Raw genomic sequence first — 57,671 nt, forward strand, 5'->3', positions numbered from 1 at the left:
CGCCCGGCGAGCTCATCGCCGCTGAAGCGGTAAACCCACCGGCTATCACCCAAACATTCGGGGTCGTTCGCGATTCGTTCCCGACGATCGCTCTCTTTCGCTGTTCCCGACAGCTCAACCCCGTCTGAGTTGGGTCATAACCGGGGGCGCTGAGAGCCGGGAACAAGGGTGTGGCTTGTAGGACTTGCAGCAACGTTAACGTTCCGTGTGGCTGCGGGTATAAAGCGAGGCACGGTTTCGGCTTAAATCGCCTCCGTTTTCTCTCCGACTGGCCAGGGTCCGGGCGTCGGGAACGCATCTCAGCCGACCCAGGACTGTGAGATAAAACGGAGGTTTGCCGCTTCAGCGGTCGATTTATTTGGCCGGGAGTCCGGGGTCTCGGGGGTGCGACGGTGGCTCCCCCGAGCCGTTCACAAGTTCGGGAGTGGTATATAAAGCAGGACTGGAAGTGAACGGAACGATAGCCGATCCACCATAGAACGTATTTGTGGCTAAGTGCCTGCCTGGGAACGAAGGATTTACTGTTGACCCGACAGAAACTAAAAAACCCGCCATCTGGCGGGTTCTTGTATGGCTTACTGCTGAGGTGCCGGGGCGGCGTCCGGAGATGCATCATCCCCCGGTGCTTCGTCCTGCGGCTGCGGCACGGCATCGCTGTCGTTATCCTGCAGCGCCGGGCCACCCATGCCTGCCGGCAGGGCGAACATGCTGAACAGCTCGCCCAGCGACATCTGCTCGCCGTTCAGGGAGGCTTTGCCATTGCCGTATTGCAGGCTGGTGGTGATGTTATCGCCGTCAACTTTGGTGACGCGGAACATCTGGCCCATGGCAGCGAGGCCCTTGATCTGCTGGCTGGCAAGTTTGTCTGACTCTTCCGGACTATAGCCTTCCAGCTGCGCCACCTGGGACATCAGCCCCGTAGCCATTGGCATAGGGATAACCAACTTCGCGTCGAGAGATTTCACGTAGCGATCCAGCTGTTCTTCCGCCGAATTGGCTGGGCCGGTTGCGCCCTGCGGATCCTTCATAAACAAGGACAGGTTAAAGGTCGATTCGCCTTTCGCGTTCTTCCAGCTCAGTGGGGCGACGGTAATGATTGGGTTGCCCTTCAGCAGCAGCGGCAGGTTAGCGCTAATCAGCTCCACGGATTTTTGCTGATAGAGCTCAGGGTTTTGCTGCAGCGCTGGATCGGCCATCAGCTGCTGTACGCCCGCGTTATATTTCTGGGTAAACTCGCGCAGCGCGGCGGCATCAATATTGCCGAGCTTGAGCGTCAGCTTGCCGCTGCCCATGTTCTGGTTCTGGACTTTCAGCGCATCAAGGCTGTAGTCGAACTGGCCGGTGAAGTGTTTTTTGTCGTCCTGCACGTCAGATTTTGCGTTCAGGTTAAAGCCTTCCACGACGGCAATTTCTTTGCCATCCACAACCATAGACAGCTTATCGATGGTCGCTTTCTGAGAGCCTACGCGCTGGTCAAACAGGCTGCGTTTGCTATCGCCGTCGGTTTTGATCCCGTTGAAAGAGAGCTGCACGCGCTGGCCGTATTCGTTAACGGTGTTGACAAGGCCGCTGTCGGCCGAGCCGGACAGGGCGATTTCATTGCCCGCGCCATCAACGTCGGCGGTAAATTTGCCGCCGCTGAAGCTGAACTTGTCTTCACCCTCGGTGGCATCAATGGCCGCCAGGGCGATATCCGAAGACGTTGCCCCGCTGTAGCCCACGCGGGTTTCCACGCCGATAAGCGGCTTATCTTTGGTCAGCGTGAAGAGGTGTTTGGTGGTGTCGTTATTCACCAGTTCGGTGTGGATCGACGCCATGCTCGGGATCAGGTTGAATTTCTTCAGCTGTGCGAACGGGAAAGGACCATGGTCGATGGTTTCGTTGAATAACACGCTTTGGTCTGGCGTGAGCAGGGCGTTTTTCGTCCCGGCAGCCTGTTTAACCACCAGCTGTACCGAACTGTGGAAAAGCCCACGCTTGTAGTCCTGATAGCTGAGGACCAGCCCTGATTCCGGTGCTGAATTTTTGATTTCAGCATTGGCGTTATCAATCATTTCGGCCATACGGCCTTCGAGCTGTTTACCCGTAAACCAGGCCCCACCGGTCCATACCACGCCTAGCGCAACAATTACCCCAACCGCAACCAGAGATTTTTTCATCGTGTCATTATCCATGTCATGTATAGAAGCCGGCAGCCGTCCCCCACCGGGCGAAAGAAAAACGCCTGTTATCAGGCGTTTTCGTCAACATGCTTACTAGCTTAGCAATACGCGCTAAAAAGATCAGTAAGTTAAAGTTTATTAAACACTCGTGCTACCCGGCCAACGCCGCTGACGGCAATCGGGGATTCTGCGGCGCTAATAAAGGCTGACTCGCCCGGCTTCAGCACCAGGCGCTGGGCGTCTTTGGTTAGCACGGCTTCACCTTCAACGCAGAATACAATGGCAGCGCTTTGTTGTGCCAGCGCGGCTTCCTGCGTGCTCAGGTCGTGCAGGGAGAAGGCAAAGTCATCCACTGGAATAGGGAAGTCCAGCTCGCTGCCGTTTATCTGCGGCTCGGTCAGCAGTTGATTGGTCGGTTTTGGCTCAAATTTGACGTTAGCCACCAGTTCAGGGATGTCGATGTACTTCGGCGTCAGTCCGGCACGCAGCACGTTGTCAGAGTTAGCCATCACTTCCAGCGCGACGCCGTTCAGGTAGGCGTGTGGGGTTTCGGCGAACAGGAACATCGCTTCGCCCGGCTCAAGCTTAACCACGTTCAGCAACAGCGGGGAGAAGAGGCCGCTGTCGTCCGGATAGAACTCGGAAATCAGGCGAATGGTTTCCCACGGCTCGCCCTGCTGATTATTCAAGGCAGCTTTTAGTACGCCAAGGGCCAGGGCTTTTTCTTCGCCCTGCATATTTAGCAGGCCGGCAAACAGCTGTGCCAGGGTTTCGGCCCCAGGCTGCTGGAGGAAATGCGCAATCAGCGGATGTGCGCCAGAAACCGGCTGCAGCAGCGACACAATGTCGGAGAATTCGCGGAAAGCGTTCATCGCGAGGAACGGCGTCAGGGCAAAAACCAGTTCAGGTTTGTGGTTAGGATCTTTGTAGTTACGCTCTGCGGCATCAAGCGGAATACCCGCTGCATTTTCTTTCGCAAAGCCGATTTCAGAGGCTTTTTTGTTCGGATGAACCTGAATGGAGAGAGGCTGGGCGGCGCAAAGGACTTTGAACAGGAAAGGCAGCTCGCCAAAACGCTCGGCAACGGCTTTCCCCAACAGCGCTTGCTTATCAGCGTCAATCACATCGCGCAATGCGTGCGGTTGCCCGTTGGCATCGAGCACTTTTGAACTACTCTTTGGGTGAGCGCCCATCCACAGTTCGGCCATGGGCTTATGCTGCGGGTTGGCGATGCCGTACAGTTCCGTTAGCGCCGTTTCACTTCCCCAGGCATAATTTTGTACCGCATTGATCAATTTTTGCATCTCAGGTCCCTGTCATCATTGAATCGAAGTTTCAGTTATTAAACCAATTATCCGCGGGGAAGTAACCAGGGCAACAAAAAGTCGTATTAGTCTCAGTTTCTGTTAAAAAATTGTGTAGCATGTTATGACTTGTTTTTGGAACGCAGCGTAAGATCCTGCGCTGAAATATAAAAATTAACGTTACTGTTGTCGCAAGTGAGAGAAATATGTCGAATAAACCCTTCCATTACCAGGAGCCTTTTCCGCTCCAGAAAGACCCGACCGAATATTACCTCCTGAGCTCCGACTATGTTTCCGTCGCCGAGTTTGACGGCCAGCAAATCCTCAAGGTTGATCCTCAGGCCTTGACGCTGCTGGCTCAGCATGCCTTCCACGACGCTTCGTTTATGCTGCGCCCGGCGCATCAGCAGCAGGTGGCGGACATTCTGAGCGACCCGGAAGCCAGCGAGAACGATAAATACGTTGCGCTGCAGTTCCTGCGGAACTCAGACATTGCCGCCAAGGGCATTCTGCCGACCTGCCAGGACACAGGCACAGCTATCATCATGGGTAAAAAAGGCCAGCGCGTCTGGACCGGCGGTGGCGACGAAGAAGCGCTGTCTCGCGGCGTCTACAACACCTTTATTGAAGATAACCTGCGCTATTCCCAGAACGCCGCGCTGGATATGTACAAAGAGGTGAACACCGGCACCAACCTGCCAGCGCAGATCGATCTCTACAGCGTGGACGGCGACGAGTACAAATTCCTGTGCATCGCCAAAGGCGGCGGTTCGGCTAACAAAACCTATCTCTATCAGGAAACCAAAGCGCTGATCACCCCGGCGAAGCTGAAAGATTACCTGGTGGAGAAAATGCGTACCCTGGGCACCGCGGCCTGCCCGCCGTATCACGTGGCGTTTGTTATCGGCGGAACCTCTGCCGAAGCGACGCTGAAAACCGTGAAGCTGGCGTCAACCAAGTACTACGACGGCCTGCCAACCGAAGGCAACGAATACGGCCAGGCATTCCGCGACGTGCAGCTGGAAGAAGAGTTGCTGAAAGAAGCGCAGAATCTTGGCCTGGGCGCGCAGTTCGGCGGCAAATACTTTGCCCACGATATCCGCGTTGTCCGTCTGCCTCGCCACGGCGCATCCTGCCCGGTTGGCATGGGCGTGTCCTGCTCAGCCGACCGAAATATCAAAGCCAAAATTAACAAAGACGGCATCTGGCTTGAGAAGCTGGAGCACAATCCGGGCAAGTACATCCCGGAAGAGCTGCGTCAGGCGGGCGAGGGGGAAGCCGTTAAGGTCAACCTGAACCGTCCGATGAAAGAGATCCTCGCCCAGCTGTCCGACTTCCCGGTGTCCACCCGTCTGTCGTTAACCGGCACCATTATTGTGGCGCGTGACATCGCTCACGCTAAACTGAAAGAACGTCTCGATAACGGGGAAGATCTGCCGCAGTACGTGAAAGATCACCCGATTTATTACGCAGGCCCGGCCAAAACGCCGGACGGCTACGCATCCGGCTCCTTAGGGCCGACCACGGCGGGCCGCATGGACTCCTACGTGGATCAGCTGCAGGCCAACGGCGGCAGCATGATCATGCTGGCGAAAGGCAACCGCAGCCAGCAGGTGACCGACGCCTGTCACAAACACGGCGGGTTCTACCTGGGCAGTATCGGTGGCCCGGCGGCCGTGCTGGCGCAAAACAGCATCAAGAGCCTGGAGTGTGTGGAGTACCCGGAACTGGGTATGGAAGCCATCTGGAAAATCGAAGTGGAAGACTTCCCGGCGTTCATCCTGGTGGATGACAAAGGCAACGACTTCTTCCAGAAAATTCAGGCCTCACAGTGCTCTCGATGCGTTAAGTAATACTCAAGCCGCCGCCTATAGTGGCGGCTTTTTTTATCGCAAAGGAGAAAGGCATGACATCCAGTCGCAGTGAAAAAGACTCAATGGGCCCGATCGACGTCCCGGCAGATAAGCTGTGGGGAGCGCAGACCCAGCGTTCACTTGAGCACTTCCGCATTTCTACCGAGAAAATGCCGACCGAGCTGATTCGAGCGCTGGCGCTTACCAAGCGCGCGGCGGCGAAGGTCAACGTTGACCTCGGCCTGCTGCCTGCAGAGCGCGGTACGGCCATTATCGCCGCCGCAGATGAAGTGCTGGCAGGAAAGCACCCCGGTGAATTCCCGCTGGCTATCTGGCAGACCGGCTCCGGCACCCAAAGTAACATGAACATGAATGAAGTGCTGGCGAACCGCGCCAGTGAAATTCTGGGTGGCGTACGTGGGATGGAGCGACTGGTGCACCCGAACGACGACGTGAACAAAAGTCAGAGTTCGAACGACGTTTTCCCGACCGCCATGCACGTGGCGGCCATTATCGCGGTTCGCGAGCACCTGCTGCCGCAGCTAAACGTGCTCAGGCAAACGCTGGCCAAAAAAGCCGATGCGTTTAAGGATATCGTCAAAATCGGCCGTACCCACCTGCAGGACGCCACGCCGCTGACGTTGGGGCAGGAGATCTCCGGCTGGGTGGCGATGCTTGAGCATAACTTGAAGCACATCGACCATAGCCTGCCGCATCTGGCGGAGCTGGCGCTGGGCGGTACGGCGGTGGGCACCGGGCTGAATACCCACCCTGAATATGCGGTGCGCGTGGCAAAAGAGTTGGCTGACTTCACGAAGCAGCCTTTCGTCACGGCGCCAAACAAGTTTGAAGCATTGGCCACCTGCGATGCCCTGGTTCATGCGCATGGCGCGCTGAAAGGGCTGGCCTCGTCGATGATGAAAATTGCCAACGACGTTCGCTGGCTGGCTTCCGGCCCGCGCTGCGGCATTGGCGAGCTGTCGATTCCTGAGAACGAACCGGGCAGCTCCATCATGCCGGGCAAAGTGAACCCGACCCAGTGCGAGGCCGTCACCATGCTGTGTTGCCAGGTGCTGGGGAACGACGTGGCGGTGAATATCGGCGGTGCGTCCGGTAACTTCGAGCTGAACGTTTATCGCCCGATGGTCATCCATAACTTCCTGCAGTCCGTTCGCCTGCTGGCCGACGGCATGGAAAGCTTCAACGAGCACTGCGCGGTGGGCATTGAGCCTAATCGCGATCGCATCAGCCAGTTGCTGAACGAGTCGCTGATGCTGGTGACCGCGCTCAATACCCATATTGGCTATGACAAGGCGGCAGAAATTGCCAAAAAGGCCCATAAAGAAGGGCTGACCCTTAAAGCATCGGCACTGAAGCTCGGTTATCTGACCGAGGATGAGTTTGACGCCTGGGTTCGCCCTGAGGATATGGTCGGCAGCATGAAGTCGTAAGTTTTACGTTTCGCAGTACAGATGCAGCCGCGGGATAATCAGTCTCAGCGGCTGCGCTTGAGGCTTATAGCGGTGCTGAATGTTTTCGGCATCGTAATTCAGCAGTTCGCCTAAATCGGGCGAGGTTTCACCACTTTCCTGCTTACACAACACAATCAGCGGAGAAGGGCAGGCATACTGCACCTGTTTCTGCTGCGCCTGATACCACACGCGGGCCACGGGCTGAACCTTCACCGGGCGCTTGATTTTCAGCCGTGCGTTTTCCGGCAGCCTTTGCACTTCATCCATTTCCTGCCTCACGCGCTCGGCCCACTGTTCCTTCGTCCACGGCGGCACGGCTCGACCGGCATTCAGGCTCTTTTCCAGCATCTCCAGCACCTGCTGGCGGCTAAGGTTTTTGACAATCTGTTTATTCGCCCAGCCAAAACGCACGGTGTCCGGCGTTTCAAGCAGGGTAATGGCGCGGTAGGCGTTCAGGGTAAGCAGGCCGGGAATATGGCGGTGAACCCATTCAAAACGCTGGGCGGAGGGAAGCGCCGACTCGACGCTGATAATCTGCTCCAGAGCGTGTTTCAACTGATTGATGTTTTCCAGGAGCCCCGAAGTTTGCTGGTATTGCTCTTCGCTGACCGAATAACAGAGCGCGCCGGGTAGGCGCACGGCGGCCTTGGTGCTGATTTTTTCCGACTGCTGCTGGATAAACAGCCGCGTAAAGTGGGCGACGGCGGCGTGATGCGCCTCCAGCCCGACGCGCTGGGTGACTTCAATCTTAGAGAGCGGATCGTGCTCTTTGCTTTTTTCTATCTCCGGCAGCGTAAAGACCCGCCCGCTGAGCAGTCGAAGCTGACCGAGCTGTGCCCTGAGCACAGCCAGGTGCTGCTCCAGCTCCCGGCAGGTGGACGTTAAACGTTCAATAAGATCGTAGCGTGGCATAACGGCTCACATTAGTTACAACATACTTATGAACTGTAGCAACGAGAGACCGCATCAGCAACTGTGAACGTGGCGCTTAACAGGGAAAAATCGCCCGGTAGGGGTTACCGGGCTGGCGAATTCAGGATTCAGGAAAGGTACGTGGTATTGACCGGCCATGAAAAGCGGAAGCTGGCGCCGCCCAAAGAGCTGCTTTCAATGGTGACGTGTCCACCCATCGCCACGGCAATAGAATGGACTATCGCCAGGCCAAGCCCGCAGCCGCCGGTTGCCCTGTCCCGGCTGGGGTCGAGGCGAACAAAAGGCTCGAATACGCGGGCGCGCTCTTCCTCGGGAATGCCCGGGCCGTCATCTTCTACCTGCAAATGGGCGATATCATCTTCACGCCACAGGCTGACGCGCAGCTGCTGCTCACTGTAACGCAGGGCGTTATTGATCAGGTTGTCCGTGACGCGTTCCATGAGGCGCAGATCCAGCGCGCCATAGTCTATGGCGGTGAGGGTATCTGTCTCCAGGCTAATCCGGCGCTGACGGTGAATGAGCTGTACGTCGGCAATATGCGTTTCCATCCAACTGGCAAATTTGACGTGCGCCAGATGAAGCTCGGTCTGCGGGCGGTCGAGGCGCGCGTAGGTCAGCAGCTCGTCAATCAGCGCTTCTAGCTGGCCAATATCCCGATTGAGCGCCAGAGATTCCTCTTCGCTGAGGTTGTCGCTCATTTCAAGACGGTAACGCAGGCGAACGAGCGGGGTACGCAGCTCGTGGGCAATACCGTCAATCAGCTGCTTCTTGCTGGCAATCAGGGCGTTGATGTTATCGGCCATTTGGTTAAAGGCGATGCCCAACCGTTCAAAGCTTGAGGCGTTATCAAAATGGATGTGCTCATCCAGATGCCCTTTACCAAATCGCTGGGCGGCGCTTTCGAGTTTGAGCATGTCCTGCCAGTGCGGGCGCATCCAGATGAACACCGGGAAAGCGAGCGAAATGGCGATAAATGCGATCAGGCCAATATCCAGCAGCCGCATCTGATGTAGATAAAAGAGATACGGAATTGGGCCGACGGCCAGAACGTAGTGGCTGCGTGGAATGCGCTGGATGAATGTATATTCTTCGTCCAACGCCACAATCTCGCCTTCTCGCAGGTGGCGAGCGGCAACGTCATCGAGTTTGAACTTGCTCATCGGCTCAATATTGAGCTTGAAGGAGAGGTTCAGGTCGAGATCGTTGATCGTTTTATTCCAGTCCCGCGGCGGAATTTCACGTAGCTCGCTGCGCATCAGGTACAGCGAACTTTTCATTAAGTCATCGAGCGACTGGCGTCCCGCCCGCTCGGCGGTGAACTTATACACTAGCCCGACCAGCATGGTCATCACCAGGAAGCAGACAAACAACAAAAGATAAAACTGTACAAACAGCTTTTTCATTGAGCGTTACCGTCAAATCCGTATTTCATTAAGCTTCGCTTTCCCAGGCGTGAGGGGCAAATAAATAGCCTTTGTTGCGCACGGTTTTGATACGGAAGGGCTCAGTCGCATTATCCAGCAGCTTTTTACGCAGGCGGGAGATGGCCACGTCCACGCTGCGATCCATGCCGTCATAGGTCACACCGCGCAGATTTTTTAATAAGGCATCACGGTCCATTATCTGGCCTGCGTGGGTGGCTAGCTCCCACAACAGATCGAAATCCGCAGTCGACAGCACAACGTTTTCATCCCCAAGCGTGACCTGGCGGTTCAGCGGGTCAATACACAGCGTGCCAAAACGTATAGCTTTATGCGGCTTGAGGTTACTGGCCGTTGTGTCTGCCGTTTGTTGGGCTGAAACACGTTGACGGAGGTGTAACCGTAAACGCGCCAGCAGCACCGCAGGCGGCGTTGTTTTTAAAATGTAGTCATTTGCGCCCATTTCCAGCGACAGAATATGGTTCATGTCGCTGTCCAGAGATGTCAGCAGAACAATCGGGCCGTCCCACTGTGGGCGAAGGTCGCGGCATAGCGTCATCCCGTCTTTCCCTGGCAGCATAATATCCAGCAAAACCAAATCCGGCTGCTGCTGCTGGATAACCGCTTCGGCGCGGTCACCGCGGGTTTCAACGATAACGTCAATGTCATGTTTCCCGAGATAGGCGGCTATCAGGCCGCCAACTTCCGGGTCGTCTTCCACGTAAACTATTTTGCTCATAATCCGCCGCGTCGGCTTTTAAAATTTGAACATACAATGATGCAATAGATTACACCATTAATGGTTGGTAAACAGTGTTAGCGTAGGTGCCGGCCACCGTCTACGGCATGGCTTCTGCCGGTGACATAGCGGCTGGTCAACAGATACTCAACCAGACGCACAATTTCCTGTTCACCCGGCGCGATTTTCATCAGCGATTTGTTAAGCGAGCGCTGGCGGTAGTCGGCATCGTCGTCGGTGTTAAACATGATCAGGGCAGGCGCGATGGCGTTGACCTTGACTTCCGGAGCCAGTTTAAGCGCAAAAGAAAGCGTCATATTTTCCAGTGCCGCTTTACTGGCGGCGTAAGCGATATGTTTGTCGCTGCCGCGCTCCGCCACGTAATCGGTCAGATGGATGATATCGCTGCCCGCCTGACCGTGTCCGCGCAGCAAACTCTCCAGCTCATGGTTAAGTAAGTAGGGCGTGGCAACATGAACCTGCATCATTGCCTGTAGCGTATCGCACAGGGCCGTGTCGCGGGTTTCTGGCTTCCATTCGCTGGCATTATGAATGATGGCGCGCAGTGCGGGCGTGAGTGACTTCACCCGTTCAGCGAATTCAAGGATACCTTCGTTCGTTGAAAAGTCGGCGTACAGGCAAGTGACACCGGCCTGTTCAAGTTTATCGACAGCGGGATGGCGAGTGCGATAGCTGACAATTACCGGCTGAGATTTAGCCAGAAAATGCTGAGCCAGTGCCAGGCCAATACGCTGGCCCGCACCGGTGATAAGAATAGGTCGGTTAATAGCTTGGCTCCCCTCATCCAGAATAGTTGCCGGGGAAAGGATTCGTTACCCCACCAGCATCCACGTTGCCGGAAATGCTGCCAGCAGCATCAGGCAAATCATCGTTCTTTCTTTTAAATTTAGCGACTTTTCGTGCGTATGGGTACGACGCGCGTAAATAAAGACTAATAATCCAGGCGCATACAATACGACCGAAAGCAGCAGATGCATCGGGCCTGACGCATAAAGCAGCCACAAACCGTAAAGGCAGGCTCCAAAACCAATCGCCTTGTGTAGAGGGCGGGTCGCGATTTTTAGCAGGTATGCACCCACCAGGAAATAAGGCACCAGAATCATTTCTGAGGCGATGGTTAGCAGCGTGTTGTAGTCCGACCCGGTCAGCCAGATCAGCACGAGGCACACCTGCACGCTAATATTCGTCAGCCAAAGAGAAGCCGACGGTGCGTTGTTTTTGTTCTGACGGGCAAACATTTTGGGGAAAGCTTTATGGGTTGCCGCCAGCAATGGCACTTCTGCAGCCATAATTGTCCAGCTCAGGTACGCGCCGCACACGGAAACAATCAACCCGGCAGCAATAATCACTTCCCCCCATGGGCCCATCATTTCGACCATCAGGCCAGCCATCGACGGATTGCGCATTGCAGCAAGCTCAGGGCGAGCAACTACGCCGAGTGAAAGTAGCGTGACCAGCAGGTAGACGCTGAGTGCGGCAATGACAGCCAGAAGCGTTGCTCTGCCAACGTCTTTTTTATTTCTTGCTCGTGCGGATACCACCACGGCCCCTTCCACGCCGATAAAGACCCAAAGGGTAATCAGCATGGTGTTTTTCACCTGTTCCCAGACGGGAACGCCGAGTTTAATACCGGTAAAATCGAGAGAGAAGGTGGATAGCTTAAAAGCAACTGCCGCCAGTACCACAAACATCCCCAAAGGCAGCAGCTTCGCAAGCGTTGCGACCAGGTTGATGCTGGCCGCCGTTTGTACGCCTCGCAGCACCAGCCAGTGCACCATCCATAACAGAACGGATGCGCCAACAATGGATTGCCAGGTATTGCCGTCGCCGAACAGACGCAGCTCAGGCGTGTCGGTAAAGAAGCTAAGGGCGGAGAAAACAATGACCAGGTAAGAAACGTTGGCGATCACCGCGCACAGCCAGTAACCCCAGGCCGAGAAAAAGCCGATAAGCTCCCCAAAGCCCTCACGCGCGTAGGTGAATATTCCGCCGTCCAGGTCGGGGCGGAGTCGGGTAAGCACCAGCATCGCCAAAGCCAGCAGGAGAATACCTACGCCAGTGATCGCCCAGCCGATCAGCAACGCAGCCGGACTCGCAACGCTTGCCATATTTTGCGGCAAGCTAAACACGCCTGCGCCGAGCATGGAGCTTAATACCAGCGCGGTGAGCGCTGCGAGGCCAAGTTTCTTTTCCATACGCATCCTGTTGAGGTCAGAAGTGTTCCAGCATAATTATTATGCTTTTTCGCATATAAATGGAGGATCACGCTAAGGCGCGGGATTTTACGGAGTGTGCACACTGCTTGCAATGCGTGTGGTGCGATAAAATGATTTGAGTGCAAAAAAAAGGGCAGCGGAAGCTGCCCTTTGATTGATGGTGTATCTTATTTAAACAGGTCTGCGCTGACGGTTAAGTTGTTACCTTGTTCCTGCCACTGGCGAGTGATGTGGTAGAACTTAGCCCCTTTATCAGCTGCACGTTTCGCAACCTGGTAGGAAACTTCGGTCATGCTGCTGAAGTTACCGGTGAACTTAATGCTGTCAAATGGCACCATTTGAGCAGCCGTTATCTTGTTGACTTCCTGTACTTTGGTGCCGTTTGGTAGCGTTACGGTATAACGTGAACCCTGAGATGACTGGGTTTCAAAGAAACGGCCAACGTCGGAAGACGGCGTTTCTGAAGAAGCAACACCTGGAATTTCCACATTTTTGGCAGCAGCGCCGCCCGCGGCTAGCGCGGCTTTACCTGCTTCGGAGTTTGCTGGCAGCAGGTCCGGACTTTGCACAACGCGTTTTTTAGCGTCAGCTTTATAGATAAACGCCGTTACGCGCTGGTTGCCGCCCTGGTTGGTATCGACCTGGCGCACGATAAAGAAGGAGGCAGCCCCTTTTTCGCGTGCAGCTTTAGTAATGGCATCATTAACGTCCGGTTGGGTACGGAAGAAACCCTGAACGGTGACGGTATCAAAGGGTTCAAGTCGATAAGCCTGGTCTTTCGGCAGCTCCATCACGCCATTGATGACGCGGTTCTTAGGCGCATCGGCTTTAGGTGCATCATTCTTATAAACATCAGCCACGACGCGGGAGTTGCCGCTTTCACCCATTGCGCTGGTGTCCAGCACGTAGAAAGAAGCGGCCCCGATAGCATCTGCGCGGCGAGATACGGCGGCCACGGCATCGCCGATAGCATTAAAGCGGCCTGTGATAGTGATTCGATCGTACGGCTTAAGTGCGGCCGCCTGCTCTGGTGTCAGTTCGGTCGCCGCCTGAGCGGACAGCGAGGTGACGGAAATAAGAGCTGACGCCAGAAGGGTGTTCTTGAGATTCATAAAAATAATCCTTCGCCTTGCGCAAAATGAATACAGGTACTTCTCTGATTAGGACCGATGAGATGCCGATTATGGCTGGAAATAACGTCCTTGTCTGCGGCATTTTTCGCGCCTTGTGCCTTCCCGGCGATGAATAACCGCGACAAACGTTATTAAGTTAAAAAAAGAGGCATTCACCGCTAAAACTGATAAAGCTTATGACTTATTTGGTTAAAATGTTGTTAAAATTGGTTTTTGTTGCGGCGTAGAATCATGTCTTACCGTCTCGGTTAAGCGTATTATCAGGCCTCGGCGTGTAAATAAAGATTAAAACAACTGTCTGAGCGCCTGATGACTGAATTTTTGCGATAAAAATAGAAATACCAGGATGCGGATGTAGATCACAGTCGTTATTTTCAGTAGGTTATAAAAAGTTTGTTACAGATGTATTTTTTGTTGAAGTGGTAATGGAACAGATATCTGCCTGCGCGTGCGGGCGGATGCTTGCGTCTGGCCATGGCAAGGTCTGGCAAACCATCATCAAAAACAGATGGAAGGGAATACTATGCGTATTGGTGTACCAACAGAGCGGTTGGCCAATGAAACCCGTGTAGCCGCCACGCCGAAAACGGTAGAGCAGCTGATTAAACTGGGGTTCACTGTCGCCGTTGAAAGCGATGCGGGGAAACTGGCAAGTTTTGACGACGAAGCGTTTGAGCGCGCGGGGGCGATCGTTGCCAGCGGCGCGGATGTCTGGCAGTCGGACATTATCCTTAAAGTGAACGCCCCGCTGGATAACGAAATTGACCTTGCTCGTGAAGGTTCGACGCTGGTCAGCTTTATCTGGCCGGCGCAAAACCCGGAGCTGCTTGAAAAACTGGCGGCGCGGAACATCACCGTTATGGCGATGGACTCAGTGCCGCGTATTTCACGTGCGCAGTCGCTGGACGCGCTTAGCTCCATGGCTAACATCGCCGGTTACCGTGCGATTGTCGAAGCCGCACATGAGTTTGGCAGGTTCTTCACCGGGCAAATCACCGCCGCCGGTAAAGTCCCACCAGCTAAAGTGATGGTTATCGGCGCGGGTGTTGCGGGCCTGGCGGCGATTGGCGCGGCCAACAGCCTCGGGGCAATTGTTCGTGCGTTTGATACCCGGCCTGAAGTGAAAGAGCAGGTGCAAAGCATGGGCGCCGAATTCCTGGAGCTGGACTTCAAAGAAGAAGCCGGCAGCGGGGATGGCTATGCGAAGGTGATGTCCGAAGCCTTTATCAAAGCCGAAATGGCGCTGTTTGCGGCTCAGGCGAAAGAGGTGGATATCATCGTCACTACGGCGCTGATTCCGGGCAAACCTGCACCGAAGCTGATTACCCGTGAAATGGTGGATTTCATGCAGCCGGGCAGCGTGATTGTCGATCTGGCGGCACAAAACGGCGGCAACTGCGAATACACCGTTGCGAACCAGGTCACCGTGACGCCTAACGGGGTGAAGGTCATTGGTTATACCGATCTGCCGGGTCGTTTGCCGACCCAGTCCTCCCAGCTTTACGGCACTAACCTCGTCAACCTGCTCAAGCTGCTGTGTAAGGAAAAAGACGGCAATATCACCGTTGATTTTGATGATGTGGTTGTGCGCGGCGTGACCGTTATTCGCGAAGGTGAAGTCACCTGGCCTGCGCCGCCGATTCAGGTTTCCGCTCAGCCGCAGGCCGCTGCAAAACCAGCTGCTGAGCCGGTCGAAGAGAAAAAACCAACGTCTCCGTGGTTTAAATATGGCCTGATGGCGCTGGCAATTATTCTGTTTGGCTGGTTCGCAAGTGTGGCGCCAAAAGAGTTCCTTGGTCATTTCACCGTCTTTGCGCTGGCCTGCGTGGTGGGCTACTACGTGGTATGGAACGTCTCCCATGCTTTGCATACGCCGCTCATGTCGGTGACGAATGCTATTTCAGGGATAATCGTGGTAGGTGCGCTGCTGCAGATTGGCCACGGTGGCTGGGTCAGCTTCCTGAGCTTCATTGCGGTACTGATCGCCAGTATCAATATTTTTGGTGGTTTCACCGTCACTCAGCGCATGCTGAAAATGTTCCGGAAGAACTAAGGGGTAACACATGTCTGGTGGATTAGTTACAGCTGCATACATTGTTGCCGCGATCCTGTTTATTTTTAGCCTGGCTGGCCTGTCGAAACACGAAACCTCAAAGCAGGGTAACCTGTTTGGTATCGCGGGGATGGCGATTGCGCTGGTGGCGACCATTTTTGGCCCGGAAACTGGCAATGTCGTATGGATTATCATCGCGATGGTGATCGGCGGGGCGATTGGTATTCACCTGGCGAAGAAAGTCGAAATGACTGAAATGCCGGAGCTGGTTGCCGTGCTGCACAGCTTTGTGGGCCTGGCGGCGGTGCTGGTTGGTTTTAACAGCTACCTCGATCACGGTCCGGGCCTTGAGCCGATCATGGAGAATATCCACTTAACGGAAGTCTTCATCGGGATCTTCATCGGGGCAGTGACCTTTACCGGCTCTATTGTCGCCTTTGGCAAGCTGCGCGGTAAAATTTCGTCTAAACCTCTGATGCTGCCAAATCGTCATAAGCTCAATCTGGCGGCGCTGGTGGTTTCCTTCGCGCTGCTGCTGGTGTTTGTGCGTACCGAAAGCGTTGGTATGCAGGTTCTGGCCGTGCTGGTGATGACTATCATTGCGCTGGCGTTTGGCTGGCACCTGGTGGCGTCCATCGGCGGGGCAGACATGCCGGTTGTGGTGTCGATGCTTAACTCTTACTCCGGCTGGGCCGCAGCGGCTGCGGGCTTTATGCTCAGCAATGACCTGCTTATTGTCACTGGTGCGCTGGTGGGGTCTTCTGGTGCCATCCTCTCCTACATTATGTGTAAGGCGATGAACCGCTCGTTTATCAGCGTGATTGCCGGCGGTTTTGGAACAGACGGTTCTTCAACCGGTGAAACGGAAGAAGCGGGTGAACACCGTGAAATCAGCGCGGAAGAAACGGCTGAAATGCTGAAGAACTCCACGTCGGTGATCATCACCCCAGGCTACGGCATGGCGGTGGCCCAGGCGCAGTATCCGGTGGCGGAAATTACCGAAAAACTGCGTGCCCGCGGAGTCAAAGTACGTTTTGGTATTCACCCTGTCGCGGGGCGTCTGCCGGGCCACATGAACGTACTGCTGGCTGAAGCGCGAGTGCCCTACGACGTCGTGCTGGAAATGGACGAGATCAATGACGACTTCGCCGACACCGACACCGTGCTGGTTATCGGGGCGAACGACACCGTTAACCCAGCTGCTCAGGACGATCCGCGCAGCCCAATTGCCGGTATGCCGGTGCTGGAAGTGTGGAAAGCGCAGAACGTGATTGTGTTTAAGCGCTCAATGAATACCGGTTATGCAGGCGTGCAGAACCCGCTGTTCTTTAAAGAGAACACCCAGATGCTGTTTGGTGATGCCAAAGCCAGCGTCGAAGCGATTCTGAAAGCGCTGTAAGCGTTAGCCGTCTTGTGAATGCCGCCCAAATGGGCGGCTTTTTTTTGGGTACGGGACAGGAACGAAAACGCAGGTTCAGGCGCAATCAGAGCGAAGCCGCAGCGTGTGATATTTTACAAAACAAACAGATCTGGAGGACGAAGGTATTGAGAGGATCTCAAGAAGATATTTTTAGTTTTAGAAATAAACAATCACGCCATTTGTCATCATCCTGTAAAAATATTGATTTCAACGAATTGGGTTATCGTCGGGAAAAATCGTCTGTATATCCTGAAAACCACTAAGTTTATTCAGGCCTTTCTACGAGGCTGTTAAACATCCCGTAGCTGTAGATGTGAAAATACGCAAGAAATGATTTGAGCATTTCTGTTAACGCTATCTGATCCAGCATGGTCTATATTGGAGAGTGGTATACGATAAAGGTGATTCAACATTTCATTTTGAATATAAATTGTCTGTTTTTATTGAAAATAAAATCGCACAATTCCGGAGGTTACTATGGATATTCGCAGTGAAAGGATAATATCGCTAAAGGCGCTAATTGTTCATAATTCTGCCTGTCATGTTAGCGTAGTCAATGATTCTATTTCTAATCTTATTAATGCGTTAAACAGTAAGGATGTCGCCACTGTTTTTGCCGATTCTGCTGATGACGCCGCCGCGGTTTTAAATAATGATGAAACCATTGAGCTCGTACTCCTCGATTGGGTAATGAGTGACAGTGAGCAGAATAATGAATCGGCAAAGAGAGTAATACAATCTCTTCGACGTAAAAATCAGTCCATCCCTTTATTTCTGTTATTAGATAATCGACAGGCTGAGAATTTAAATCATGAAATAATGCGTGAAACTGATGAGTTAATTTGGGTTCAAGAAGACACGCCTTTTTTCCTGGCAGGTAGGATTCATTCGGCTATTTTAGCTTATCGGGATAAAATTGTTCCGCCGCTGACTCGTGCAATTTTTGAGTTTGCGGAAAAATATGAATATTCATGGCATACCCCAGGCCATGCCGGGGGGACGGCATTCATGAAATCGGCCGTTGGCCGGGCATTCCATGATTATTTTGGGGAAAATCTTTTGCGCTCCGATCTTTCTATTTCCGTCGGAGAATTAGGGTCTCTGCTGGATCATAGCGGTCCGATTGGTGATAGCGAAAAATTCTGTGCCCGGGTATTTGGCGCGGACAGGGCCTATACCGTTACCAATGGTTCTTCCATGTCCAACAGGGTCATTATGATGTCTTCCGTAGCCCGTGACGACTATGCCCTGTGCGACCGCAACGCCCATAAATCTACGGAACAGGCCCTGACGATGACGGGGGTCATCCCAACGTATTTAATGCCTTCGAGAAACTACCTCGGCATTATTGGGCCGGTATATGCCCGTCAACTGAGTGGTGATGCAGTGAAAGAAGCTATCGCCTCAAACCCTCTCGCCACAGATAAGAATAAAAAACCGCTGCACAGCATTATCACAAATTCGACCTATGATGGCCTGACCTACCATGTGCCTACGGTTATTAAGCAGCTCAATAGCAGCGTCGATCGTATTCATTTTGATGAGGCATGGTACGGCTATGCGCGATTTAACCCCCTCTACGCAGAACGTTTTGGCATGTATGGAGAACCCGATGATTATCCAAGGGATCTGCCGACAATTTTCACTACAACCTCAACGCACAAGCTGTTAGCTGCACTTTCGCAGGCATCGTTGATTGGGGTGCGGGATGGACGAAATTCGGTGCCTCATGAACGCTTCAACGAAGCTTATATGATGCATGCCTCGACGTCGCCGCTGTATCCGATAATTATGGCTAACGAAGTTTCGGCTGAAATGATGCGGGGGCAAAGTGGTCAGCACCTTACCACAGAATCAATTACTGAAGCGGTTCGTTTTCGCCAGGCCGTCAGGCGTATTCGAAGAGAACTTCAGGAAAATGATGACTGGTTTTTCTCCACCTGGAATGCAGACTTCGTTCCCGACCCGGAGTCCGGAAAGAAAATTTCTTTTGAAGATGCGCCCCTGTCTCTTTTAGTTACCGACCCTCGTTGCTGGGAATTGCGAGAGGGTGATATATGGCACGGTTTTAAGGGAATCGAAGACAGCTACTGTATGCTGGATCCGATAAAAGTGTCCGTCGTGATGCCTGGCGTGGCGACGGATGGCTCACTTGAGAACGCCGGCATTCCTGCTGCACTGGTGACGGCTTTTCTTAGCCAGAAAGGCATTCAAGTTGAAAAGACCACTGATTTTACCATTCTGTTTCTTTTCTCCCTTGGTATTACCAAAGGGAAATACGGAACATTGATCAATGCATTACTCAAATTTAAAGATGCATACGATAACAATATTCCGGTCAAACACCTCCTTTATGCACATGAAAACGAATGCCCTGAGGCGTTCAAAAATAAAGGATTGAAAGATCTTGCTAATGAAATGTTCCTCTTTTTCAAAGAAACAGATCTCATAAAGGTTCAGGAGAAAGCGTTCACCATATTACCGAGGCCGGTACTCACTCCAGCCGAGGCTTATATCAGACTCGTACACAACGATATTGAAACAGTTAGCATGGATGATCTTTACAACCGCACTCTTGCGACCGGTGTTGTTCCTTATCCGCCTGGAATTCCAATGATCATGCCAGGCGAGAACGCGGGAGATAAAGATAGCCCATACATCAAATATTTGCAGATTCTGCAATTATGGGATCGGCGATTCCCAGGTTTTGGCCATGATATCCATGGTGTAGAGAGTAAAAATGGGGTTTATTACGTTCAATGCCTAAAAGAAAGCATCTAACGGTAACCCAGTTAGCTGCAGGAGAGTGAATATGGCAATTAAGAAAATGAGTGTCACTCAGCTAACAATGTTGACTGCCATCAACATGTTAGGATCGGGAATAATATTACTACCCACTAAGCTGGCTCAAGTCGGGAATATTTCGATAGTATCCTGGGTGATTACTGCCGTGGGTTCAATGGCGCTGGCCTGGGCTTTTGCCTGCTGCGGTACGATGAGTAATAAGCTTGGTGGCATGGGTGGTTACGCTGAGTATGCCTTTGGTAAGGCGGGGAATTACATTGCAAACTACACCTATGGCGTTGCGATCGTCATTGGTAACGTCGCGATCTCCATCACTGCCGTCGGTTATATTATTGGGCTATTCAATATTAATCCTAATCCTCTGCAAATTGGATTAATGACGATAGGACTTTTATGGTTAACCACGTTTGCTAATTTTGGTGGAGCCAGCATAACCGGTAAAATTGGTGGCGTCACTGTTTGGGGGGTGATCGCGCCGGTCGTGGTGGTATCGACGGTGGGATGGTTCTGGTTTAAACCCGAAATATATGCCGCAGGCTGGAACCCTCATAACAGCACGCTACTTGATGCCGCAGGCTCTTCCGTAGCAATCACGCTGTGGGCCTTTCTTGGGCTCGAATCGGCCTGCGCGAACAGTGATGCGGTGGATAATCCTAAAAAGAATGTACCCATCGCCGTGCTCTTCGGGACATTGGGCTCTGCGGTTATCTATATCGTGTCGACCAACGTCATTGGCGGAATTATTCCAAACGCTGAACTTGCCAGTTCAAACGCGCCGTTTGGCCTGGTATTCGCCACGATGTTTACTCCCATGGTAGGGAATATCATCACGGGCCTGATGATTATCGCCTGCATCGGTTCCTTACTGGGCTGGCAGTTCACTACTGCACAAGTCTTCAAGAGTTCTGCGGAAGTGGGCTATTTTGTACGAATTTTCGCTAAATGTAATAAGAGTGGAACCCCCATCGCAGGAATGCTGATTCTGTTGGGGATTCAAACCATTCTGGGGTGGTTTTCAATTCCCGCCAGCCCTGACGGGACTCGCTACGGCTGGATTCATCATGTAGCCACCGGTAATCTGGGTGTCTCTGACCAATTTTCAACCGTAGTTGACCTGTCGGTCGTCACGAATCTTATTCCCTACATCCTGTCTATGGCAGCTCTGGTAACAATTCAGGAAATCAACCGGGTACCCAGCCATAAGGCTCTGTTGAATAACGCAATCGCAGGGGTTGGGGCTGCGTACAGCTACTTTGCGTTAGTGAATTCTGGTGATAAGGCTTTGATGTACGGGGGCGTAGCCACCATTCTTGGCTTTACATTGTTTGGTGCCGTCAGTGCCAGATTTGTGAAGGGGGAACAACTCGTACATCCTGACCGGGTTATCACTGGGGAAGAGGATGTGCCGGCTATCCCGTACCGGGATAAGTAAAAGGCCCGTGCTCGGGCAGAATAGCTGGAACGTATTCGGCTCCAGCCACTGACCAATGAAAACCCCGCAGGTAAATGGACTGCGGGGTTTTTGCTTGAATGGATGGCGACATCAGTCGTCTTCCGGGTCGTCCATCTCAACCGGCGTCTGGTAATCGTCCGGTTTTATCACCAATAAATCACAGCGCAAATGGTCGATAACCTGTTCCGCGGTGTTGCCCAAAAATGCTGCGGAAAGTCCCGTTCGCCCAACGGTGCCGAGTACCACAATCCCGGCCTGAAGATGTTCGGCCAGGTCAGGGATCACCTCTTCCGGCAGGCCTTTCTCGACGTGCGTCATTTTTTCATCAATGCCGTATTTCTGACGCAGCGCCTTCATGGCCACCAGATGCTGGCCGCGAATGGCGTCGTTATACACGCTCGGATCAAAATCAGGCAGCTCAATGGCAATATTGATGGGGGTAACCGGATACGCGCCAATCAGGTGAACCTCGGTGTGGTTGACATCATCCGCCAGCTTCAGCGTCTCTCTCACCAGTTTTTCATTCAGCGCGTTGTGGTAAAGCTCTTCGCTGGCAAGGTTCACCGCCACCAGCGCCTTGCCGCCTTCCGGCCACGGCTGGTCTTTGACCATCCACACCGGGCAGGGGCATTTACGCAGCAAATGCCAGTCGGTTGGAGTGAAAATCACGGCTTCCAGCTTGTCATGCTGGTGCGCCATTTTTAGCAGCAGATCGTGCCCGCCGGCGATCACTTCCTGGATAATGGCTTCGAACGGGCGGTTATGCCACACCACCTTGATATCAATAGGAATACCGGCTTCGATATAGTACTGCGCCTGTTGCTTAATCCAGGCCGTGCGCTGGCTGATAACCCCTTTGCGCATTGCGGTGCGTTCATCGGGGGACAGAAGCGTGGTCATTTCGTAGGAAAAATCATAGATAGGCAGGAAGGCTTTGATCCTGCCGCCAATCCGTTGATGCAAATAAACAGCGCGCCGCAGGGCAGGCTGATCGTCCTGATTAGGATCAATCGCGACTAGCATGTTTTGGTAGTTTGCCATACAGGTCTCCTTACAACTGCTTAACCACAGTCTGTGAAGTAAGATTAACCCATAAGAAAGGAATGAAACAGGTGAAGAGCCCTTGCCGGATCAATAAAAGGGATAAAAGCCGATCCGGCAAAGGGGAGGGTTATCAGGCAACGCTGCGCGACTGGCCCGCGAGGTCGGATAACAGATCGATATTCTCGATAGTGATGTACTTGCCTTTCACCGCCAGCATACCGTTTTTCTGGAAGCGACCCAGCAGGCGGCTGATGGTTTCTACCGTCAGCCCCAGGTAGTTACCGATATCGCCACGGGTCATGGTCAGGCGAAACTCACGCGGTGAGAAACCGCGCTGCGCAAAGCGGCGAGAAAGATTGTAGATAAAGGCCGCCAGGCGCTCTTCGGCATTCTTTTTGGACAGCAGCAAAATCATGTCCTGATCGCCTTTAATTTCGCCGCTCATCAGGCGCATCATCTGCTGGCGCAGGCTCGGCATTTTACCGGACAAATCGTCGAGCGTTTCAAACGGGATTTCACAAACCATCGACGTTTCGAGTGCCTGAGCAAAGCTCGGGTGATGGCCAGTGCCGATGGCGTCGAAGCCGACCAGGTCGCCTGCGAGGTGGAAACCGGTGATTTGCTCATCGCCTTGCTCGGTAATGGTGTAGCTTTTGATGGTGCCAGAGCGAATAGCGTACAGCGATTTCAGTTCATCACCTGCTTTAAACAGGGTTTGACCCTTTTGAATCGGCTTTTTACGCTCGATGATATTATCAAGCTGATCGAGTTCATGCTCATTAAGCGTGAAGGGAATGCATAATTGACTGATGCTGCAATCCTGGCAATGGATAGCACAACCGCCAGACTGAATTCGTCGAATAATACGCTTTTCAGGGATCATAGATATGCTCGGACCGTAATTGATATTGGTCAATTTTAACATCTTTTTCGCGATCAGGTAAGTCTGGCAGAACGTTATTCGGACAATAATAAAGGGAGGGGGTTAAAAAAGGGTCTTCATCTTGTTGAATTCCCTGAAACATTAAAATGCAGCTACTCTTTTTTGGAATAAATAGCCGCACTTTTGGCACCATCACAGTAATAAATAACCTTCATGGCGCAGCAGCCACTCTTTCCGCGCCACGCCGCCTGCATACCCGGTCATCGTGCCGTTTCGACCAATGACGCGATGGCACGGCACCACAATGCTCACCGGGTTTGAGCCGTTCGCGGCGCCGACAGCGCGAGCGGCCCCGGCGCGGCCTAGCTGTTCTGCCAGTTCGCCATAATGCATCACTCGTCCACAGGGGATATCGCGCAAAGCCTGCCAAACCTGACGCTGGAAATCCGTGCCAGCCGTCGCCGTGGGCAGAGTATCGATCACCGCCAGATCGCCAGCAAAATAGTCACGCAGCTTGTCACTAAGGCCCCCAGGGTTACGGCTGCTAACGCGTTGAAATCCTTGTTTCCCATAGTGAATATTCAACAGCTGCTCCATGCGGTCGCTGTGTTCTTCCCATTCCACGGCCCGAAGCCTGAATTGTTCGTCGCACAAGATCCACAGCGGCCCAAGCGGGGTGTCAATCTTATCTTCCAGTATTGTCAGCACGGTATTACTCCGTTTTTTGTCAGGCCTGAACGAATGCGCGGCCCATTTTGAGGCTGAAAAGATAACATGCCCCCAACCGCGTCAGCCAGACCTCAAAAGGATTATCACCGCATCTAAATTTCCAGGCGAAGACGGAAAATAATGGCCGGAAGTAGAGAAAAAAGTTTGATAACTTCCCTGACTTATCGCCCGAAATAGTTAGCGACTGACCGTCTGATTGCGGCGGTGATTATTTCCCCGGTGAAGGGAATAATAATTTCTTTTACGGTTATTTGATTTACCTTTTTTTAACGTAAATGCAAACTTTATATTTTCATTTTAAAGATCCGGTGACATAAATAATTTGCCAACTATTCTGAAATATCTCCCACGGCTGTCCCGTTGAGCCTCAGGCAGGGCGGGGTTATAGTAGCGGCAGCTAACTCAGGAGGATTGACCGTGAACCTTGACGACAAATCGCTGTTTCTTGACGCCATGGAGGATGTCAAACCGCTGAAAAACTGTGCGGACAGCCAGTGGATCAAACCTCAGAAAGAGCACATTGGCGTGAAGCCAGACCCCATCCAACTGGACAACTTTCTCACCACCGACTTTTTGGACATCATTCCCCTCGACACGCCGCTGGAGTACAAGCGAGAGGGTCTGCAGAGCGGCGTCCTGGATAAGCTCCGGCTCGGAAAATACGGCCAGCAGGCAAGTCTTAATCTGCTCCGCCAGCCCGTGGAGCGCTGCCGGCAGATGTTGTTTGCCTACATTATGCAGGCTAAGCAGGATGGCCTGCGTAATGTGCTCATCGTGCACGGCAAAGGACGAGAAGATAAATCCCATGCCAACGTGGTGCGTAGCTTCCTTGGGCGCTGGCTGGCCGAGTTTGACGAAGTGCAGGCTTTTTGCGTGGCGATGCCGCACCACGGCGGAAGCGGGGCCTGCTATGTTGCTTTAAAAAAATCAGAGCAGGCCAAACTGGACACCTGGGAGAAACACGCCAAACGAAGCCGTTGAGCGGCGGGATGGCGGCGAGCTCCCTCAGGACGGCATTGATTTACGAATCGACGACAGCAGAATTTGCGCAGCCGTTGAGAGCTGAGTGTCCACCCGCGTAAGGATCCCGATAGGTTCCCCGACGCCCGGAATCGGGACAGGAAGCGCGGTCAGCGTGCCCTGGCGCAAATCGTCCTTCACCGCGCCAGAAGGCACAAACCAGACATAGTTGTAGTCGACGGTCAGCTGGCGGGAGAGCGAAGCCGACAGCGTTTCGATGCAGGTTGAAGGCAGCTTGCAGCCCTGTGACGCGAGCAGAGATTCCGCGTTATCGCGTGGCACCGTGCCCTGAGGGGAGACCACCGCGGGCCATTCCATCACCCGGCTAAGGGTAATATTTTCATGCAGCAGCGGATGATTAGGGCGAACAACCAGCTTGAGAGACTCAAGGAACAGCAGTTCATAGTTCAGGCCCGTCATTAGCTCAGGATCGGACATGCGCCCGATGCCTAAATCCAGTTCCCCGGACTTCAATCCCGCCAGCAGCATGGTGTTATTCATGGTGCCAACCTGCAGGGTGACGTCGCTCTGCTGCCTATGAAACTCGCCGATCACCGCCGGTAAAATACCCAGCGCGGCGGTAGGCAGCGCGCCAATACGTATCACATCAGAAGGCCGGTCTTCCCGGCGTACAAACGACTGCCCGGCATGATTCAGGGCATCAAGCACTTTTACCGCATGGGTTAAAAACTGCTCGCCGGTGAGCGTTAGCTGAGCGCCTAACCGCCCGCGTTCGAACAGACGTGTGCCGGTAAGCTGCTCCAGCTCATTGAGGGTTTTGGAGAGCGCCGGCTGGCTCAGGTTAAGAGTTTCAGCCGCGCGACCCAGTGTTCCCTGCTGAGCGACGGCCACGAAAGTATGTAAATGGCGCAAGCGAATGCGCTGACTGAAGAGACCATTTTTTTCCATAAGCAATGTTAAAAACAGTCCGGCTTCGCTGACAAGCCTCGGTGTTGAATTTTGATAACTTCATTGCAAAATATTATTAACATTTTGTTGTGGCCAGGCACATAACCACTTTAAATCAGAGAAGATTTTTTCGACAAAAGGGCGCTATTTTGCTGAAAAGTGATGCCGATCTGCAGATTTTAACGCGGCCTGTTTTAGTTAATTTTTTGTTAATTTATACTCTTTGTGGTAGGCATTCTGCATAACGCTGCGTTATGTAATGTGCTGAAAAAATTACTTTTTAGGTGCTGCAAAGCAGATCACAAAATGGAAATTCTTCCTGATAAGTGATCCACCAGGTTCTACGCTTTCAGCACTATCCACTGGAGGCATGACATCATGGCGAACACCCTCACGGCCGATGAGATTCGGGACAAATTTTCGCAAGCTATGTCGGCGATGTACCAGCAAGAAGTTCCGCAGTACGGCACGCTGTTAGAACTGGTGGCGGATGTAAACCTGGCCGTGCTGGAACACGATCCTGAGCTGCACCAGCAGCTCGAAAATGCTGACGAGCTGGCAAGGTTAAACGTAGAGCGCCACGGCGCGATTCGCGTAGGTAAGGCCGAAGAGCTGGCGGTGCTGAAGCGAATTTTCGCGGTGATGGGCATGCATCCGGTGGGTTACTACGATCTTTCCCAGGCCGGGGTACCGGTACATTCCACCGCTTTCCGCCCGATTGACGACCAGGCGCTGGCGCGTAATCCCTTCCGCGTGTTTACCTCTTTATTGCGTCTGGAGCTTATCGACAACCCGACGCTAAGGGCTCGCGCTGCCGCAATCCTCGATAAACGCGACATTTTCACTCCCCGCTGCCGCGAAATGCTCGATCTCCACGACAGGCAGGGCGGATTCAGCGAGGCAGAGGCGAACACCTTTGTGGCCGAAGCGCTGGAAACCTTCCGCTGGCATCAGCATGCCACGGTTGACGCCGACACTTACCGCGCCCTGCACGACGAGCATCGCCTGATCGCCGATGTGGTTTGCTTCCGTGGCTGCCACATTAACCATCTCACGCCGCGCACGCTGGATATCGACCGCGTTCAGGCGATGATGCCGGAGCGGGGCATCTCGCCCAAAGCCATTATTGAAGGCCCACCTCGCCGTGAACGCCCCATTTTGCTGCGTCAGACCAGTTTTAAAGCGCTGGAAGAGCCTATTTTGTTTGCCGGTGAGCACCACGGCACGCACACCGCCCGATTTGGTGAGATTGAGCAGCGCGGCGTGGCGCTGACGCCTAAAGGCCGCGCGCTGTATGATGAATTATTGCTCGAAGCGGGAAACGGCAAGGACAACCTAAGTCATCAGCAGCATTTGCAGGAAGTCTTCAGCCGCTTCCCGGACAGCGACGCGCTGCTTCGTCGCCAGGGGCTGGCCTATTTTCGCTACCGCCTGACGCCGGTGGGCGACATGCATCGCCAGTCCATCAAACCAGGCGACGATCCGCAGTTGTTGATTGAGCGCGGCTGGCTCATCGCCCAGCCCATCATCTATGAAGATTTCCTGCCGGTTAGCGCCGCGGGCATCTTCCAGTCAAATTTAGGCAACGACGGTGGCCAGCGGCAGCACGGGCACTCCAGCCGCAGCGAGTTTGAAATGGCGCTGGGTGCGGCGGTGGCCGATGAATTCAGCCTTTATCAACAGGCGGAGGATCGCAGCAAACGCCGTTGCGGTTTACTGTAAACGCGTTACCCTGCTGGGATGTCAGCTACAAGGAACAGCAGATGGAACACGTTGTTAACGTCGCTCAGGGTCAACTGAGCGGCGTCCTTCAGGGGGATATTGCGGTGTATCGCGGTATTCCTTTTGCCATGCCTCCCACTGAAAACCTGCGCTGGCGAGCGCCTCAGCCGCCAGAAAACTGGCAAGGTATTCGCGTCGCCGATACCTTCGCTCCGGCCTGTTGGCAAAGCCTGGAATACTGCAAAGCCGTCGGCGGCGGCGATCCGGGCCAGTTTTCAGAAGACTGCCTTTATCTCAATATCTGGACTCCCGCCCGGCGAACGGGCAAACCCTTGCCGGTGATGGTCTGGCTGCACGGGGGCGGCTACACCATTGGAGCCGGTTCTTTACCTCCGTATGATGGCGCCGCGCTGGCCTCGCGGGGCGTGGTGTTAGTGACGGTGAACTACCGGCTTGGGCATCTGGGCTTTTTTGCTCATCCCGCATTGGATGAAGAAAATCCGGCTGGGCCGATCCACAACTTTGCCTTGCTCGATCAGATTGCCGCGCTGAAGTGGGTGCAGGCCAACATCGCTGCTTTTGGCGGAGACGCCAGCAACGTCACGCTGTTTGGCGAGTCAGCAGGCGCCCGCAGCGTGCTTTCTCTGCTGGCATCGCCTTTAGCCAGCGGCCTGTTCCACAAGGGGATTATACAAAGCGCCTACACGCTGCCGGATGTCGATCGCCGTAAAGCGTTGAAGCGCGGCGTGGCGGTGGCAGAACATTTTGGGCTGAAGAATGCGAACGCTGAAGCGCTGCGTTCCCTTCCCGCCAGTGAATTATGGGCGCTGGAAGCCCCGCTAAACATCGGGCCGACGCCCATCAGCGGCGATATTGTTTTGCCTGAACCCATGCTGGACACGTTTTTTGCCGCACGACAGCACCGGATGCCGCTGATGGTGGGCAGCAACAGCGATGAGGCGAGCGTGCTGAGCTACTTCGGGATAGATCCCGCCGGGCAGGTTGCGCTTCTGCGCCGGGAAAAGCGTCTCGGTCTGGGGCTTATCAAATTGCTGTATCCCGGCGTTAAGGGTGACGCTGAGCTGGGCCGTCAGGTGTGCCGGGACATGGCCTTTACCACGCTGGGGTTTGTGGTGATGCAGGCGCAACAGCGCGCAGGCCAGCCCTGCTGGCGGTATTATTTTGACTACGTGGCGGAGGCCGAGCGTGAAACCTACGCCAACGGCACCTGGCACGGCAACGAAGTGGCTTATGTCTTTAACACGCTGCAGCTTTCCCCGCCTGCCAGTGAATACGTGACTGAACGCGACCTGCAGTTTGCCGCTCAGATTGGCGATTATTGGGTCAGCTTCGCCCGCAGCGCCAGAGCGCACAGCAAAGCGTTACCAGGGCCGTTAAGCTGGCCTGCCAGCACCAAAGGGCGGGACCGCACGCTGCGGCTGGGCGTTCATCTGCGGGCGCAGTTTAAGGTCGAAAATCGCTTTATGCGGCTGAGAATGCAGTTATTTAAGCGAGTGATGAAACACCACGTCAGCCTGGACTGAGCAACGCATTGCAAAAGGCCTCCAGCCCGGCGGCGCCTTCGCTGCCGGGCTTCACCGCCAGCCTGTAACTGGCCCCGGTTTTTACGCTCCCGGTAAAAGGCCGCACTAACCGCCCGGTACGAAGATCTTCGGCCACCAGCGTTTCGTCTGCGATGGCTATCCCAAACCCCTGAATAGCGGCGCTGATCGCCAGATCCATGGTGTCGAAATGCTGATTTTTCTGCATCGCCAGCCAAGGCGGTGAAGGGTTCTTTCCAAGCCATAATGACCAGTCGGTACGATCGCGAGTCGGGTGCAAAAAGGTCAGCCGCTCCCAGTTGCTCGTCTCCGGCGGAAGCAACGCCTGACTGATAACCGGCGTCAGACGCTCTTCAAACAGCAGCGCGCCGCTTTTGGCCTGTTGACCAAACACAATGGCGGCATCAAACGGTTCGTTTTTGAAATTGACGCCGTGCTCCACGGTCGTGGTTAACGCAACCAGGATCTCCGGCATACGCTGCTCAAGCTGAATCAGCTTCGGCACCAGCCAGCGCATGGCGCAGGTGGGGGCCTTAAGACGAATAATCTCAGGCTTATGGCTGGCCCGGTCGGCCACGTCCAGCAGCGTGTTGAAGGCGTTCTGGAGATCGGGCAGCAGGGCGCTGCCCTGTGGCGTGAGGCGTAATCCGCGTGCATGGCGCTCAAAAAGCGCGAACCCCAGCCACTGCTCCAGCGCCGCAATTTTACGGCTGACGGCGCCCTGGGTCAGGCAAAGCTCTTTTGCCGCCCGGGTGAGGTTCAGGTGCCTGGCCGTGACCAGAAAAGCATCGAGAGTATTTAGGGGAAAATTACGCCGGGTCATGATGCTCTCCGCTGAGCTATGCATTTTTTGCATGGCTATTATGACAACAATTCGATTGTCGTGGCAATGGCGGCGATATTGAATAGTTATGCAAATCGCATCACGTTCAGGAGCCGCTATGGCCATACAAACCCCGGTACAACAACGTTCAAAATTGCCGGACGTCGGAACCACGATTTTTACGGTGATCGGCCAGCTTTCCGCGCAGCACAAGGCGATAAATCTTTCTCAGGGGGCACCCAACTTCCCCTGCGACCCGAAACTGGTCGCTGGCGTCACCAAAGCCATGCAGGAAGGGCATAACCAGTACGCCCCGATGACCGGTCTGGCGTCCCTGAAACAGCTGATTGCCGACAAAGTGGCGAGCCTTTACGGGGCCGTGTATGACCCCGCAGAGGAGGTGCTGGTCACCGCCAGCGCCAGCGAAGGGCTTTATTCTGCGATCGGCGGTCTGGTACATCCCGGCGATGAAGTTATCTACTTTGAGCCTTCTTTCGACAGCTACGCGCCGATTGTCCGCCTGCAGGGCGCCAAACCGGTGGCGCTCAAGCTGAGCCTGCCTGATTTTACCGTTGACTGGGACGAAGTGCGGGCGGCGATTACGCCACGCACGCGGATGATCATCGTGAACACGCCGCATAACCCAAGCGGGCAGGTATTTAGCGCCCATGATCTGGAAATGCTGGCGGCGGTAACTCGCGACACCGACATTGTGATCCTGTCCGATGAAGTGTATGAACACATCGTCTTTGACGGCAAAAAGCACCACGGCATGGCGACGCACCCGCAGCTTGCCGAGCGCAGCGTGATTGTGTCGTCGTTCGGTAAAACCTTCCACGTCACGGGCTGGCGGGTCGGGTATTGCCTGGCCCCGGCGGCGCTGATGGATGAGATCTGCAAGGTGCATCAGTTCCTGATGTTCTCCGCCGACACGCCGATGCAGTATGCGTTCGCCGACTATATGAGCGATCCGCAAACTTATCTTTCACTGGCGGCGTTTTATCAGCGCAAGCGTGATTTAATGCAGTCTTTGCTGGCTGATTCGCCGTTTGAACTGCTGCCGAGCGGTGGGTCATTCTTCCTGCTGGCCCGCTTCGGGCACTTCAGCGATGAGTCCGACAGCGAGATGGTGAAGCGGTTAATCACTGATTACGGCGTGGCGACCATTCCGCTCTCCGCGTTTTATACCGACGGTACTGACAATAAAATTATCCGGCTCTCATTTGCCAAAGATGAAGCCACACTTCGGGCGGGCGCTGAAGCGCTGTGCCGGGTTAAGCCACGCTGATAAGGGGTCATGATGAAAAAAATGTATGCGTTAAGTTTGCTGCTCGGGCTGTGTTCTTCGTTTTCTGCGCTGGCCGCCGGCGAGCTGCGCTATGGCCTCGAAGCGGAGTATCCCCCGTTTGAAAGCCGCAACAGCGCGGGCGAGCTGGAAGGGTTTGACGTCGAGCTGGGGAAAGCCATTTGCCAGGCGGCCAGCCTGAAATGTACCTGGGTTGAAACGTCGTTTGATTCGCTGATCCCGGGGCTGGTGGCGAAGAAGTTTGACGCCATCAACTCGGCAATGAACATCACCGAGCAGCGTCGTAAAAGCATCGACTTTACCCAGCCAATCTACCGTATTCCGTCTCAGCTGGTGGGCAAAGAAGGCAGCGGCCTTGAAGCCACGGCGGAAGGGCTGAAAGGCAAAACCATCGGCGTGCTCCAGGGCTCCATTCAGGAAACCTATGCCAAAGAGCACTGGGAAAAGCAGGGCGTGAACGTTGTGTCTTACAAAGACCAGAACATGGCCTGGGCTGACTTGCTGAACGGCCGTATTGATGCCTCTCTGGTGATGTCCGCGGCAGGTCAGGCGGGCTTCCTCAGCACGCCGCAGGGCAAGGGCTTTGGCTTTATCGGCAAGCCGGTGAGCGACGACACCATTCTCGGCAGCGGGATTGGTTTTGGTCTGCGTAAAGGTGACGCTGTCACGAAAAAAGAGCTGGATGCGGCCATCGATAAGGTGAAAGCCGACGGCACCGTGACTAAGCTCGCGCAGAAGTTCTTCCCCGGCATCGACGTCAGCGTGAAGTAACGTTGACAGGGCTCGTCGGCACACAGGCTGACGGGCCTTTAGCGTTTTTTTCGCCAGGCAATGGCGAATTTTTCGGTGATATCTGGTTTCCTGAAAAAAAACTTTCGTTCCTCCCCCAAACGCCTTCTCCGCCCATTGGATTCACTGTGAATTTTGTCTAGAGTGTGCGGTCGTACAGGTAGCAGTCTCTTGCCGCTGTTCTTCCCGTCGGGAGGAACAAAACACATCGACACATAAGGACGATTTCTCAGGCATGAATCGCAGACGTTTTATCCAGGCCTCTATGGCTCTCGCCGCTGCCTGCGGCACGCCAACCCTTGCCACGCTATTCTCCCGAAGCGCCTTTGCTGCCGAATCAGGCATCGCTGACGGGCACTCCACCGCCTTCGATTTTGCGGTGCTTCAGGGCATGGCGCACGACCTGTCGAAAAAACCATGGGGCGGGGCACCGCGCGCCCTGCCCAACACCCTGGCTAACCTGACGCCTCAGGCTTATAACGCCATTCAGTACGACGCCGATCATTCGCTGTGGAACAACATCGAAAACCGCCAGCTTGACGTGCAGTTCTTCCACGTCGGCATGGGGTTCCGCCGCCGCGTCAGAATGTTCTCGCTGGATTCCGCCACCCATCAGGCGCGCGAAATCCACTTCCGCCCGGAATTGTTTAACTACAACAATGCTGGCGTAGACACCAGGCAGCTCGAAGGCCAGACGGATCTCGGCTTTGCCGGCCTGAAAGTCTTCAAGGCACCGGAGCTGGCGCGCCGTGACGTCGTCTCCTTCCTCGGCGCGAGCTATTTCCGTGCCGTAGACAGCACGTACCAGTATGGGCTGTCCGCCCGTGGCCTCGCGGTGGACACCTTCACCGACACGCCGGAAGAGTTCCCGGACTTCACCTCGTTCTGGTTTGAAACGCCGAAAGCCACCGACACGACTTTTGTGGTCTATGCCTTACTCGACAGCCCAAGCGTGACCGGCGCGTACAAATTTATTATCAGCTGTGAAGCCGAGCGCGTGGTGATGGAGGTGGACAATCACCTTTATGCCCGGAAAGACGTCAAACAGCTGGGTATCGCGCCGATGACCAGCATGTTTGCCTGCGGCACCAACGAACGCCGGACCTGCGACACCATTCACCCGCAAATTCATGACTCCGACCGCCTGGCCATGTGGCTCGGTAACGGCGAGTGGATTTGCCGCCCGCTGAATAACCCGCAAAAACTTCAGTTCAACGCCTTTATGGACGAGAACCCGAAAGGCTTTGGCCTGCTGCAGCTGGATCACGACTTTGCCAGCTACCAGGACATCATGGGCTGGTACAACAAGCGTCCAAGCCTGTGGGTAGAGCCGCGTAACAAGTGGGGCAAAGGCACCGTTGGCCTGATGGAAATCCCGACCACCGGCGAAACGCTCGACAATATTGTCTGCTTCTGGCAGCCGGAAAAACCGGTCAAAGCCGGGGACGAATTCGAGTTCAAATATCGGCTCTACTGGAGCGGTTTGCCGCCGGTGACGACGGATCTGGCCCGCGTTTACGCCACCCGCACCGGGATGGGCAGCTTCCCGGAAGGCTGGGCGCCGGGTGAACACTTCCCGGAAAAATGGTCCCGCCGCTTTGCTATCGACTTTATCGGGGGCGATTTGAAAGCCGCCGCGCCGAAGGGGATTGAGCCGGTGATTACGCTCTCCAACGGCGAAGCGAAGCAGATTGAGATCCTCTACGTCGAACCGTTTGACGGCTACCGCATTCTGTTTGACTGGTATCCGACCAACGACGCCACCGACCCGGTCGAGATGCGCATGTTCCTGCGTTGCCAGGGCAAAGCGATCAGTGAAACCTGGCTGTACCAGTATTTCCCACCACCGCCGGACAAACGTAAATACGTTGACGACCGCGAAATGCGTTAATCATCCAGCCCCGCCGCGTAAAAGCCGCGGGGCTTTTTTATGCCCGTTTCACCATCTCGTCCTCTTATTGCATAAATACTCTTTCATAATGAATTTCTATATGTTCACTTTTGGCGGTATTTTAAATCTCGTGCGTTGCCACAAAAAAGTGACATAAGATAACTGTCACCTTCTAACAAAAGCAGGAGTCACGAGTGGAACAACAGCAGGCCTGGCAGGATGAAGTGATTGCGGTTAATGATGATATCGAACTGCATTCGGTGAACGAGCGGTTCGTGAAGGACGTTTTTGCCCTGGTGCAGCGCAATAAAAGCTGGCTGCAAAAGGCGATGAACTGGCCGCAGTATGTTGTTTCCGAGGGCGACACCCGCAAAACGCTGCAGGGGAACTATGTTCTCCACCATAAAGGCTACGCGAAGATGTTTATGATCCTCTATCGCGGCGAGCTGGCGGGCGTCTTTTCCTTTAATCAGATAGTCCCGACCGACAAAACGGCCTACATCGGCTACTGGCTAAGCGAGGATCGGCAGGGCAAGGGGATCATTTCCGCCGTGATTGAGGCCGCGATCTGCAAGTACGCGGGGGAAGGGACAGTGCGCCGGTTTGTCATCAAATGCATCGTCACTAACCAGGCCAGCAACCGGGTGGCCCAACGCAACGGCTTTGCCCTTGAAGGTTGCCTGAGGCAAGCCGAGTTTCTGAACGACGAGTTCCACGATCAGAATATTTACGGGCGCATTGCTGATTAAAAAATGCCATGAAACGGCGTGCGGGTAATTCGCTGTGCGCCGTTAATATCCTTCATGCCGCGAAGATGAATCAGTTCGCCGCCAAAGCCTTCCACCGCCGCCTCATCATAAATCTGCACGTTGTTTTCGATGAGCACGTTACCCATCACTTTCGCCTCGCCATACACCTGTACATTGTTGTCCAGCAGAACCGGGCCGCCGATAAGCGCCGCATTACCGTAAACCTGGACGCGGTGCCTGAGCACGCAATCTCCTTCAATAAGGGCGTTGCCATAGACTTTAGATGAGTAGCGGATGGTCGGGATCTGGCTGTCGCCGCTGCCGGCAATAATACGTGCGTTACCGGACACCTGCGCGCAATCACAAACCCAGACATTGTTCTCTGCATTGCCTTCAATAACGGCGTTATCAAAAATGGCTGAGCGGTGTTCGACAAAGGCGTTGTTCACGCGCGCGTGGCCGTAGATTTGTGCCTGATGGACGATGCGTGAGGCCAGCACCGTGGCGTTCCCGTAGATTTGCAGCCGCATTTCTGTATCTTCGGTCAGCCCCAGCACGGCAATCACCTGGCTCTGCTGCAACACGCGGGCCGAGCCCGAGATAAAGCATTCGCCGCTGATGCGGGAATCCTCGACCAGCACCTTGCCGCCCACTTTTGCGTGATGGCAAATTTCAGACTCGCCGAGGATTTTTGCGTCATCTTCAACCGTCGCACCGTTCCAGATCAGGGCGTCAGGCTCAAGCCAGCAGGTTCCCTCGTGGCTCAGGTTCGCTTCTTCCTCAATCCAGCCGCCGCCTTGCCCGGCCACGACGTTGCCAAAAGCGCAAAGCGCCTCAATTTGCCAGAGTCGAACTTGCCGCTGTTCGCCATCATGCTGATAATCATGAAGCCGCGAAACATCGGTGATCCGGTATTTTTTCATGGTGATTTCTCGCTGTGCACTGCTGATAAACGTAGCAGGTAATTCACCGGCGTAGCGTTTGGCGGCGTAATCGCATAAAATGCATTTAAAATACATTTTAAAAAATAAACAAAATGAATAAACCAATCCCCGGTAGCTTTATCAATCTCCCCGCAGGCTACTTTGGCATGGTGCTGGGCACCATCGGCATGGGGTTTGCCTGGCGCTATGCCGCCACGATTTTGCCGGTGCCGTCGGTTGTTGGTGAGACTCTTGTGGCGCTTGCCGCCGGTATCTGGCTGCTGCTGGCGTTAGCATTCCTGACGCGGCTGGTGCGCTACCCGCACAGCGTGATTGCAGAGATTTATCACCCTTTAATGAGCAGCTTCGTGAGTCTGTTCCCGGCGACAACCATGCTGGTGGCCATCGGCGTAGCCCCTTATCTGCGCCCGCTCGCTGCAGTGATGTTTGGCTTTGGCGCCGTGGTGCAGCTTTGTTATGCCGCCTGGCAGTCCGCCGGATTATGGCGAGGTACGCACCCGCAGGATGCCACGACGCCGGGGCTGTATTTGCCCACCGTCGCCAATAATTTTATCAGCGCGATGGCCTGCGGCGCGTTGGGTTATCACGACCTGGGGATCTTGTTCCTTGGGGCCGGTGTTTTTTCCTGGCTCAGCCTGGAACCGGCGATTTTGCACCGTATGCGCAGCGCCGGGGAACTGCCCACGCCGGTACGCACCTCGCTGGGCATTCAGCTTGCCCCTGCGCTGGTGGCCTGCAGCGCTTACCTTGCCGTGAACGGCGGCGTGACGGATTTCTTTGCCAAAATGCTGTTTGGTTACGGCCTGCTGCAATTGCTCTTCATGCTGCGCTTAATGCCCTGGTACCTGGCGCAGCCGTTCAATGCCTCCTTCTGGAGTTTCTCATTTGGTATTTCTGCACTGGCAACCACGGCGCTCCATCTGAGCGCAGGCAGTGGGGACGGGCTGTTTCACGTCATTGCCGTGCCGCTGTTTATTTTTACTAATGTGATTATCGGCCTGCTGCTGGCACGTACTTTTATCCTGCTGATGCAGGGGAAATTGATTTTGCGCACCGCGCGGCCTGAAAATAAGGATCTGTCATGACCGAGAAGTCTGAAAGCTACTACAGCGAAAAATACGGCTTAACTGCCACACATTCTGACGTGCTGAACGCCGTGAAGTACGTTGCCCCCGGTAAAACGCTGGATCTTGGCTGCGGCAGCGGGCGCAACAGCCTGTACCTGAACCAGAAAGGGTTCGACGTTACCGCCTGGGATAAAAACCCGATAAGCATTGCCAGGTTGAATCAGATTATCGAGACGGAAGGGCTGAAAAATATTGTCACCGCTGAGGCTGACCTGAACCAGCTGAGCTTTGACGGCGAGTACGATTTTATTCTCTCCACCGTGGTGATGATGTTCCTCGAGCGCAGCACGATCCCAGGGCTTATCGCCAATATGCAGCGCTGCACCAAACCCGACGGCTACAACCTGATTGTGGCGGCCATGGATACCGAGGATTTTCCCTGCACGGTCGGTTTCCCGTTTGCCTTTAAAGAGGGTGAACTGCGGAACTACTATGAAGGTTGGGAACTGATTAAATACAACGAAGATGTGGGGCAGTTGCACAAGACCGACGAGAACGGAAACCGCATCAAGCTGCGTTTTGCCACGATGCTGGCACGTAAGAAGTAAAAATTAACCCTCACCCCGGCGCTCTCCCTGAAAGGGAGAGCGGTAAATCAGAGCTATACAATAAAATTGTGCTGTTTCTTTCACCGCAAATCGCGGGAGTGAAGCTAAGTGGGATTTCTGTTCTGGTACCCCCTCCCTTAGGGGAGAGGATTAGGGTGAGGGGCAAACTACTTCGCCGCCAGCAGGCAAAGCTTCAGCGCCACATTGTAAGACGCCTCAAACGCCCGTAGCGGTAAAAACTCAAAGCGAGAATGGAAATTGTGCGCGCCGGTAAAGAAGTTCGGCGTCAGCAAACCTTTAGCCGACAGCGCCGCGCCATCCGTGCCGCCGCGCATGGGGATCACCTTCGGCTCAATCCCCAGCTCATCCAGAGCGGCAAAAATCAAATCAATGGCCCGGCGGTCATCGGTAATGGCGTTACTGATGTTGCTGTAGGTATCGCTGAGGCTGAACTCCACGCGTGCAGTCGGGTACTGCGCGGCAATCTTCTGCGCCACTTCGGCAATTTGCTGTTTGCGGCGTTCAAAGTTGGCCAAATCGAAGTCGCGAATATTGGCCTTCAGCAGCGCTTCGCTTTGTGAAGCCTGCATCCCGTTAAACCAGACGTAGCCTTCGCGCCCTTCGGTGTGTTCAGGCGTTTGTTGGCGGTCAAAATGGCTAATGTAGTCCATCGCCATCAGCAGCGGGTTAACCAGCACGCCTTTGGAGGACATCGGATGGCTGGTCACGCCGGCGAATTTCAGCTCCGCGTGGGCGGCGTTGAAGTTTTCATACACCACTTCGCCCAGCTCGCAGCAGTCAATGGTCCACGCGAAGTCCACGTCAAAACGTGCCAAATCCAGCGCTTTGGCGCCACACAGGCCAATTTCTTCATCCGGGACGAAGGCCACCACGATGTCACCGTGCTGGTGCTCTGGCGTCAGGTTTTCCAGCAGCGTCATCACCACCGTGACGGCGGCTTTGTTGTCCGCGCCCAGCACGCTGGTGCCGTCGCTGAAGATAATCTCTTCGCCAGGATAGGCGTTGATTTCCGGGTGCTCCGCCGTGCGCAGCCAGATGTTCTCTTTGGCGTTCAGGCATAAATCTTCGCCGGTGAAGCGCAGGATCTGCGGATGAATGTCCGGGGAAAGGCCAACGTCAACGGTATCAATGTGCGTAATAAACCCCACACGCGGTGCGCCAGCGACGTTGCCTTTCTTCACGGCGGTTACCGTGGCGTGCTCATCAATCACAATATTTTCAAGGCCCAGAGTGCGCAGTTCTTCCGCGAGCAGGCGGGCCATTTCGTGTTGTCCTGGGGTACTGGGCAAGCTGCTGACGCGCGGATCGCTTTGGCTGGTCACTGCCAGATAACGAAAGAAGCGCCGGGTGAGCTGCTCGCTGAGCGACGAAGACATAGTGTTTCCTTATTGTTCGATGTTGTTTGTTGGCAATGTAAATTTAATGTTATTTATTAAGGCGCTTTGCACAAGCTTTATTCATTCAGGGTCAGGACAAACACCACAGGAAGACAGCGATGAAAACAAAGATTACAACGCTTGCACTTGCCGTAGCGGCGCTCTCCATCAGTACCAGCGTGGCGGCCAGCACGCTGGTTTATTGCTCCGAAGGCTCACCGGAAAACTTCAACCCGCAGCTTTACACCTCGGGCACCAGCGTGGATGCCAGCGCGGTGCCGGTTTATAACCGGTTGGTGGATTTTAAAGTCGGCACCACGGAACTGCAGCCCAGCCTGGCGGAGAGCTGGGACGTCAGCGAAGACGGCAAAGTCTATACCTTCCATCTGCGTAAAGGCGTTAAGTTTCAGAGCAACAAATACTTTAAGCCCACCAGAGACTTCAACGCGGACGATGTCATTTTCTCGTTTATGCGCCAGAAAGATCCTAAGCATCCGTACCACAACGTTTCCAACGGCAATTACTCCAACTTTGAAAGCCTGGAGTTTGGCAAGCTGATCACAGCGATTGATAAAGTGGATGACAACACCGTGCGCTTCACGCTGGCGCACCCGGAAGCGCCGTTTGTCGCGGATTTAGGCTGGTATTTTGCCTCGATTCTCTCTGCCGAATACGCCGATGTCATGATGAAGGCCGGCACGCCGGAACGCGTCGATTCCGACCCCATCGGCACCGGGCCGTTTGAGCTGAAGCAGTACCAGAAAGATTCCCGCATTCTCTATACCGCTTTCCCTGATTACTGGCAGGGCAAATCAAAAATCGACCGTTTAGTGTTCTCGATCACGCCGGATGCGTCGATCCGCTACGCCAAACTTGAGAAAAATGAATGCCAGGTTATGCCGTTCCCGAACCCGGCGGATTTGCCGCGCATGAAGGAAAACAAAGACATCACGCTGATGCAAAAAGCGGGTCTGAATACTGGTTTTCTGGCATTTAACACCCAGAAACCGCCGCTCGATAACGTGAAAGTGCGCCAGGCGCTGGCAATGGCGATTAACAAACCGGCCATTATCGAAGCGGTGTTCCACGGCACGGGCATCGAGGCAAAAAACCTACTGCCGCCGGGCGTGTGGAGCGCGGACGATAAGCTCAAGGATTACGATTACGATCCTGAAAAAGCAAAGGCGCTGCTCAAAGAAGCCGGGTTTGCCAACGGCATGAGCATTGACCTGTGGGCAATGCCGGTTCAGCGTCCGTATAACCCGAACGCTAAACGTATGGCAGAGATGATTCAGGCCGACTGGGCGAAAGTTGGCGTGACGGCGAAAATTGTCACCTACGAATGGGGCGAATACCTCAAGCGAGTGAAGGGCGGTGAGCACCAGGCGGCGCTGATGGGCTGGACGACGGCCACCGGCGACCCGGACAACTTCTTCGGGCCGCTGTTTTCCTGCACGTCGGCCAACGGTGGGTCTAACTCATCCAAATGGTGCTATCAGCCGTTTGATAAACTGATTCTCGAAGCCCGTGCCGAGGGGAACCACGATAAGCGAGTTGAGCTCTACAAAGAAGCGCAGCAAATGATGCACGACCAGATGCCTGCGGTGATGATTGCCCACTCCACGATTTTCGAGCCGGTGCGTAAAGAGGTGACCGGGTATGAAATTGATCCGTTCGGGAAGCATATCTTTTATCAGGTGGATGTGAAGAAGTAACTGGACGGAAGGTCCCTCTCCCAGAGGGAGAGGGAATAAAGAAGATTACATGTTGTTTTTCCGCTCTCTCCCTTTTGGGGAGAGGGTCGGGGTGAGGGTTTTCCCTCTTTCGGACACAAATCAACCGCTACACCGTACTACGCTCGCTCACCGCCTCCACTGGCGCAGTTGCCGTCGCCTGATTCGCCTGTTGCTCCTCGCGGAATTTCAGGTTATCCCAGACCCGGAAGAACGGATAATACATCACCAGCGAGATAGCCAGGTTCACAATCTGCAGAATCGAGCCGGAAACATGGCCGCCTGTCGCTAAATAGCCGCTGACGATAATCGGCGTGGTGAACGGCAGCGCAATCCCCGCAGGCGGCGCTACCAGACCTGTTGCCATCGCCGTGTAGGAGACAATCACCAGCACCACCGGGGTCAAAATAAACGGCACCACCAGGTACGGGTTCATCACCAGCGGAATGCCAAACACCATCGGTTCGCTGATGTTAAACAGGCTGCCCGGTGCGGCAATTTTACCCAGTTGCTTCATTTGCACACTGCGGCTGCGGATCAGCATAAAGATCACCAGACCTAACAGCGCCCCGGTGCCGCCAGGGGCGATCCACAGGTCATAGAACTGCTGGGTAATGATGTGCGGGATAGGCAGGCCGTTCTGGAATGCCGCCAGGTTCTCGGACATATTGGTCAGCCAGACAGGGCGGATAAACACCAGCACGATGGTGTCGCCGTGCAGGCCGAGCGTCCACAGAATACCAATCAGGATCACCGACACGATCATTCCCGGTAACGAGCCGCCAATGTGGCTCATCGGAATGCCGACCAGATCGGTGATCATGGTGTTGATGTCACCAAACGGCGTGGCTTCCACCAGCAGGCGAAGCGCCAGCACCACGGCCAACACGCAAAAACCCGGCACCAGCGCGAGGAACGATTTTGCTACCGCAGGCGGCACGCCCTCCGGCATGCGGATCACCAGATTACGATTGCTGATAAACCGGTAAATTTCGGTAGAAAGCAGGGCGATCAGAATGGCGACAAACAGCCCCTGACTACCAATTTGCCCCATGGGCAGCACGCCCTTCACAAACTCAGCGGGCCCCCCGGACGGCGGAGTGAACATAATGTTCTGCGGGATGGTCATGATAAAGGCTACCAGCGACACCGCCCCGGCGGTGAGCGGGTCGATGGTGCGGTATTTTTCGGCCAGACGATAGGCGATCCCGAAACTCGAAATAATCGCCATGATGTCATAGGTCGCTTTGACCGGATAAAGCAGCTTGGTCTGCCACGTGGCACCAAACAGATCGGTCATTAGCTGGGGGTAACCCGGCACCGGCAGATAGGCGAAAATCAGGAAGAACGAGCCAATCAGCATGAACGGCATGTTCAGAATGATCCCGTCGCGGACGGAAAGCACGTGCTTTTGCCCGGCGATTTTCAGCGCCACGGGCAGCACATATTTTTCAAGAAACGATTTCTTTGCGGACACGGTTACCCCTGTCCCGGCGCATGGCCGGGCATTATTGTTATTGATTTCTGTTGTGGGGTGGACGTAAAGCATCGCCCACCGGTAAGCGGCGCTAATTAAACTGCGGCAGCCACGCCTTGTTGCTTGCAAGCACTTCATCGAGCAACGCCTGAGCGATATTCACGTCAGCCACCAGCGGGTTCGCTATCAGGGCCAGGAGCGCCTGCTGCTTATCGCCGTGGACCGCCGCTTCAATCGTCAGTCGTTCAAAGTCTTTCACCTGCTGGGTCAGGCCATTCATCAGGGGAGGAAGTTTGCCGAAGGCCAGCGGATGGGCCCCCAGCGCGTCGATCACGCAGTTGGTTTCAATCACCGCGTCGTCCGGCAGCCCCTGAATAGCGCCGTTGTTGGCGGTATTCACCACCATCTGCTTGCCGAGGTTATTGTGCAGGGCGTCGATAAGCTCCAGGGCCACTTCGGAATAGAACGAGCCACCGCGCTGGCTCAACTGCTCCGGCTTTTTGTCGAGCTGTGGGTTGGCGTACAGCTCAAACAGCTCGGCCTCGACTTTCATTACCTGTTCGGCGCGGGTGCCTTTCCCGTTCGCCGCATCCGCCAGCTCGTCTTTGAGCATGGTGCGGGTTTGCCAGAAATAGCGGTGGTACGGGCAAGGGATCGCTTTCAGGGCTCGCAGCAGGGCTGGCGGCCACGGAATCGCTTTGATGTTGTTCATCGACAACTGCTCGCCATCGCACAACATCTCAATCACCTCGGCGGTCGCGTCCCGCCCATTGGCAATCACCTCGTGCACCCACACCATGTGGTTGAGCCCGGCGAAGCGCAGCGTGACTTTGTCGTAAGGCAGTTGGAGCATGTCAGCGATGGTGTGGTGCATGGTCACCGGCACGTTGCACAGGCCAACAATGTTGGCGGCGCTGTAGCGGGAAACTGCCTCGGTGACGATCCCCGCCGGGTTGGTGAAATTAATAATCCACGCATTCGGGGCCAGGCGCTCCACGCGTTTAGCAATGTCCAACATCACCGGAATAGTACGCAGTGCTTTTGCAAAACCACCGACACCGGTGGTCTCCTGGCCTAGCAATTCGTGGCTGAGGCCCAGGCGTTCGTCGGCGGCGCGAGCGGGCAGTTGCCCCACGCGAAGCTGGGTCAGCACAAAGCTGGAACCCACAATCGCAGCGTCTGGTTCGTAATGCACCGTCACTTTGACCTGTTCCAAACCTTTGCTGTCGAACATGCGGCGAGCCAGCGCGGCGATGATTTCAACCTTCTGGCGGCCCGCTTCTACATCCACCAGCGCCAGCTCCGTCATCGGCAGGGCGGCATGGCGCAGAATCAGGCCTTCAATCAGTTCCGGGGTGTAGCTGCTGCCCCCGCCCACAACGGTAATTTTCATTGGTTTCTCCCGGTATCAGGCCATCAGAGTTATGGCTTTATCCAGCACGCGGTCGCCGCGCATGGTGCCGTAATCCATCATGTCGATCACCGCCACGGGTTTGCCGAGAGGAGCCGAAAGCTCGGAAAGGCGGGCCAGTTCGAACTGCACCTGAGGGCCGAGCAGCACCACGTCGGCGCTCTGCAGGTGACTTTCAATTTCGGCCACAGACACCGCGTCAATTTGAATGTCCAGGGCGCGTTTTGTGGCCTCGGCACGCATTTTTTGCACCAGCATGCTGGTGGACATCCCTGCGGCACAACACAACATGATCTTTTTCATTACCTTTATCCTTCAAATTGAAAACGTGTTTCAAACAACAGCGCGTTTATTCAGCATGTATGAAAATTATTTTCATGACCGTGATCTGCGTTGGATTATTGGTTTCCCGAATGTTAAAGGAATAACAAGACTTTTACGGAGGAGGGTGAAACGGCGGCAAGGCATCGCGGCAAAGTTAATTGAAAAATAATTTCAACGCATTATGATGATTTATCCGCCTGTGACGCAGACACAAGGAACCTTTCAGCGATGGATATTGTTTATCACCTGGTCCATGGGTTAGCCGACTCTTCTCCCCAGGAAACGCGGCTGGCCCGCTTTTTTCTGGAGAATTTCTTCCAGCTACCGGATGCCACCATGGAGCAGTTGGCGGCGCGCGCGGGTGTCAGTCAGGCTACGCTCCAGCAGTTCGCGCGCACCATCGGCTGCAGCGATATGAATGATTTCCTCGGCCAGGTTCGCCACCAGCAGCACGACAGCCGGGTACAGGATTTGCTGGCAGCGCCGTCTCAACTGCTGGGGGATGCCGCCTGGGTGGATAATGACACGCTGCAGTTTCTGGCCAACCGGGGCGGCGTGGCGAAAGACGTGCTGGAGCGCTTTTCTCATTCCATAGGGCGGGATGCTGAGGGCGACATTATCAGCCGGATCCGCCAGCGGCTGGCGGAGTTCAGCCAGCAGGAAGCGAGAGTTGCGCAGGCTATTTTGCACGATCCGGGCTTTGCGTCGTCGGCGACAATCGACCAGCTTGCCCAGGCGGCGGGCGTCAGTCCGGCCACTATCACGCGCTTTGCCAGAGCCGCAGGCTGCGACGATATTCGTGATCTACGCATGAAGCTGGCGCAGGCCAGCACCGCCATACCGGGTAGCGAGCTACCGGCTTCCTGGCAACAGCGGTTGAGCGGCATCCAGCAGGCGCTAACTCAGCAACTGGAAACGCTTCCGGAAGCTAATGTTTCGCGCGCCGTTTTGCTGCTGAAGCAAGCGAAAGCGATTCATATTTTCAGCGCAGGCGCGGCAGACACGCCTTTTGCCAGCCTTTTGCAGTACCGCCTGCTGACGCAGGGCCAGCCCGCCAGCGTCTGTTATGATCCTGCCCTGATGAGCTTCACCGCCTCAATGCTGAATCGCGAGCAGGCGATGATCGTCTTTGCCAGCTCGACGCCGGACAGCACCTTGTTAGCGGCCGTGCAGCAGGCCAGGCGGCAGGGCGCAGCCATCGTTATGGTGACGAAAGATCCCGCCAGCGCGGGGCAGGCCGGTGACGTCTGGCTGCCTCCCGGGGAAGGGCATTACGGCGCATTATTGATTGTTGACCTGCTTTGCGATGGGCTTACCGCCCCCGGCGATGAGCGCGCGATCTGAGTTTTGACGTCAAGGCCGCTTAACCCCCACACAAAGTGTCGTTTTTTGCTATACCTGAAAGGCTTATACCCACAAACAGGATCAAACGATGCGGAGCAAAACGTATTTTAAAGTGGCTTGTCTGGCAGGTTTATTAGCGCTGGCGGGGTGTGCTTCAAAAACCACCGCGCCAGAAAAATACTCTGGGTTTCTAAAAGATTACTCCGGTCTGCAGGAGACAAAATCAGCTACCGGTAAAACCGTTATGCGCTGGGTTGACCCGAACTTCAAACCCGGCAACTACGACAGCCTGGTCTACAATCCGGTGGTCTACTACCCGACGCCAAGGCCCACGACCCAAATAGGCCAGAACACGCTGGATGGTCTGCTGGCGTACACCAACACCAAATTAAAAGCCGCGGCGGCGCAGCGGAAACCGCTGGTCACGACGCCAGGCCCTCACAGCCTTATTTTCCGGGGCGCGATCACCGGCGTGGACAGCAGCAAAGAAGGGCTGCAGTTCTATGAGGTGATTCCGATTGCGATGGTTGTCGCAGGCACGCAAATGGCCACCGGGCACCGCACCATGAATACCGATCTCTATTTCGAAGGCGAGCTGATTGATGCGGCAACCAACAAACCCGTTTTACGCGTGGTCCGTAAGGGCGAAGGGAAAACGCTCAGCAACGAAAATGCCAAAGTCACCGTCGATACCCTGAAACAGGTTGTGGATGATTTGGCCACCGATGCCACGATGTTTGACGTGCCGAATAAATAACCTTTTTTGCAAACAAAAACCGCAGCCCTGAACAAGCTGCGGTTTTTTATTACGCCAGCTTTCTCCGCCACGGCAGCCACTGTTCCGGCTTAGCAAACATCACCAGGTTACCCAGCAGGATCATCACCAGCCCAAGTACGGCGTTCGCGTGCCAGACGTACCCTTCGTAAAGCGTCGACAGCGTCAGCGCCACCAGCGGGAAGAGCAGCGTACTGTAGGCGGCCTGGCTCGCCCCGATGCGGCCTACCAGGGTGAAATAGGCGCCAAAGGCTATCACCGAACCAAAAATCGCCAGATAAAGCAGCGAGCCAAGGTAGCGCACGGTGAAATCCGGCATAAACGATTCGCCGCTCGCCAGCGCTACGACGCCCATAATTGCCGTGCCGTAAAACATCGCATAGGTATTGGTGGACAGCGTTTCCAGGCCCTGGCCTTGATGGCGGGCACTGATCATATTCCCCAGCGAAAAACCAAAGGTGCCGAGCGCGCTAAGGCCGATGCCGATCAGCAGCGAAGGCGCCAGTTGAGTGGCTGCAAGATCGTGCCAGAACAGGGCCACGATGCCGGCAATGCCCAGCGCGGCAGCGGGCAATACGCGGGGAGACGGTTTCTTGCGGAAGAACAGAAAATTGTTGAAGGCGTTGAACAGCACCGCCATTGAGAAGATCACCGACTCCAGACCGGAGCTGATATAGGCCGCCGCGTGGTAGAAGCAGAAGAAGTTGAAGCCGAACACGCACGTGCCCTGCAGGACGCAAAACAGGTGGTCTTTGAGCCCGATACGCTTCAGGCGGCCCAGCGCGAGCAGCACAACAAGCATCACCACGGCCGCCACGGCAAAGCGCCAGAAAATAGACACGGGAACTGAAACGACCCCCTGTTGCATATAAATGGCAATCCAGGTCGTTCCCCAAATCACCACCACCAGAATATAAAGCAAAGCGTTCATTGTTGTTCTCGTCAGTCAAAACCAGATGACGAGTCTCCTTTTTTTTCCGCTCTGCGACTTTCATCCGGGCCAGCGACTTGCATATTCTTGCGGTTTTTTTTCACGGCGGCAGTGGCGACGGCGGCGCGCAGTCCTTACACTAGCCATTATGTTCCAGAAGCCGACTCCCGCTATGACCGCGCCATACCACGCCTTTGAAAACCTGCAGCAGCACAAAGCCCGCCTGAACGGCAGCGTTCAGCTTGGCTCAGGGATTCAGCTGGCCGCCTGGTCCAACGGAAATGACTGCATTACCCAGCGCTGCGATCACCACACGCTGAGCCTGTACGTGACCGAAGGGTACGAAACGTATCAAAAAACGAGCTCAGGCTGGCGCAACGGCGGCGGCCCGGATCGCTTCTGCATTATGCCGGAAGACAGTGAATCAACCTGGGACGTGCGGGATGACTTCTCGTTTGTGCACCTGTACTGCACCGACGAGCATTTGAAAGAGATTGCCGCGCAGATTTGGGACCGCAGCCCGGCGGCCATCAACCTTGATGAAAAAACCTTTGCCGACGACCCGCGCATAACCCAGCTTTATCGTCACTTTCTGCTGAGCAGCGACTGGCAGCAGCGGGCTAATCACCTGACGCTAAGCACGGCTTCTACGCTGCTGTTGACGCATCTCGTGCAGCATTACAGCAGCGTGCAGTGGAAACTGCCGACGGTGCGCGGCGGGCTGGCGCCGGCGGTACTGCGCAATGCCCAGGCGTATATCGAGCAGAACCTGAGTGAAGCGCTGACCCTGGGTGAACTTGCCCGGCTGGCGGATCTCAGCGAATACCACTTTGCACGTATGTTTAAACAGTCCACCGGCCTGGCGCCACATCAGTACGTGATGCAGCGCAGAATGGCAAAGGCGGAAATACTGGTTCGTCAGGGAAAACTGACGTTGACGGAGATCGCAATGTCCTGCGGGTTTAGTTCGCCCAGCCACTTCAGCACCCGCTTTAAAAGCGTCTTTGGCGCAACGCCCTCGCAGCTACGCGCGCTTCAGCCTTGAAAGCGCGGTGTAGCAAATCCCCCCGGCGATCACCCCCCAAAATGCAGAGCTGACGCCCAGCAGATTGACGCCTGAGGCGGTCACCAGAAACGTCACGACGGCGGCGTCTCTGTCGCGCTCGTGGTTCAGCGCCTGATGCAGGCTTCCGGCAATGGTGCCCAGCAGAGCCAGCCCGGCAAGGGTATGGACCCAGGCGAGCGGCAGGGCCGTCAGCAGCGTCGAGATCGCCCCGCCAAACAGGCCGGCCAATAAGTAAAATACCCCAGCAGCAGCGGCGGCAAGCCAGCGTTTGTCTTTGTCGGGATGGGCTTCAGCGCTCTGGCAAATGGCGGCGGTGATGGCGGCGATGCAAACCGAAAATACCCCGAATGGTGCCAGCAGCAGGGCTATTAACGCCGTTACGACAATCAGCGGTGAAACCGGGACTTTGTAGCCGGAGGCCGCCAGCGTGGCGACGCCGGGGGCGTTTTGCGAGGCCATGGTCACCAGGAAGAAGGGTACGCCGATGCCCAGCAGGCTGGCGAGGCTAAATGAGGGGGCGATGAATTCCGGCACCACGACAGAAACCGGGACGCTCCCGGCGTGAAGCTCGCCGCTGATAAAGCAAATCAGCAGGCCAACCAGCATGGCGACAACCACGGCATAGCGCGGGGCAAACACCTTCGCCAGCAGCCAGCCGGCCAGCATACTGATGCACAGTAAGAAGTGACCCTGTAACGATGTGAAGGTGTCGAGGCCAAAGCGCAGTAAAACCCCGGCCAGCATGGCGGCGGAGAGCGTAGACGGGATCAGGCGCATCAGCCTGGCGAACAGCCCGGTGAGGCCGCAGATCAGGATCAGCCCAGAGGCGAAAATAAAAATGCCCACCGCCTCGTTCAGGCTGTAGCCCGGCAGGCTGGTGGCCAGCAGCGCCGCGCCCGGCGTGGACCAGGCGGTGAGTATTGGCGCGCGATACCATAGCGTTAACCCCAGCGTGCTGATGCCCATCGCCAGGCCCAGCATTGTCAGCCAGCCAGCGATTTGGTGCGGGCTGGCACCTGCGGCATCTGCGGCCTGCCAGATAATGGCGGCGGAACTGGCATAGCCGACCAGGACGGCAACAAAACCGGCCAAAACGGTGGGAAACGGGGGCAGAGAAAGGCGCATGGTTGGCTCGCTGTGCGTTATAACGTCCGGAGAATATAGCATCGTGCGTTATAGCGCACAAGGCGCTATACTGCGCCCTTAACGGGAGGAGAGAATGGATATAGCGCAACATCTGGCAAACACCCTTAAAGGCCTGCGTCAGGCCAGAGGCTGGAGCCTGACCTTCGCGGCGGAACAAACCGGCGTGTCGAAAGCGATGCTCGGGCAGATCGAGCGCAACGAATCCAGCCCGACCGTCGCCACATTATGGAAGATTGCCACCGGCTTTAACGTGCCGTTTTCGGTTTTCCTCGAAGCCGGTTCCGCACCCGTGCGCCCGGTCTTTGACCCGCAGCACCGGGAAATGGTGGTGGTGCCGATTTTTCCTTACGATCCGCACCTGCGTTTTGACCACTTTTCTATTCGCCTCGCCCCCGGCGCGCTCAGCGAGTCGTCGGCGCACGACAGCGGCGTTATCGAGCATGTGGTGGTGATAAGCGGCGTGTTGGATATGAATGTTGACGGAGAATGGCAGACGTTGCAGGCCGGAGATGGCTTAAAATTCTACGGCGATAGCCCTCACGCGTACCGTAATTCAGGTGCCGATGAGACGCATTTTCACTCGCTGATTCACTATCCGGTGACGACGGCATAATCCCTCTGTTTTTGCGCGGGGGAAGTGACTACAATAGCCGCCTTTCGCCATTACAGAACACGACAAATTTTATGCGCCTGCACGCAAATCAACTTGAATTACTCAGCCCTGCCCGTGATACCGCCATCGCCCGCGAAGCCATTCTCCATGGCGCGGATGCGGTTTACATCGGTGGGCCTGGCTTTGGCGCTCGCCACAACGCCGGTAACAGCTTGCAAGACCTGGCCGAACTGGTGCCGTTTGCCCACCGCTACGGGGCGAAAATTTTTGTTACCCTGAACACCATTCTGCATGATGACGAACTGGAGCCTGCGCGCTCGATGATCGTCGACCTGTACGAAGCCGGGGTTGATGCGCTGATCGTGCAGGATATGGGCGTGCTGGAAATGGATCTGCCGCCGATCGAGCTGCACGCCAGTACCCAGTGCGACATTCGTAGCGTGGAAAAAGCGAAGTTTCTGTCCGATGCAGGTTTCTCGCAAATCGTGCTGGCGCGCGAGCTGAACCTGCAGCAAATTGCCGCCATTCACCAGAATGTTGACGCGACGATTGAATTCTTCATTCACGGCGCGCTGTGCGTGGCGTATTCCGGGCAGTGTAATATTTCCCACGCCCAGACCGGGCGCAGCGCCAACCGCGGCGACTGCTCGCAGGCCTGCCGCCTGCCGTACACCCTGAAAGACGATCAGGGCCGCGTCGTAGCCTACGAAAAACACCTGCTGTCGATGAAAGACAACGATCAGAGCGCCAACCTGGCGGCGCTGGTCGAGGCGGGCGTGCGCTCCTTCAAAATTGAAGGGCGTTACAAAGACATGAGCTACGTGAAAAACATCACCGCGTACTACCGCCAACTGCTGGACGAGCTGATGGAAGGGCGCAGCGACCTGACCCGTGCGTCTTCCGGCGTGACATCGCACTACTTTATTCCGTCCCCGGACAAAACGTTCCACCGCGGCAGCACTGACTACTTCGTGAACGAGCGCAAAATCGACATCGGTGCGTTCGACTCGCCAAAATTTATTGGCCTGCCGGTGGGCGAAGTGCTGAAAGTGAGCAAAGACCACCTCGACGTGACCACTACCGATACGTTGACTAACGGCGATGGCCTGAACGTGCTGATCAAGCGTGAAATCGTCGGCTTCCGCGCTAATACGGTGGAGAAAACCGGAAAAAATCAGTATCGCGTCTGGCCAAACGAAATGCCGGAAACGCTGAAAAAAGTGCGCCCGAACCACCCGCTGAACCGTAACCTGGACCACAACTGGCAGCAGGCGCTGCTGAAAACTTCCAGCGAGCGCCGCGTGGCGGTGGATATCGAACTGAGCGGCAGCCAGCAGCAGCTGGTGATGAAAGCCACCAGCGAAGAGGGCGTCAGCGTCAGTCAAACGCTCGTCGGCCAGTTTGACGTCGCCAATAACCCGCAGAAAGCGTTCGACAGCCTGCGTGACGGCCTGACCAAGCTGGGCCAGACCATGTACTCCGCGCGGAAAGTGAACATCTTGCTGGAAGAAGCTTTATTTGTGCCAAACGCCCAGCTTAACCAGCTGCGCCGTGATGCCATTGAAGCGCTGACCGAAGCGCGGCTGCAAAACTACCAGCGCGGCACCCGTAAAGCGGTGAGCGTGCCGCCGCCGGTCTACCCGGACAGCCATTTAAGCTTCCTGGCGAACGTGTATAACCATAAAGCGCGTGAGTTTTATCACCGCTATGGCGTGCAGCTGATTGACGCTGCCTATGAAGCACATGAAGAGAAGGGCGAAGTGCCGGTGATGATCACCAAGCACTGCCTGCGCTTTGCGTTTAACCTTTGCCCGAAACAGGCAAAAGGGAACATCAAGAGCTGGAAAGCGACCCCAATGCAGCTGGTGCACGGCGATGAAGTGCTGACGCTGAAATTTGACTGCCGCCCGTGCGAAATGCACGTCATCGGCAAGATGAAGAACCACATCCTGAAGATGCCGCTGCCGGGGAGCGTGGTGGCATCCATTAGCCCGGACGATTTGATGAAAACGCTGCCGGGGAAAGCGAAGCGTTAATTTCATTGCTTATTATTTAAAACCGCCTGCTTCAGGCGGTTTTTTTAACCACGCAGGGAGGATGCATTATTATTTGTCACTTACGGAATTATTCCGCTATTCAACAAACATGCCTTAATCATGATATTCAGATGACAAGCAGGGGTTGTGAAGGGCATAGGCTCGCCAGCCGACGCTTAACGTCACGATTTTTCGTTATATCTCATTTTCTTAATACTGTTCTAAGATTTCTTTGTTAAATTCTTTTCATTGATAAGATGTTTAGCTAAACAGGCCGTACTTCCCTAGTGTTGTGCTTTTATTTAATTAGCCTGATTCATTATCCCGTCAGCTTTTGGCGTTTAGCGATTTAATAAGGAATCCACGTAATGAGTGATTTTCTGCCTTTTTCACGCCCGGCGTTAGGTGCGGAAGAAATTGCAGCGGTAACGGAAGTCATGCAATCCGGCTGGATCACAACCGGGCCGAAAAACCAGGCGCTTGAGAAAGCATTTTGCGACTTAACCGGCAATAAACATGCCATTGCGGTAAGCTCGGCCACCGGCGGGATGCACGTTACCCTGATGGCGCTTGGGCTGCAGGCGGGTGACGAGGTGATTACTCCCTCGCTGACCTGGGTCTCCACGCTCAACATGATTGTGCTGCTGGGCGCCGAACCGGTGATGATCGACGTCGATCGCGACACGCTGATGGTTACGCCAGAAGCCATTGAAGCGGCCATTACTCCACGCACTAAAGCGATCATTCCCGTGCACTACGCGGGCGCGCCTGCCGACATCGACGCTATTCGCGCCATCGGGGAACGTCACGGCATTCCGGTGATTGAAGATGCTGCGCACGCCGCGGGCACCGAGTATAAAGGCAAGCACGTTGGCGGCAAGGGCACGGCTATCTTCTCTTTCCACGCCATCAAAAACATGACCTGCGCCGAAGGCGGCCTGATCGTCACCGACGACGACCAGTTTGCTAACCGCATTCGTAGCCTGAAATTCCACGGTCTGGGCGTAGATGCCTTTGACCGTCAGACGCATGGCCGCGCGCCGCAGGCTGAAGTTATCTCCCCGGGGTTCAAATACAACCTTGCGGACATTAACGCGGCTATCGCGCTGGTGCAGCTTGGCAAGCTGGAGCAAATCAACGTCCGTCGTCAGGAAATCGCCGAACGCTACCTCAAAGAGCTGGCCGACACGCCATTCCTGCCGCTTGCCACCCCGACCTGGCAGCACCGTCATGCCTGGCATCTGTTTATCATCCGCGTGGATGAGGCCACCTGCGGTATTTCCCGCAGCGGCCTGATGGAAGCGCTGAAAGAGCGCGGCATCGGCACCGGCCTGCACTTCCGCGCGGCGCACACCCAGAAGTATTACCGCGAGCGCTATCCGCAGCTTCAACTGCCGAACAGCGACTGGAACAGCGAGCGCATTTGCTCTATTCCACTGTTCCCAACCATGACCGACGATGACACTTCCCGCGTCATTACCGCTTTACGTGAAATAGCAGGACTCTAAGATGACGACCCCGGAACCGATCAAGAAAGTTTCCGTTGTGATCCCGGTGTACAACGAACAGGACAGCCTGCCTGAACTGCTGCGTCGTACCACTGAAGCTTGTCAAAAGCTGAACCGCGATTACGAAATTCTCCTTATTGATGATGGCAGCAGCGATGACTCTGCCGCCATGCTGACCCGCGCGGCAGAAGCCCCGGACAGCCACATCGTCGCGGTGCTGCTGAACCGTAACTATGGCCAGCACTCGGCCATTATGGCGGGTTTTAGCCACGTCACCGGCGATCTTATCGTCACCCTGGATGCTGACCTGCAGAACCCGCCGGAAGAGATCCCGCGCCTGGTTGAGAAAGCCGACGAAGGCTATGACGTGGTGGGCACCGTGCGCCAGAACCGTCAGGACAGCTGGTTCCGCAAGCGTGCGTCAAAAATGATCAACCACCTGATCCAGCGCACCACCGGTAAAGCGATGGGCGACTACGGCTGTATGCTGCGCGCCTACCGCCGCCATATCATCGACGCGATGCTGCACTGCCACGAACGCAGTACCTTTATCCCGATTCTGGCCAACACCTTTGCCCGTCGCGCCATCGAAATCCCGGTGCACCACGACGAGCGTCAGTTTGGCGACTCGAAGTACAGCTTCATGCGCCTGATCAACCTGATGTATGACCTGATCACCTGCCTGACCACAACGCCGCTGCGTTTACTTAGCGTCGTCGGCAGCATTATCGCACTGTCCGGTTTTGCCCTCGCGGTACTGCTGGTGGTGTTACGTCTTGCTCTTGGCCCGCAGTGGGCGGCGGACGGGGTGTTTATGCTCTTCGCCGTTCTGTTCACCTTTATTGGCGCCCAGTTCATCGGAATGGGGCTGCTGGGTGAGTACATTGGCCGTATCTATAACGACGTGCGTGCTCGCCCTCGTTACTTTATTCAACGCGTAGTTAGCAGTGAAACCGCTTTATCTTCAGAGGAAAATCAATAATGAAAGCAGTTGTTTTCGCCTATCACGATATGGGCTGTGTGGGTGTTCGTGCCCTGGTTGAAGCAGGCTATGACATTGCAGCAATTTATACTCACCCGGATAACGCCGCTGAGAATAACTTCTTCGGTTCTGTGGCCCGCACGGCGGCAGAATTCGGCATCCCAGTTTTTGCTCCTGAAGATGTGAACCACCCGCTGTGGGTCGACCGCATTAAAGACGCACAGCCTGAAGTGATTTTCTCCTTCTACTACCGCAACCTGCTGAGCGAAGAGATTCTGGACTGCGCTTCCGTCGGGGCATTTAACCTCCACGGCTCCCTGCTGCCTAAATTCCGTGGCCGCGCGCCGCTGAACTGGGTGCTGGTGAAAGGTGAAACCGAAACGGGCGTTACCCTGCATCGCATGGTGAAACGCGCGGACGCGGGCGACATCGTTGCTCAGGAACGCGTGGCGATTGCCGCAGAAGATACTGCCCTGACCCTGCACCACAAACTGTGCGAAACCGCGAAATCCCTGCTGGCGAAAAGCCTGCCGGTGATCAAAACCGGTCACTTCCCGCAGACCGCTCAGGACGAATCCAAAGCGACCTATTTCGGCGGCCGTTCGCCAAAAGATGGCGCGATCAGCTGGGAAGGCTCTGCAGCAGAAGCTAACAACCTGGTGCGTGCGGTGACCGAACCGTGGCCAGGCGCGTTCAGCTACGTGGGCGGCGGCAAATTCATCATCTGGAAAAGCCGCGTGCTGGAAAGCAACAATGGCGCGAAAGCCGGGACAGTTATCTCCGTTAACCCGCTGGTGATTGCCTGCGGCACCGGTGCTCTGGAAGTCGTGACCGGCCAGGCTGAAAACGGCGTGTACATGCAGGGTTCCCAGCTGGCACAGTCTCTGGGCCTGGTTAGCGGCGCGATTCTGAGCAGCAAACCTGTTTCCGCTATCAAACGTCGTACCCGCGTACTGATTCTGGGCGTGAACGGCTTTATCGGTAATCACCTGACCGAACGTCTGCTGCGTGATGACAACTTCGAAATCTTCGGCCTGGACATCGGTTCCGACGCGATTTCTCGCTTCATCGGCAACGAGCGTTTCCACTTTGTGGAAGGTGACATCAGCATTCACTCCGAGTGGATCGAATACCACATTAAGAAGTGTGACGTTGTTCTGCCGCTGGTAGCCATCGCGACGCCAATCGAATACACCCGTAACCCGCTGCGAGTGTTCGAACTCGACTTCGAAGAGAACCTGAAGATCATCCGCGACTGCGTGAAATACAAAAAACGCATTATCTTCCCGTCCACCTCCGAAGTGTACGGCATGTGCACCGACAAGTCGTTTGACGAAGATAACTCCCCGCTGATCGTTGGGCCAATCAACAAACAGCGCTGGATCTACTCCGTGTCCAAACAGCTGCTTGACCGTGTTATCTGGGCATACGGCGAAAAAGAAGGGCTGCGCTTCACGCTGTTCCGTCCGTTTAACTGGATGGGCCCGCGTCTGGACAACCTGAACGCCGCGCGTATCGGTAGCTCCCGTGCCATTACCCAGCTGATCCTGAACCTGGTCGAAGGTTCCCCGATCAAGCTTATCGACGGCGGCAAGCAGAAGCGCTGCTTCACCGACATCGGCGACGGCATCGAAGCGCTGTTCCGCATTATTGAAAACAAAAACAATAACTGCGACGGCCAGATCATCAACATCGGTAACCCGGACAATGAAGCGAGCATCAAACAGCTGGCAGAAATGCTGCTGGAAAGCTTCGAACGTCATCCGCTGCGTAGCCAGTTCCCACCGTTCGCCGGTTTCCGCGAAGTGGAAAGCAGCGCCTATTACGGCAAAGGTTATCAGGACGTTGAGCACCGTAAGCCAAGCATCCGCAACGCCCAGCGCCTGCTGGAGTGGACGCCTGAAGTGCACATGGAGAAAACCATCGACGAGACGCTGGACTTCTTCCTGAAAACCGTTGAGCTGACGGACCCTGCTTCATGAGAAAAGTCGGCCTGCGTATTGATGTCGACACCTGGCGAGGCACCCGTGAAGGGGTGCCAAACCTTCTGGAGACGCTAAGTTTACACTCGACTCAGGCAACCTTTTTCTTCAGCGTTGGGCCAGACAACATGGGGCGCCACTTGTGGCGCCTGATCAAGCCTAAATTCCTGTGGAAGATGCTGCGCTCCAACGCAGCATCGCTGTATGGCTGGGACATTCTGCTGGCGGGTACCGCGTGGCCGGGGCGCATGATTGGCGCAGGCAACGCAGAGGTTATCGCGGCGGCGGCGGACCACCATGAGGTGGGCCTCCATGCCTGGGATCACCATGCCTGGCAGGCCTGGGCGGGCGTCTGGGAACAGGACAAGCTCGAACAGCAAATTCGCCGTGGGCTGGATGCGCTGCAGAAAATTGTCGGGCAGCCTGTAAACTGCTCGGCCGTGGCGGGCTGGCGTGCTGACCAGCGCGTGGTGAAAGCGAAAGCCGCTTTCCCGTTCCAGTACAATAGCGACTGCCGTGGTACTACGCCGTTTATCCCCGTTCTGTCTAACGGTAGCGAGGCTGCGGTGCAAATTCCCGTGACGCTGCCAACGTGGGACGAGGTGATTGGTACCGAAGTCAGTAAAGAGAACTTTAACCGCTTTATCCTGGATAAAATTCACCAGGACAGCGGCACACCGGTTTACACCATTCATGCCGAAGTCGAAGGGATGGTGATGCGAGATTCCTTTAGTGAATTGCTGGCGATGGCTGCCGCCGAGGGGGTTCAGTTCTGCCCGCTTAGCGAGCTTCTGCCGGACGATTTATCCACGCTGCCGAGAGGCAAAATTGTGCGCGGGACAATTCCAGGCCGCGAAGGCTGGCTGGGTTGCCAACAACTTATAGAGTCGTGAACCGATGAAATCTGCAAAATATGGAATGACCCTTCTGGTCTGTTTTGCCTTGCTTTACCTTGTCCCTCTGGAGTTTCGTCACCTGTGGCAGCCGGATGAGACGCGCTATGCGGAAATCAGCCGTGAAATGCTGCTGTCTGGCAACTGGATCGTTCCTCATTTCCTTGATCTGCGCTATTTCGAAAAGCCGGTGGCGGGGTACTGGATCAACAACATCAGCCAGTTCATCTTCGGTCATAACAATTTTGCCGTGCGTTTTGGTTCCGTGTTTTCGGTGACCCTGAGCGCGCTGCTGACCTACTGGCTGGCGTTCCGCCTGTGGCGCGATAAAACGATCGCGGTGCTGGCCGGGGTTATTTTCCTCACCTGCCTGCTGGTCTACGGCATCGGCACGTATTCCGTGCTCGACCCGATGATCACCCTGTGGCTGACGGCGGCGATGTGCAGCTTCTGGCTGGCCAGTACCGCACAAACCACCGGCGGCAAGATGGGTGGCTACGTGCTGCTGGGCCTGGCCTGCGGCATGGGCGTGATGACCAAAGGGTTCCTGGCGCTTGCGGTGCCGGTGATTGGCGTTCTGCCGTGGGTGATTGCACAGAAACGCTGGAAAGAGGTGTTGCTGTTCGGGCCGCTGGCGGTGCTGAGCGCCGTGCTAATTACGCTGCCGTGGGCGATTGCGATCGCCAAAGCCGAGCCTGACTTCTGGCACTACTTCTTCTGGGTGGAGCACATTCAGCGCTTCGCGGAGAAAGACGCGCAGCATAAAGCCCCGTTCTGGTACTACATTCCGTTCCTGATTGCAGGCTCTCTGCCATGGCTTGCTCTGCTGCCGGGCGCGCTGAAAAGCGGCTGGAAAAGCCGAGGCGAGCAGGGCGGTGCGTTCTACCTGCTGGGCTGGGTTGTGATGCCGTTGCTGTTCTTTAGCATCGCTAAAGGCAAACTGCCGACCTACATTCTGCCGTGCTTTGCACCGCTGGCGATCCTGATGGCGCGTCACGCCGTTGAGCTGGCGAAAAGCGGCT

The 57,671-nt window shown here is 55.2% G+C and carries 46 protein-coding genes (1 of these 46 running past the window's edge); 26 read left to right on the forward strand and 20 right to left on the reverse strand.

Annotated features, from left to right (window positions below; all coding sequences use genetic code 11):
• Positions 1 to 575: 575 nt before the first annotated feature.
• Positions 576 to 2,159 (reverse strand): YdgA family protein, encoded by a 1,584-nt coding sequence (locus WFK85_RS20920; RefSeq protein ID WP_336709865.1) that lies wholly within the window; start codon positions 2,157 to 2,159, stop codon positions 576 to 578.
• 131 nt (positions 2,160 to 2,290) lie between these two features.
• Entirely contained in the window at positions 2,291 to 3,466 is a 1,176-nt protein-coding gene (manA, locus tag WFK85_RS20925; protein ID WP_166994181.1) for a mannose-6-phosphate isomerase, read from the reverse strand.
• Between the two features lie 206 nt (positions 3,467 to 3,672).
• Here manA and fumA point away from each other — a divergent pair, with 206 nt between their 5' ends.
• Both fumA and fumC read left to right on the forward strand, forming a co-directional pair.
• Positions 3,673 to 5,319, forward strand: coding sequence for a class I fumarate hydratase FumA (gene fumA / locus WFK85_RS20930; RefSeq protein WP_008456390.1), 1,647 nt, complete (start codon positions 3,673 to 3,675; stop codon positions 5,317 to 5,319).
• A 53-nt stretch (positions 5,320 to 5,372) separates the two neighbouring features.
• A complete protein-coding gene (fumC, locus tag WFK85_RS20935; protein WP_008456388.1) occupies positions 5,373 to 6,770 on the forward strand; it encodes a class II fumarate hydratase in 1,398 nt (465 codons plus the stop codon).
• Positions 6,771 to 6,773: 3 nt separating this feature from the next.
• On the opposite strand, the gene tus is transcribed toward fumC, so the two are convergent.
• From tus to ydgH, 6 genes are all read right to left on the reverse strand, one after another.
• Positions 6,774 to 7,703: a DNA replication terminus site-binding protein gene (gene tus, locus WFK85_RS20940; protein ID WP_166994183.1), complete on the reverse strand. Its 930-nt coding sequence runs from the start codon at positions 7,701 to 7,703 to the stop codon at positions 6,774 to 6,776.
• 128 nt (positions 7,704 to 7,831) lie between these two features.
• Complete coding sequence (rstB, locus tag WFK85_RS20945; RefSeq protein WP_008456385.1) at positions 7,832 to 9,127, reverse strand: two-component system sensor histidine kinase RstB; 1,296 nt, start codon at positions 9,125 to 9,127, stop codon at positions 7,832 to 7,834.
• A 28-nt stretch (positions 9,128 to 9,155) separates the two neighbouring features.
• Complete coding sequence (gene rstA / locus WFK85_RS20950) at positions 9,156 to 9,884, reverse strand: two-component system response regulator RstA (RefSeq protein WP_008456384.1); 729 nt, start codon at positions 9,882 to 9,884, stop codon at positions 9,156 to 9,158.
• Positions 9,885 to 9,961: 77 nt separating this feature from the next.
• Positions 9,962 to 10,693 (reverse strand): dihydromonapterin reductase, encoded by a 732-nt coding sequence (folM, locus tag WFK85_RS20955; RefSeq protein WP_336709870.1) that lies wholly within the window; start codon positions 10,691 to 10,693, stop codon positions 9,962 to 9,964.
• A 24-nt stretch (positions 10,694 to 10,717) separates the two neighbouring features.
• A complete protein-coding gene (locus tag WFK85_RS20960) occupies positions 10,718 to 12,100 on the reverse strand; it encodes an amino acid permease (RefSeq protein ID WP_008456382.1) in 1,383 nt (460 codons plus the stop codon).
• A 188-nt stretch (positions 12,101 to 12,288) separates the two neighbouring features.
• Positions 12,289 to 13,233, reverse strand: a complete 945-nt coding sequence (ydgH, locus tag WFK85_RS20965; RefSeq protein ID WP_008456381.1) for a DUF1471 family protein YdgH — start codon at positions 13,231 to 13,233, stop codon at positions 12,289 to 12,291.
• A 544-nt stretch (positions 13,234 to 13,777) separates the two neighbouring features.
• Between ydgH and pntA the strand changes: the two genes are divergently transcribed.
• The 4 genes from pntA to potE all read left to right on the forward strand — a co-directional run bounded on the left by pntA (position 13,778) and on the right by potE (position 20,964).
• The gene (pntA, locus tag WFK85_RS20970) at positions 13,778 to 15,307 is read left to right on the forward strand and encodes a Re/Si-specific NAD(P)(+) transhydrogenase subunit alpha (protein ID WP_336710326.1); all 1,530 of its coding nucleotides are present in this window, start codon (positions 13,778 to 13,780) and stop codon (positions 15,305 to 15,307) included.
• A gap of 10 nt (positions 15,308 to 15,317) precedes the next feature.
• A complete protein-coding gene (gene pntB / locus WFK85_RS20975) occupies positions 15,318 to 16,706 on the forward strand; it encodes a Re/Si-specific NAD(P)(+) transhydrogenase subunit beta (protein WP_008456379.1) in 1,389 nt (462 codons plus the stop codon).
• Between the two features lie 498 nt (positions 16,707 to 17,204).
• Positions 17,205 to 19,508, forward strand: a complete 2,304-nt coding sequence (locus tag WFK85_RS20980; protein WP_336709570.1) for an Orn/Lys/Arg decarboxylase N-terminal domain-containing protein — start codon at positions 17,205 to 17,207, stop codon at positions 19,506 to 19,508.
• Between the two features lie 31 nt (positions 19,509 to 19,539).
• Complete coding sequence (gene potE / locus WFK85_RS20985) at positions 19,540 to 20,964, forward strand: putrescine-ornithine antiporter (protein WP_008456377.1); 1,425 nt, start codon at positions 19,540 to 19,542, stop codon at positions 20,962 to 20,964.
• Positions 20,965 to 21,075: 111 nt separating this feature from the next.
• On the opposite strand, the gene uspE is transcribed toward potE, so the two are convergent.
• The 3 genes from uspE to ogt form a co-directional block, all read right to left on the reverse strand.
• Positions 21,076 to 22,026 carry a universal stress protein UspE gene (uspE, locus tag WFK85_RS20990; protein ID WP_008456376.1) on the reverse strand — a complete coding sequence of 317 codons (951 nt, stop codon included), beginning with the start codon at positions 22,024 to 22,026 and terminating at the stop codon, positions 21,076 to 21,078.
• Positions 22,027 to 22,159: 133 nt separating this feature from the next.
• The gene (gene fnr, locus WFK85_RS20995) at positions 22,160 to 22,912 is read right to left on the reverse strand and encodes a fumarate/nitrate reduction transcriptional regulator Fnr (protein ID WP_008456375.1); all 753 of its coding nucleotides are present in this window, start codon (positions 22,910 to 22,912) and stop codon (positions 22,160 to 22,162) included.
• Between the two features lie 192 nt (positions 22,913 to 23,104).
• A complete protein-coding gene (gene ogt / locus WFK85_RS21000; RefSeq protein ID WP_166874640.1) occupies positions 23,105 to 23,620 on the reverse strand; it encodes a methylated-DNA--[protein]-cysteine S-methyltransferase in 516 nt (171 codons plus the stop codon).
• Between the two features lie 438 nt (positions 23,621 to 24,058).
• Here ogt and smrA point away from each other — a divergent pair, with 438 nt between their 5' ends.
• Positions 24,059 to 24,622, forward strand: a complete 564-nt coding sequence (smrA, locus tag WFK85_RS21005) for a DNA endonuclease SmrA (RefSeq protein ID WP_336709568.1) — start codon at positions 24,059 to 24,061, stop codon at positions 24,620 to 24,622.
• Between the two features lie 24 nt (positions 24,623 to 24,646).
• Here smrA and WFK85_RS21010 read toward each other — a convergent pair whose 3' ends face one another.
• The gene (locus WFK85_RS21010; RefSeq protein WP_039302512.1) at positions 24,647 to 25,570 is read right to left on the reverse strand and encodes a LysR substrate-binding domain-containing protein; all 924 of its coding nucleotides are present in this window, start codon (positions 25,568 to 25,570) and stop codon (positions 24,647 to 24,649) included.
• Between the two features lie 378 nt (positions 25,571 to 25,948).
• On the opposite strand from WFK85_RS21010, the gene hglS reads away from it, so the two are divergent.
• The gene (gene hglS, locus WFK85_RS21015; protein WP_336709566.1) at positions 25,949 to 27,292 is read left to right on the forward strand and encodes a 2-oxoadipate dioxygenase/decarboxylase HglS; all 1,344 of its coding nucleotides are present in this window, start codon (positions 25,949 to 25,951) and stop codon (positions 27,290 to 27,292) included.
• Between the two features lie 41 nt (positions 27,293 to 27,333).
• The gene (locus tag WFK85_RS21020; RefSeq protein WP_336709565.1) at positions 27,334 to 28,836 is read left to right on the forward strand and encodes a carboxylesterase/lipase family protein; all 1,503 of its coding nucleotides are present in this window, start codon (positions 27,334 to 27,336) and stop codon (positions 28,834 to 28,836) included.
• On the opposite strand, the gene WFK85_RS21025 is transcribed toward WFK85_RS21020, so the two are convergent.
• On the reverse strand, positions 28,823 to 29,677 hold the full coding sequence (locus WFK85_RS21025; RefSeq protein ID WP_166994199.1) for a LysR family transcriptional regulator: 855 nt from the start codon (positions 29,675 to 29,677) through the stop codon (positions 28,823 to 28,825). The two genes, WFK85_RS21020 and WFK85_RS21025, sit on opposite strands and share 14 nt — an antisense overlap.
• Positions 29,678 to 29,795: 118 nt before the next feature.
• Here WFK85_RS21025 and WFK85_RS21030 point away from each other — a divergent pair, with 118 nt between their 5' ends.
• The 4 genes from WFK85_RS21030 to rimL all read left to right on the forward strand — a co-directional run bounded on the left by WFK85_RS21030 (position 29,796) and on the right by rimL (position 34,412).
• Positions 29,796 to 30,965, forward strand: coding sequence for a methionine aminotransferase (locus tag WFK85_RS21030; RefSeq protein ID WP_166994201.1), 1,170 nt, complete (start codon positions 29,796 to 29,798; stop codon positions 30,963 to 30,965).
• Between the two features lie 12 nt (positions 30,966 to 30,977).
• A complete protein-coding gene (locus WFK85_RS21035; RefSeq protein WP_166994236.1) occupies positions 30,978 to 31,754 on the forward strand; it encodes a transporter substrate-binding domain-containing protein in 777 nt (258 codons plus the stop codon).
• 253 nt (positions 31,755 to 32,007) lie between these two features.
• Positions 32,008 to 33,663: a glucan biosynthesis protein D gene (locus tag WFK85_RS21040; RefSeq protein ID WP_336709563.1), complete on the forward strand. Its 1,656-nt coding sequence runs from the start codon at positions 32,008 to 32,010 to the stop codon at positions 33,661 to 33,663.
• 194 nt (positions 33,664 to 33,857) lie between these two features.
• Positions 33,858 to 34,412, forward strand: a complete 555-nt coding sequence (rimL, locus tag WFK85_RS21045) for a 50S ribosomal protein L7/L12-serine acetyltransferase (protein ID WP_166994203.1) — start codon at positions 33,858 to 33,860, stop codon at positions 34,410 to 34,412.
• On the opposite strand, the gene ydcK is transcribed toward rimL, so the two are convergent.
• Positions 34,409 to 35,335 carry a YdcK family protein gene (ydcK, locus tag WFK85_RS21050; RefSeq protein WP_205246493.1) on the reverse strand — a complete coding sequence of 309 codons (927 nt, stop codon included), beginning with the start codon at positions 35,333 to 35,335 and terminating at the stop codon, positions 34,409 to 34,411. The two genes, rimL and ydcK, sit on opposite strands and share 4 nt — an antisense overlap.
• Before the next feature lie 113 nt (positions 35,336 to 35,448).
• Between ydcK and tehA the strand changes: the two genes are divergently transcribed.
• On the forward strand, positions 35,449 to 36,441 hold the full coding sequence (gene tehA, locus WFK85_RS21055) for a dicarboxylate transporter/tellurite-resistance protein TehA (RefSeq protein WP_336709561.1): 993 nt from the start codon (positions 35,449 to 35,451) through the stop codon (positions 36,439 to 36,441).
• Positions 36,438 to 37,031 (forward strand): tellurite resistance methyltransferase TehB, encoded by a 594-nt coding sequence (tehB, locus tag WFK85_RS21060; protein WP_336709560.1) that lies wholly within the window; start codon positions 36,438 to 36,440, stop codon positions 37,029 to 37,031. Before tehA ends, tehB begins: the two co-directional genes overlap by 4 nt.
• A 167-nt stretch (positions 37,032 to 37,198) precedes the next feature.
• Here the strand turns inward: tehB and pepT are convergent, their stop codons facing one another.
• The gene (pepT, locus tag WFK85_RS21065; protein ID WP_336709559.1) at positions 37,199 to 38,428 is read right to left on the reverse strand and encodes a peptidase T; all 1,230 of its coding nucleotides are present in this window, start codon (positions 38,426 to 38,428) and stop codon (positions 37,199 to 37,201) included.
• 119 nt (positions 38,429 to 38,547) lie between these two features.
• On the opposite strand from pepT, the gene WFK85_RS21070 reads away from it, so the two are divergent.
• Complete coding sequence (locus tag WFK85_RS21070; RefSeq protein WP_008456354.1) at positions 38,548 to 40,143, forward strand: ABC transporter substrate-binding protein; 1,596 nt, start codon at positions 38,548 to 38,550, stop codon at positions 40,141 to 40,143.
• Positions 40,144 to 40,270: 127 nt separating this feature from the next.
• Here WFK85_RS21070 and celB read toward each other — a convergent pair whose 3' ends face one another.
• The 3 genes from celB to WFK85_RS21085 form a co-directional block, all read right to left on the reverse strand.
• Positions 40,271 to 41,638, reverse strand: a complete 1,368-nt coding sequence (gene celB, locus WFK85_RS21075; protein ID WP_008460739.1) for a PTS cellobiose transporter subunit IIC — start codon at positions 41,636 to 41,638, stop codon at positions 40,271 to 40,273.
• 91 nt (positions 41,639 to 41,729) lie between these two features.
• Complete coding sequence (locus WFK85_RS21080) at positions 41,730 to 43,031, reverse strand: 6-phospho-beta-glucosidase (RefSeq protein ID WP_336709557.1); 1,302 nt, start codon at positions 43,029 to 43,031, stop codon at positions 41,730 to 41,732.
• Between the two features lie 15 nt (positions 43,032 to 43,046).
• Positions 43,047 to 43,352 carry a PTS sugar transporter subunit IIB gene (locus WFK85_RS21085; RefSeq protein WP_008460736.1) on the reverse strand — a complete coding sequence of 102 codons (306 nt, stop codon included), beginning with the start codon at positions 43,350 to 43,352 and terminating at the stop codon, positions 43,047 to 43,049.
• Between the two features lie 249 nt (positions 43,353 to 43,601).
• On the opposite strand from WFK85_RS21085, the gene WFK85_RS21090 reads away from it, so the two are divergent.
• Together WFK85_RS21090 and WFK85_RS21095 are read left to right on the forward strand one after the other, a co-directional pair.
• Positions 43,602 to 44,717, forward strand: coding sequence for a MurR/RpiR family transcriptional regulator (locus tag WFK85_RS21090; protein ID WP_336709555.1), 1,116 nt, complete (start codon positions 43,602 to 43,604; stop codon positions 44,715 to 44,717).
• 88 nt (positions 44,718 to 44,805) lie between these two features.
• Positions 44,806 to 45,474 (forward strand): DUF3313 domain-containing protein, encoded by a 669-nt coding sequence (locus WFK85_RS21095; RefSeq protein ID WP_166874594.1) that lies wholly within the window; start codon positions 44,806 to 44,808, stop codon positions 45,472 to 45,474.
• A gap of 49 nt (positions 45,475 to 45,523) precedes the next feature.
• On the opposite strand, the gene WFK85_RS21100 is transcribed toward WFK85_RS21095, so the two are convergent.
• A complete protein-coding gene (locus WFK85_RS21100; RefSeq protein ID WP_166994217.1) occupies positions 45,524 to 46,423 on the reverse strand; it encodes an EamA family transporter in 900 nt (299 codons plus the stop codon).
• Positions 46,424 to 46,595: 172 nt separating this feature from the next.
• Here WFK85_RS21100 and WFK85_RS21105 point away from each other — a divergent pair, with 172 nt between their 5' ends.
• Positions 46,596 to 47,468: an AraC family transcriptional regulator gene (locus WFK85_RS21105; protein WP_336709553.1), complete on the forward strand. Its 873-nt coding sequence runs from the start codon at positions 46,596 to 46,598 to the stop codon at positions 47,466 to 47,468.
• On the opposite strand, the gene WFK85_RS21110 is transcribed toward WFK85_RS21105, so the two are convergent.
• Positions 47,448 to 48,614, reverse strand: a complete 1,167-nt coding sequence (locus WFK85_RS21110; protein WP_166994220.1) for a benzoate/H(+) symporter BenE family transporter — start codon at positions 48,612 to 48,614, stop codon at positions 47,448 to 47,450. The two genes, WFK85_RS21105 and WFK85_RS21110, sit on opposite strands and share 21 nt — an antisense overlap.
• A 94-nt stretch (positions 48,615 to 48,708) precedes the next feature.
• Here WFK85_RS21110 and WFK85_RS21115 point away from each other — a divergent pair, with 94 nt between their 5' ends.
• The 7 genes from WFK85_RS21115 to arnT all read left to right on the forward strand — a co-directional run.
• On the forward strand, positions 48,709 to 49,248 hold the full coding sequence (locus tag WFK85_RS21115; RefSeq protein ID WP_008460728.1) for a helix-turn-helix domain-containing protein: 540 nt from the start codon (positions 48,709 to 48,711) through the stop codon (positions 49,246 to 49,248).
• A gap of 71 nt (positions 49,249 to 49,319) precedes the next feature.
• Positions 49,320 to 51,284, forward strand: a complete 1,965-nt coding sequence (locus WFK85_RS21120; RefSeq protein WP_008460727.1) for a peptidase U32 family protein — start codon at positions 49,320 to 49,322, stop codon at positions 51,282 to 51,284.
• Between the two features lie 368 nt (positions 51,285 to 51,652).
• On the forward strand, positions 51,653 to 52,792 hold the full coding sequence (arnB, locus tag WFK85_RS21125) for a UDP-4-amino-4-deoxy-L-arabinose aminotransferase (protein ID WP_008460726.1): 1,140 nt from the start codon (positions 51,653 to 51,655) through the stop codon (positions 52,790 to 52,792).
• A 1-nt stretch (position 52,793) separates the two neighbouring features.
• The gene (gene arnC / locus WFK85_RS21130; RefSeq protein WP_008460725.1) at positions 52,794 to 53,774 is read left to right on the forward strand and encodes an undecaprenyl-phosphate 4-deoxy-4-formamido-L-arabinose transferase; all 981 of its coding nucleotides are present in this window, start codon (positions 52,794 to 52,796) and stop codon (positions 53,772 to 53,774) included.
• Positions 53,774 to 55,756 (forward strand): bifunctional UDP-4-amino-4-deoxy-L-arabinose formyltransferase/UDP-glucuronic acid oxidase ArnA, encoded by a 1,983-nt coding sequence (arnA, locus tag WFK85_RS21135; RefSeq protein WP_008460722.1) that lies wholly within the window; start codon positions 53,774 to 53,776, stop codon positions 55,754 to 55,756. The genes arnC and arnA overlap by 1 nt, the downstream gene beginning before the upstream one ends.
• Complete coding sequence (gene arnD / locus WFK85_RS21140) at positions 55,753 to 56,649, forward strand: 4-deoxy-4-formamido-L-arabinose-phosphoundecaprenol deformylase (RefSeq protein WP_008460720.1); 897 nt, start codon at positions 55,753 to 55,755, stop codon at positions 56,647 to 56,649. Before arnA ends, arnD begins: the two co-directional genes overlap by 4 nt.
• 4 nt (positions 56,650 to 56,653) lie before the next feature.
• Positions 56,654 to 57,671: the 5' portion of a lipid IV(A) 4-amino-4-deoxy-L-arabinosyltransferase gene (gene arnT, locus WFK85_RS21145; protein WP_008460717.1), read on the forward strand. 644 nt of this gene lie beyond the right edge of the window; the window shows 1,018 of its 1,662 coding nt (coding positions 1-1,018); it begins with the start codon at positions 56,654 to 56,656; its stop codon lies beyond the right edge, outside the window.

Origin of the sequence: Cedecea sp. VD22 (assembly GCF_037150195.1) — a bacterium.
Classification (GTDB): Bacteria; Pseudomonadota; Gammaproteobacteria; order Enterobacterales; family Enterobacteriaceae; genus Cedecea.

Coding starts and splice junctions, on each gene's coding strand:
- pntA (WP_336710326.1), top strand. CDS start 13,778: ATGCGTATTGGTGTACCAACAGAGCGGTTGGCCAATGAAACCCGTGTA.
- WFK85_RS21030 (WP_166994201.1), top strand. CDS start 29,796: ATGGCCATACAAACCCCGGTACAACAACGTTCAAAATTGCCGGACGTC.
- arnB (WP_008460726.1), top strand. CDS start 51,653: ATGAGTGATTTTCTGCCTTTTTCACGCCCGGCGTTAGGTGCGGAAGAA.
- fnr (WP_008456375.1), bottom strand. CDS start 22,912: ATGATCCCTGAAAAGCGTATTATTCGACGAATTCAGTCTGGCGGTTGT.
- rstA (WP_008456384.1), bottom strand. CDS start 9,884: ATGAGCAAAATAGTTTACGTGGAAGACGACCCGGAAGTTGGCGGCCTG.
- rstB (WP_008456385.1), bottom strand. CDS start 9,127: ATGAAAAAGCTGTTTGTACAGTTTTATCTTTTGTTGTTTGTCTGCTTC.
- WFK85_RS21120 (WP_008460727.1), top strand. CDS start 49,320: ATGCGCCTGCACGCAAATCAACTTGAATTACTCAGCCCTGCCCGTGAT.
- WFK85_RS21010 (WP_039302512.1), bottom strand. CDS start 25,570: ATGGAAAAAAATGGTCTCTTCAGTCAGCGCATTCGCTTGCGCCATTTA.
- fumC (WP_008456388.1), top strand. CDS start 5,373: ATGACATCCAGTCGCAGTGAAAAAGACTCAATGGGCCCGATCGACGTC.
- tus (WP_166994183.1), bottom strand. CDS start 7,703: ATGCCACGCTACGATCTTATTGAACGTTTAACGTCCACCTGCCGGGAG.
- WFK85_RS21035 (WP_166994236.1), top strand. CDS start 30,978: ATGAAAAAAATGTATGCGTTAAGTTTGCTGCTCGGGCTGTGTTCTTCG.
- ydcK (WP_205246493.1), bottom strand. CDS start 35,335: ATGAAAAAATACCGGATCACCGATGTTTCGCGGCTTCATGATTATCAG.
- manA (WP_166994181.1), bottom strand. CDS start 3,466: ATGCAAAAATTGATCAATGCGGTACAAAATTATGCCTGGGGAAGTGAA.
- WFK85_RS21020 (WP_336709565.1), top strand. CDS start 27,334: ATGGAACACGTTGTTAACGTCGCTCAGGGTCAACTGAGCGGCGTCCTT.
- tehA (WP_336709561.1), top strand. CDS start 35,449: ATGAATAAACCAATCCCCGGTAGCTTTATCAATCTCCCCGCAGGCTAC.
- arnA (WP_008460722.1), top strand. CDS start 53,774: ATGAAAGCAGTTGTTTTCGCCTATCACGATATGGGCTGTGTGGGTGTT.
- pepT (WP_336709559.1), bottom strand. CDS start 38,428: ATGTCTTCGTCGCTCAGCGAGCAGCTCACCCGGCGCTTCTTTCGTTAT.
- WFK85_RS21110 (WP_166994220.1), bottom strand. CDS start 48,614: ATGCGCCTTTCTCTGCCCCCGTTTCCCACCGTTTTGGCCGGTTTTGTT.
- pntB (WP_008456379.1), top strand. CDS start 15,318: ATGTCTGGTGGATTAGTTACAGCTGCATACATTGTTGCCGCGATCCTG.
- WFK85_RS21115 (WP_008460728.1), top strand. CDS start 48,709: ATGGATATAGCGCAACATCTGGCAAACACCCTTAAAGGCCTGCGTCAG.
- potE (WP_008456377.1), top strand. CDS start 19,540: ATGGCAATTAAGAAAATGAGTGTCACTCAGCTAACAATGTTGACTGCC.
- WFK85_RS21095 (WP_166874594.1), top strand. CDS start 44,806: ATGCGGAGCAAAACGTATTTTAAAGTGGCTTGTCTGGCAGGTTTATTA.
- WFK85_RS21040 (WP_336709563.1), top strand. CDS start 32,008: ATGAATCGCAGACGTTTTATCCAGGCCTCTATGGCTCTCGCCGCTGCC.
- WFK85_RS21105 (WP_336709553.1), top strand. CDS start 46,596: ATGACCGCGCCATACCACGCCTTTGAAAACCTGCAGCAGCACAAAGCC.
- WFK85_RS20920 (WP_336709865.1), bottom strand. CDS start 2,159: ATGAAAAAATCTCTGGTTGCGGTTGGGGTAATTGTTGCGCTAGGCGTG.
- uspE (WP_008456376.1), bottom strand. CDS start 22,026: ATGGCAAACTACCAAAACATGCTAGTCGCGATTGATCCTAATCAGGAC.
- hglS (WP_336709566.1), top strand. CDS start 25,949: ATGGCGAACACCCTCACGGCCGATGAGATTCGGGACAAATTTTCGCAA.
- WFK85_RS20960 (WP_008456382.1), bottom strand. CDS start 12,100: ATGGAAAAGAAACTTGGCCTCGCAGCGCTCACCGCGCTGGTATTAAGC.
- WFK85_RS21080 (WP_336709557.1), bottom strand. CDS start 43,031: ATGAAAATTACCGTTGTGGGCGGGGGCAGCAGCTACACCCCGGAACTG.
- arnC (WP_008460725.1), top strand. CDS start 52,794: ATGACGACCCCGGAACCGATCAAGAAAGTTTCCGTTGTGATCCCGGTG.
- WFK85_RS20980 (WP_336709570.1), top strand. CDS start 17,205: ATGGATATTCGCAGTGAAAGGATAATATCGCTAAAGGCGCTAATTGTT.
- WFK85_RS21085 (WP_008460736.1), bottom strand. CDS start 43,352: ATGAAAAAGATCATGTTGTGTTGTGCCGCAGGGATGTCCACCAGCATG.
- arnD (WP_008460720.1), top strand. CDS start 55,753: ATGAGAAAAGTCGGCCTGCGTATTGATGTCGACACCTGGCGAGGCACC.
- tehB (WP_336709560.1), top strand. CDS start 36,438: ATGACCGAGAAGTCTGAAAGCTACTACAGCGAAAAATACGGCTTAACT.
- ydgH (WP_008456381.1), bottom strand. CDS start 13,233: ATGAATCTCAAGAACACCCTTCTGGCGTCAGCTCTTATTTCCGTCACC.
- WFK85_RS21100 (WP_166994217.1), bottom strand. CDS start 46,423: ATGAACGCTTTGCTTTATATTCTGGTGGTGGTGATTTGGGGAACGACC.
- WFK85_RS21090 (WP_336709555.1), top strand. CDS start 43,602: ATGGATATTGTTTATCACCTGGTCCATGGGTTAGCCGACTCTTCTCCC.
- fumA (WP_008456390.1), top strand. CDS start 3,673: ATGTCGAATAAACCCTTCCATTACCAGGAGCCTTTTCCGCTCCAGAAA.
- WFK85_RS21025 (WP_166994199.1), bottom strand. CDS start 29,677: ATGACCCGGCGTAATTTTCCCCTAAATACTCTCGATGCTTTTCTGGTC.
- WFK85_RS21070 (WP_008456354.1), top strand. CDS start 38,548: ATGAAAACAAAGATTACAACGCTTGCACTTGCCGTAGCGGCGCTCTCC.